General features: G+C 66.3%; 39 protein-coding genes. 19 read left to right on the plus strand and 20 right to left on the minus strand.

Annotated features, from left to right (window positions below; all coding sequences use genetic code 11):
- Both ON44_RS37555 and ON44_RS37560 read left to right on the plus strand, forming a co-directional pair.
- Positions 1-887, plus strand: an 887-nt coding sequence (locus ON44_RS37555; RefSeq protein ID WP_174415238.1) for a CoA transferase, incomplete at its 5' end; no start/stop codon positions are given.
- A gap of 15 nt (positions 888-902) precedes the next feature.
- Complete coding sequence (locus tag ON44_RS37560; RefSeq protein ID WP_040699377.1) at positions 903-2288, plus strand: amidohydrolase family protein; 1386 nt, start codon at positions 903-905, stop codon at positions 2286-2288.
- Here ON44_RS37560 and mftA read toward each other — a convergent pair.
- A complete protein-coding gene (gene mftA, locus ON44_RS50975; RefSeq protein ID WP_157187506.1) occupies positions 2282-2380 on the minus strand; it encodes a mycofactocin precursor MftA in 99 nt (32 codons plus the stop codon). The two genes, ON44_RS37560 and mftA, sit on opposite strands and share 7 nt — an antisense overlap.
- A gap of 302 nt (positions 2381-2682) precedes the next feature.
- Between mftA and ON44_RS37570 the strand changes: the two genes are divergently transcribed.
- The 3 genes from ON44_RS37570 to ON44_RS37580 all read left to right on the plus strand — a co-directional run bounded on the left by ON44_RS37570 (position 2683) and on the right by ON44_RS37580 (position 7082).
- On the plus strand, positions 2683-6126 hold the full coding sequence (locus tag ON44_RS37570; protein ID WP_040699379.1) for a serine/threonine-protein kinase: 3444 nt from the start codon (positions 2683-2685) through the stop codon (positions 6124-6126).
- A gap of 255 nt (positions 6127-6381) precedes the next feature.
- Entirely contained in the window at positions 6382-6543 is a 162-nt protein-coding gene (locus ON44_RS50980) for a hypothetical protein (RefSeq protein ID WP_157187507.1), read from the plus strand.
- 32 nt (positions 6544-6575) lie between these two features.
- Complete coding sequence (locus ON44_RS37580) at positions 6576-7082, plus strand: DoxX family protein (RefSeq protein ID WP_040699382.1); 507 nt, start codon at positions 6576-6578, stop codon at positions 7080-7082.
- 46 nt (positions 7083-7128) lie between these two features.
- On the opposite strand, the gene ON44_RS37585 is transcribed toward ON44_RS37580, so the two are convergent.
- Together ON44_RS37585 and ON44_RS37590 are read right to left on the minus strand one after the other, a co-directional pair.
- Complete coding sequence (locus ON44_RS37585; RefSeq protein WP_051182900.1) at positions 7129-8022, minus strand: IclR family transcriptional regulator; 894 nt, start codon at positions 8020-8022, stop codon at positions 7129-7131.
- 259 nt (positions 8023-8281) lie between these two features.
- Positions 8282-9883, minus strand: a complete 1602-nt coding sequence (locus ON44_RS37590) for an FAD-dependent oxidoreductase (RefSeq protein WP_040699386.1) — start codon at positions 9881-9883, stop codon at positions 8282-8284.
- A gap of 249 nt (positions 9884-10132) precedes the next feature.
- Between ON44_RS37590 and ON44_RS37595 the strand changes: the two genes are divergently transcribed.
- The 4 genes from ON44_RS37595 to ON44_RS37610 all read left to right on the plus strand — a co-directional run bounded on the left by ON44_RS37595 (position 10133) and on the right by ON44_RS37610 (position 14135).
- Entirely contained in the window at positions 10133-11134 is a 1002-nt protein-coding gene (locus tag ON44_RS37595; protein ID WP_040699388.1) for a VOC family protein, read from the plus strand.
- Complete coding sequence (locus ON44_RS37600; protein ID WP_040699391.1) at positions 11131-11976, plus strand: alpha/beta fold hydrolase; 846 nt, start codon at positions 11131-11133, stop codon at positions 11974-11976. Before ON44_RS37595 ends, ON44_RS37600 begins: the two co-directional genes overlap by 4 nt.
- 164 nt (positions 11977-12140) lie before the next feature.
- Positions 12141-13322 (plus strand): acyl-CoA dehydrogenase family protein, encoded by a 1182-nt coding sequence (locus tag ON44_RS37605; RefSeq protein WP_040699426.1) that lies wholly within the window; start codon positions 12141-12143, stop codon positions 13320-13322.
- Between the two features lie 264 nt (positions 13323-13586).
- On the plus strand, positions 13587-14135 hold the full coding sequence (locus ON44_RS37610) for a flavin reductase family protein (RefSeq protein ID WP_051182902.1): 549 nt from the start codon (positions 13587-13589) through the stop codon (positions 14133-14135).
- Between the two features lie 74 nt (positions 14136-14209).
- On the opposite strand, the gene hsaA is transcribed toward ON44_RS37610, so the two are convergent.
- Complete coding sequence (gene hsaA / locus ON44_RS37615) at positions 14210-15376, minus strand: 3-hydroxy-9,10-secoandrosta-1,3,5(10)-triene-9,17-dione monooxygenase oxygenase subunit (protein WP_040699428.1); 1167 nt, start codon at positions 15374-15376, stop codon at positions 14210-14212.
- A 227-nt stretch (positions 15377-15603) separates the two neighbouring features.
- On the opposite strand from hsaA, the gene ON44_RS37620 reads away from it, so the two are divergent.
- Positions 15604-16347 (plus strand): hypothetical protein, encoded by a 744-nt coding sequence (locus ON44_RS37620; RefSeq protein ID WP_083898395.1) that lies wholly within the window; start codon positions 15604-15606, stop codon positions 16345-16347.
- Positions 16348-16450: 103 nt separating this feature from the next.
- A complete protein-coding gene (locus ON44_RS37625; protein ID WP_306306535.1) occupies positions 16451-17446 on the plus strand; it encodes an alpha/beta hydrolase in 996 nt (331 codons plus the stop codon).
- Positions 17447-17548: 102 nt separating this feature from the next.
- On the opposite strand, the gene ON44_RS37630 is transcribed toward ON44_RS37625, so the two are convergent.
- The 3 genes from ON44_RS37630 to ON44_RS37640 all read right to left on the minus strand — a co-directional run bounded on the left by ON44_RS37630 (position 17549) and on the right by ON44_RS37640 (position 20272).
- The gene (locus tag ON44_RS37630; protein ID WP_040699397.1) at positions 17549-18298 is read right to left on the minus strand and encodes an SDR family NAD(P)-dependent oxidoreductase; all 750 of its coding nucleotides are present in this window, start codon (positions 18296-18298) and stop codon (positions 17549-17551) included.
- A 69-nt stretch (positions 18299-18367) separates the two neighbouring features.
- Positions 18368-19138 carry an SDR family NAD(P)-dependent oxidoreductase gene (locus tag ON44_RS37635; RefSeq protein ID WP_040699399.1) on the minus strand — a complete coding sequence of 257 codons (771 nt, stop codon included), beginning with the start codon at positions 19136-19138 and terminating at the stop codon, positions 18368-18370.
- Positions 19139-19153: 15 nt separating this feature from the next.
- Positions 19154-20272: an acyl-CoA dehydrogenase family protein gene (locus ON44_RS37640; protein ID WP_040699401.1), complete on the minus strand. Its 1119-nt coding sequence runs from the start codon at positions 20270-20272 to the stop codon at positions 19154-19156.
- A gap of 131 nt (positions 20273-20403) precedes the next feature.
- Between ON44_RS37640 and ON44_RS37645 the strand changes: the two genes are divergently transcribed.
- Entirely contained in the window at positions 20404-21576 is a 1173-nt protein-coding gene (locus ON44_RS37645; RefSeq protein WP_040699403.1) for a thiolase family protein, read from the plus strand.
- 319 nt (positions 21577-21895) lie between these two features.
- Positions 21896-22492, plus strand: coding sequence for an enoyl-CoA hydratase-related protein (locus ON44_RS37650; protein ID WP_218007736.1), 597 nt, complete (start codon positions 21896-21898; stop codon positions 22490-22492).
- Positions 22493-22812: 320 nt separating this feature from the next.
- Here the strand turns inward: ON44_RS37650 and ON44_RS37655 are convergent, their stop codons facing one another.
- A complete protein-coding gene (locus ON44_RS37655; protein ID WP_040699405.1) occupies positions 22813-23511 on the minus strand; it encodes a DUF8020 domain-containing protein in 699 nt (232 codons plus the stop codon).
- A gap of 52 nt (positions 23512-23563) precedes the next feature.
- Positions 23564-24817, minus strand: coding sequence for an ABC transporter substrate-binding protein (locus tag ON44_RS37660; protein ID WP_040699408.1), 1254 nt, complete (start codon positions 24815-24817; stop codon positions 23564-23566).
- Positions 24818-25006: 189 nt separating this feature from the next.
- On the opposite strand from ON44_RS37660, the gene ON44_RS37665 reads away from it, so the two are divergent.
- The 3 genes from ON44_RS37665 to ON44_RS51500 are packed head-to-tail and all read left to right on the plus strand — an operon-like array spanning position 25007 to position 28565.
- Complete coding sequence (locus tag ON44_RS37665; protein WP_051182904.1) at positions 25007-27043, plus strand: ABC transporter permease; 2037 nt, start codon at positions 25007-25009, stop codon at positions 27041-27043.
- Entirely contained in the window at positions 27040-27846 is an 807-nt protein-coding gene (locus ON44_RS51495) for an ABC transporter ATP-binding protein (RefSeq protein ID WP_040699410.1), read from the plus strand. The genes ON44_RS37665 and ON44_RS51495 overlap by 4 nt, the downstream gene beginning before the upstream one ends.
- Positions 27843-28565 carry an ABC transporter ATP-binding protein gene (locus ON44_RS51500; protein WP_040699412.1) on the plus strand — a complete coding sequence of 241 codons (723 nt, stop codon included), beginning with the start codon at positions 27843-27845 and terminating at the stop codon, positions 28563-28565. The genes ON44_RS51495 and ON44_RS51500 overlap by 4 nt, the downstream gene beginning before the upstream one ends.
- A 50-nt stretch (positions 28566-28615) precedes the next feature.
- Here ON44_RS51500 and ON44_RS37680 read toward each other — a convergent pair whose 3' ends face one another.
- Genes ON44_RS37680 through ON44_RS37705 form a run of 6 tightly spaced genes read right to left on the minus strand, consistent with a single transcriptional unit; the run spans position 28616 to position 33958 of the window.
- Positions 28616-30079: an aldehyde dehydrogenase family protein gene (locus ON44_RS37680; RefSeq protein WP_040699413.1), complete on the minus strand. Its 1464-nt coding sequence runs from the start codon at positions 30077-30079 to the stop codon at positions 28616-28618.
- 24 nt (positions 30080-30103) lie between these two features.
- On the minus strand, positions 30104-30928 hold the full coding sequence (locus tag ON44_RS37685) for a mycofactocin-coupled SDR family oxidoreductase (RefSeq protein ID WP_040699414.1): 825 nt from the start codon (positions 30926-30928) through the stop codon (positions 30104-30106).
- Positions 30929-30967: 39 nt separating this feature from the next.
- Positions 30968-31183: a hypothetical protein gene (locus tag ON44_RS37690; RefSeq protein WP_040699415.1), complete on the minus strand. Its 216-nt coding sequence runs from the start codon at positions 31181-31183 to the stop codon at positions 30968-30970.
- A 3-nt stretch (positions 31184-31186) separates the two neighbouring features.
- Entirely contained in the window at positions 31187-31621 is a 435-nt protein-coding gene (locus ON44_RS37695) for a Zn-ribbon domain-containing OB-fold protein (protein ID WP_040699416.1), read from the minus strand.
- On the minus strand, positions 31618-32829 hold the full coding sequence (locus ON44_RS37700) for a thiolase C-terminal domain-containing protein (RefSeq protein ID WP_040699418.1): 1212 nt from the start codon (positions 32827-32829) through the stop codon (positions 31618-31620). The genes ON44_RS37695 and ON44_RS37700 overlap by 4 nt, the downstream gene beginning before the upstream one ends.
- A gap of 4 nt (positions 32830-32833) precedes the next feature.
- The gene (locus ON44_RS37705) at positions 32834-33958 is read right to left on the minus strand and encodes an amidohydrolase family protein (RefSeq protein ID WP_040699419.1); all 1125 of its coding nucleotides are present in this window, start codon (positions 33956-33958) and stop codon (positions 32834-32836) included.
- 163 nt (positions 33959-34121) lie between these two features.
- On the opposite strand from ON44_RS37705, the gene ON44_RS37710 reads away from it, so the two are divergent.
- Positions 34122-34805: a TetR/AcrR family transcriptional regulator gene (locus ON44_RS37710; protein ID WP_040699420.1), complete on the plus strand. Its 684-nt coding sequence runs from the start codon at positions 34122-34124 to the stop codon at positions 34803-34805.
- A 13-nt stretch (positions 34806-34818) separates the two neighbouring features.
- On the opposite strand, the gene ON44_RS37715 is transcribed toward ON44_RS37710, so the two are convergent.
- Genes ON44_RS37715 through ON44_RS47430 form a run of 3 tightly spaced genes read right to left on the minus strand, consistent with a single transcriptional unit; the run spans position 34819 to position 38141 of the window.
- Positions 34819-37266: a CaiB/BaiF CoA transferase family protein gene (locus tag ON44_RS37715; protein WP_051182905.1), complete on the minus strand. Its 2448-nt coding sequence runs from the start codon at positions 37264-37266 to the stop codon at positions 34819-34821.
- Positions 37267-37314: 48 nt separating this feature from the next.
- On the minus strand, positions 37315-37719 hold the full coding sequence (locus ON44_RS37720) for a MaoC/PaaZ C-terminal domain-containing protein (protein ID WP_040699421.1): 405 nt from the start codon (positions 37717-37719) through the stop codon (positions 37315-37317).
- Complete coding sequence (locus ON44_RS47430; protein ID WP_245567501.1) at positions 37710-38141, minus strand: FAS1-like dehydratase domain-containing protein; 432 nt, start codon at positions 38139-38141, stop codon at positions 37710-37712. Before ON44_RS47430 ends, ON44_RS37720 begins: the two co-directional genes overlap by 10 nt.
- 231 nt (positions 38142-38372) lie before the next feature.
- On the opposite strand from ON44_RS47430, the gene ON44_RS37730 reads away from it, so the two are divergent.
- A complete protein-coding gene (locus ON44_RS37730; RefSeq protein ID WP_040699438.1) occupies positions 38373-39122 on the plus strand; it encodes an enoyl-CoA hydratase-related protein in 750 nt (249 codons plus the stop codon).
- A 4-nt stretch (positions 39123-39126) separates the two neighbouring features.
- Here the strand turns inward: ON44_RS37730 and ON44_RS37735 are convergent, their stop codons facing one another.
- Positions 39127-40398, minus strand: coding sequence for an amidohydrolase family protein (locus ON44_RS37735; protein WP_040699423.1), 1272 nt, complete (start codon positions 40396-40398; stop codon positions 39127-39129).
- Between the two features lie 134 nt (positions 40399-40532).
- On the opposite strand from ON44_RS37735, the gene ON44_RS37740 reads away from it, so the two are divergent.
- On the plus strand, positions 40533-41138 hold the full coding sequence (locus ON44_RS37740) for a TetR family transcriptional regulator (RefSeq protein ID WP_085998695.1): 606 nt from the start codon (positions 40533-40535) through the stop codon (positions 41136-41138).
- Between the two features lie 47 nt (positions 41139-41185).
- Here ON44_RS37740 and ON44_RS37745 read toward each other — a convergent pair whose 3' ends face one another.
- Positions 41186-42781, minus strand: a complete 1596-nt coding sequence (locus tag ON44_RS37745) for a GMC oxidoreductase (protein ID WP_083898393.1) — start codon at positions 42779-42781, stop codon at positions 41186-41188.
- Between the last annotated feature and the right edge of the window lie 153 nt (positions 42782-42934).

Here is a 42934-nt window from a genome sequence, read left to right on the forward strand (position 1 = left end):
ACCGCGACGCTGCGCTGCCCGCTGCCGCACATCCCGCCGACGTGCTGCCTGCCGCCGCGCACCCTGCCAGGGGGGTGTCCGACGATGCAGCACGCCCTGTCGCCAGACCATCAGCCGCACCATCCGCGGCGTCCGGTCTCCAATGTCCGTGGCAGACAAGTCGGATTGCCGAACCGGTCGTCGGAGCACAGCTGGATGGGGCGGTGGTCGTCGATCTGTCCTCGATGTGGGCGGGCCCGCTGTGTGCCCACCTGCTCGGGCGCGCAGGCGCGCGGGTGGTCAAGGTGGAGAGCACGCGACGCCCGGATGGCGCACGCCGCGGTGATCCTCGCTTCTTCGACTGGCTGCACGGCGGGCACGAACAGCTGGCCGTCGACTTCCATACGCCCGCAGGGCGGGAAACGCTGCGCGAGCTGGTTTCCACCGCGGACGTGGTGATCGAGGCATCCCGGCCGCGGGCGTTGGCCCAACTGGGCCTGGCTCCCGGGGACCGTGTGCATCGCGACGGACAGGTCTGGTTGAGCCTGACCGGATATGGTCGCGCCGAGCCGATGCGCGTGGCATTCGGCGACGATGCGGCGGTGGCGGGCGGCCTGGTCGGCTGGGACGGGGGCGAGCCGGTGTTCTGTGCTGACGCCATCGCCGATCCACTCACCGGAGTCTGTGCGGCACTGGCGGTATGCTGCGCCGTTCTCGGTGGCGGGGGACAGCTGATCGACCTGTCCATGCGTTCCACCGCCGCCGCCTTCGCCTCGGCCCCCGCGCTCACCCATGGACCGCATCGAGTGCGTGCCGATGGTGCGGATTGGGTTGTCGAATGCCCGCACTACGGTCGTTCGCAACGGGTGCTGCGTCCGCGGGTGCCGCAACTGGGCGGCGCGGCATGAAACGAGTTGTGCCTCATGTTGATTCGTGATGCCGAAGTCTTCGGTGCCGGCCGGATGGACGTGCGCATCCACGGCGGTGTCATCACCGAATGCGCAACCGGTTTGGTTCGTCTGCCGGGTGAGGACGAGATCTACGCGGGCGGTGGCTGGTTGCTGCCCGGACTGCACGACCACCACATCCACCTGCGTTCACTCGCGGCGACCTACGAATCTGTTCCACTGGGCCCGCCGCATGTGCGCACCGCAACCGAGTTCGCGGCGCGACTACAGGAGGCCGATCGAAAGCTGTTGCCTGGCAAGTGGATTCGCGGCACCGGATACCATGAGTCGGTAGCCGGCCCCCTCGATCGTGCGGTGCTGGACCGGATGCTCCCGCATCGTCCCGTGCGCGTGCAGCACCGCACGGGTGTGCTGTGGCAGCTCAACTCGATGGCCTGTGAGCTGGTCGGTCTGGACCGCAATGACGCGCCGGGTGTGGAACGCGACGAGACCGGGCGGCCGACCGGCCGGCTGCGCCGGATGGACTCCTGGATGGGAGAGCGAGTCGACTCGCGCACAACGGATCTGGCCGCAGTGAGTGTCGCCGCAGCGGCAATGGGCATCACCGGATTCACCGACGCGACCCCGGGACTCGCGCAGGCCGATATCGACCAACTGGCCGAGACGGTCGAAACCGGGCGGATCGTGCAGCGGGTGCACTGCATGGCGCCCCCCGAGGTGTCGCAGCCCGGCGGCGCACGTTTCACGTTGGGCCCTACCAAGATCGTGCTCGACGATTTCGATCTGCCCCCCTTCGACGAATTCGCCGACCGGTTGCGCGCGATTCATGCGGCAAGCCGGGCCGTCGCGGTGCACTGCGTCACGCGGGTGCAGTTCATCTTGACCATGGCCGCGCTGGACCTCGCCGGTGTGCGAGCGGGGGATCGGATCGAACATGGTGCGGTGATTCCGCACGAATCGCTGGATTGGCTACGCGGACAGCGGGTTTCGGTCGTCACCCAACCGCATTTCGTGGTCGAACGAGCCGAACAGTACCGCGACGAGGTGCCCGCGGAGGATCTGCCCGATCTGTGGCGGCTGCGTTCACTCGTCGATGCCGGGGTGGGTGTCGCAGCCGGGTCCGATGCGCCATTCGGTGCACCCGATCCGTGGTCGGTCGTGCGTGCCGCGGTACACCGGCCGCCGGAATTCCATGCCGCGGAAGCGGTGTCGGTCCCCAAAGCGCTGTCACTGTTCTTCGGCGCACCCGACAGCCCGGCGACGCCGCGCTGGATCACACCGGGCGCGGTCGCCGACCTGACACTGCTGTCGGTACCGCCGGACGAGGCCGCCCAGCAACTCGATGCCGAGATCGTCGCGGCGACCATTGTGGCCGGTGATCTGGTGTATTCGGGTCAGTAGACGCCGCACATACCGTCGATCGAGACCTCTTCCACCAGCACGTCAGCGATCACCAGGTCGGACTCGTGCACAATGCCCTGTTCCTCGCTCATCCGGTACTCCTTGCCGATGGATTTCGTCAGTTGATGACGAATATTGGACGATAGCGAGCGCCCGGCGACTGCGTCTGTCGGATCCCGGTGAGCGGAACGAACTCGAGTGTGCCACGAGATCGCGTTCGCAACGGCTTTCCGGAATCCCGGCACCGCCTCGGCAACCCCACCGGAGCTCGGCTTTCCCGACTATGATCGGCAGGTCGGGGTCGGCAGTTCTGCCTCGAGAGGTGATCATATGGTCGGACATTGCGGCTTCGGGGGTTCGCGCGGATCGACGCCAGTCGATTAGCCGATTCGCCATGCCCGACCACGAGAACGAACGTACCCAGCGCGATATCCGGTTCGGGATCGCCGCGGAACTGACCGCCGCCGGATTCGAGGACGCCGAGGAGATCGGCCGCGGGGGTTTCGGCGTCGTCTATCGGTGTCTGGAGCCCTCGCTCGATCGCACCGTCGCGGTCAAGGTGCTGACCTCGGAGATCAGCGGCGACGAACGCGAGCGCTTCGTCCGGGAGCAGCACGCGCTCGGCCGACTCTCGGGTCACCCCAATATCGTTGCGGTTCATCAAGCCGATGTGACCGCCGACGGCCGTCCGTTCATCGTCATGCCCTTCCATTCGCGCGGGTCGCTGGATGCGCGATTGCGCGCGACGGGGCCGCTGCCGTGGCAGGAGTTGCTGTCGATCGGGGTGAAGATCGCCGGGGCGCTCGCCGCGGCGCACGCGACGGGCACACTGCACCGGGATGTGAAGCCCGCGAACATTCTGGTGACCGATTACGGGGAGCCGCAATTGGCGGACTTCGGCATCGCGCATATCGGCGGGGGATTCGAGACCTCCGCCGGACGCATCACCGGCACACCGGCATTCATCGCGCCCGAGGTGCTACGGGGTGCGCCGCCGAGCGCGGTTTCCGACATTTACGGCCTCGGCGCCACTATGTTCTGCCTGCTGACCGGGCACGCGGCCGTCGAACGCCAGACCGGTGAGACGGTGCTCGCACATTTCGTTCGAGTCACCTCGACACCCGGGCCCGACCTGGGTGAAATCGACGTCCCCGCCGAACTCCGCGCCGCGATCGAAGCCGCGATGGCCACCGATCCGGACCGAAGGCCGCGTACGGCAGTCGAATTCGGATATCTGCTGCGCGATGTCCAGCGGAATTGCGGGCTCGACGTGGACGCCATGGCGGTGCCGGCGGACGCGCAGGAACCGCGGTCCGGGTCGATAATGGTGCACGCACAGCGTGGAACCGGCCCACGGACCACCGTGCCACCGCCGGTCGCGTCGACCAAATATCGTCCGCCGACCTCGGCCCGCCCCCTGGTGGACCGGCCGCGGCTGCTGCGCAAACTGCAGGAGGGCGGCAATCGCCGCCTGCTGCTCATCCACGCGCCGCCGGGCTTCGGTAAGAGCACACTGGCCGCGCAGTGGCGCGATGTTCTTACTGCACAAGGGATGTCGGTCGCGTGGTTGACGATCGACCACGACGACAACAATGTCGTCTGGTTCCTCGCCCATCTGGTCGAGGCGATTCGCCGGGCGCGCCAGGAACTGGCCGGCGGGCTCGTGACGATGCTGGAGGAGCGCTCCAGCGATGCCACTCGATACGTGCTGGCATCGCTCATCGATGAAGTGCACGACAGCGGTGCGCCGCTGGCCGTCGTCATCGACGACTGGCACCTCGTCACCGATGCCGGTACCCGCGCCGCCATGGAATTCCTGCTGGACAACGGGTGCCATCACCTGCGGGTGATCGTCACTGGCCGAACGCGTGCGGGATTGCCGCTCAGCCGGATGCGCGTCGGCGACGAACTGGTCGAAATAGATTCCGACGACTTGCGATTCGATGATGCCGAATCGACGGCGTTCCTGCTCGACATCAATCGCCTGACGCTGGGCAGCTCGCAGGTCGCCGAACTGCTCGACTCGACCGAAGGCTGGATCGCGGCACTGCAACTCGCTTCACTGTCGCTGCGCGGCAGCAGTGATCCCGCCGAATTCATCGATCAACTGTCAGGCCGGCATGAGGCGATCGGCGAGTACCTCGTCGAAAACGTGCTCGACACTCTCGATCCGAACCTGCTGGACTTTCTGCTGGCGACCTCGATCACCGAGAAGATCTGCGCCGGACTGGCCGAAGCGCTGTCCGGCCCGGCGGCCCCACGGCTGTTGCAGCAGGTCAAGGCCCGAGATCTGTTTCTGCGCAATGTCGACTTCCGGGACGATGTCGGCGACGACTTCGAGTGGTTCCGCTATCACCGTATGTTCGGCGATTTCCTGCGCCGCAGGCTGGCCGAACAGAATCCCGACAGATGCATCCGGCTGCACCGCGTCGCGGCCGACTGGTTCGCCGACCACGCGATGTTGAACGAAGCGGTGGATCACGCACTGGCCGCCCGTGATTCGGCGGGTGCGCTGCGCCTGATCGAGGAGCGCGCGACGGAGCTGTTGGAAAGTGCCCGGACGGCCACACTGCTCGGGCTGGTCGCCAAACTGCCGACCGCGATCGCGGTATCGAGTGCGCGCCTGCAGCTGTTCGTGGCTTGGGGCAATATATCGCTGCAGCGGCCGGTGGCCGCCGAGGCGGCCCTGGATCGGGTCGACGCGGTGCTGGGCGCCGATCGGCCGGATGCGGACGACACCGCCGATCTACATCTCGAGGCCGTGCTGGCGCGGGCCGCATGCCGACTCACCGCCGACCGATTCGCCGAATTGCCGGAGTTCGTCGCGCATCGGCTCGAGTCGGAGGTCAACCCGTTCATCGCGACCATCGCGGCGGGTGTCGGATCGGCGGCCGCGCTCTATCGGTTCGACTTCGACGAGGTGTACCGGTGGCAGCGGTGGGTTGCGCCGCATCGGGCCAGGGTCAAGGGGCCGACCGGCTTACTGCACAGCTACGGCTTGACCGGTGTGGCTGCCTTCGAACAACTCGATATCGCGGCGGCGCAGACGCATTTGGAAACCGCTCGGTCGCTGGCCCTGGAAACCGGCCGCCATTCCTACATCACGCGTATGACGGGCGCACTGCTCGGTGCGCTGTGTTATTGGCGGGGCGAACTCGACGAAGCGGAGGCGCTGCTCGACGAGAGCGTCAAGGCGGGGCCCGAGGGTGGAGTGGTCGAATTCGTATCGGCAACCTATGGAATCGGCGCGCGGATCGCGGCGCTGCGGGGCGACCTCGGTGCGGCGCGGGAGCGACTTGCCGAGGGCGCGAAGATGGCCCGTAATCTCGCGCTGCCCCGTTTGGCCGCCCGCATCGTCAACGAGCGAATCCGCCTCGGCCTGCCCATCGCCGCGGACGAGGCGGCGGCACTCGAGCGGCTCGAGCCCTACCGCGCCGAAGGCGACGGAATCACCATCCTCACCTCGGAAATCCAGTGGGATTCGGCAATACGGCTGCTATTGGCGGATCACTCGGCCGGGGCCGCCGAGACCGCCACCGTATTGGCCGCGCGGCTGGTGCGCGGCCTCGAACGCCAAGGCCGTCCGCGGGCGCTATTGGAGGCGCGACTGCTATCGGCGTGCTGCCTGGCAACCGCGGACCGCTTGGAAGAGGCCATCGCTGTGCTGGATCCGGTGTTGGCGCAGTGCGCCGAACTCGGCCTGCCCAGGTTGGCGGCCGATGCCGGAGCCGCCATCGAGCCCGCCGTCGTCGCGCTCATCGGTACCGATCCAGCGCTGCGCCGGACGCCGCTGTCATTTCTGACGCAGTTACTGCCCGCCGGCACCGGTCGGCAGTAGCGCTGAAAAGATTTGTGACGTGGATCACACTCGTCTGCTCGAGTCTGCCGTGAGGTCTATATTGAGTGCACTGAATCTGGCTGTCGCTCATTCGCCCGGCATCCCGGTGCGAGGAGCGGACACATCGATGTGTTGCACGGCGAGGACACGACAATGGCCCCACACAATTCACCGACGGCGCTCGCATGCCAGCCCGACTGGCAGCCGATATCGCTGCGGCGGTCGCGCCCGTGCGGTGACGAGTGCCGTATCCGAGTGCATTTTCACGGTCATCCCACGCTGCAGTACCGCGCGGCCCGGGAGGCCGCCGAATGCTTCGCGGCCGCCGTGCGGGGATTGGGCGTGGACGTCGACATCGATACGAAGCTCGACGACGGGCTGCTTCCGCTGCCCTGTGCGCGGCTGTGGACCTCGTAGCCGGATCCCGACAATGAGGAGTCTCTTTTCGCATGACAACGATCGATGCCGCGATCCTGGCGCTGCGGCTGGTGGTCGGCCTGACCATGGCCGCGCACGGCTATAACCACCTGTTCGGCCCGGGTGGTGTGGCCGGTACGGCGGGCTGGTTCGCCTCGATGGGGCTGCGGCCGCCGCGGGTCCATGCGACATTGAGCGGTGCGGGGGAGTTGGCGGCCGGGATCGCCTTCGCGGCCGGCCTGCTCACCGCGCCCGCGGCGGCGTTCATCGTCGGCAGTATGGCGGTGGCCGCAGTCATCGCGCATCGGAAGAACGGCTTCTTCGTATTCAAGGACGGCTACGAGTACGTGCTGACGCTTGCTGTGGTGGCCGCCTGTGTCGCGGCCACCGGGCCGGGCAAGGCCTCGCTCGATCGCGCGCTCGGCATCGATACGACGCTCGACGGTGGTCTCGGATCGGCCATCGCGGTAGTCGGTGGCGTCGGCGGCGCGGCGGTTCTACTCGCCGTGAGTTGGCGGCCGAAAGCGCAAGCAGAATAAGGGAATTCGACAGCCCCGCACCCGTGGTGCGGGGCTGTTCGCTATTTCAGAACCACGCGCCCCGCTCGCCCATGGCGACCAGTTCGCCGAGCGCTTCGCTGGGCAAGGCGATCCGTGGGGTGGCCGGTACGTGGCGTGGCCGGTCCGGCTGCGGCGCGACGCCGAACAGTTTCTCCGATATCGCGTGCGCGGTATTGGCGACCAGCGGTGCCAGTCGTTCGAGTGCGGCCTGGGCGTCGCAGACGATGGATATCGCGCCGATCGGCCCGTCCGGCCCGCGCACCGCCGCACCGACACAGGCGATATGCGAATAACATTCGCCGCGCTCGAAGGCGAGGCCGTTGCGCGCCCGGATCCGGCTCAATTCCTGGTGCAGGATCCCGATATCGCTGATGCTTCGGGTGGTTCGCTTCTGGATCGCGCCCTTGAACTGTTTATCGACCCGCTCGGGTGACAACCACGCGAGCATGCTTTTGCCGATGGCCGTGCAGTGGGCGGGGGCGCGGCCGCCGACCCGCGACGGAATTTCCACCGCGGCCCGGCCGCCGAATTTATCCAGGTAGTAGACGTCGGTGCCGTCCAATACGGCCAGGTGTACGACCATCTCGGTGCGCACCGCCAGTGCGTGCAGCAGTGGGAATGCCGCGGCGCGCAATGCGTTGTGGCCGTCTTCTCGCCCGCCGAGACCCAATGCCAGGGACCCGAGGCCGTACTCCCTGCCGTCGCGTTCCAGCCAGCGCAGCTGAACGAGATGTTTCAGAATGCGATGGGTCGAGGACCGGGGTATGTTGGTCCGGCCGCTGACCTCCTCGAGCGTGAGGCGCGTCTGTGCGCCCCCGAACGATTCCATGATCAACGTCATGCGTTCTACCAGCGAGGGGGATAACGCAGACTGCTCTGCGGCGTCGGCAGCTTCACTGATCCTCAACATTGAGGTCATTTCAGCGCCTCCTTACTTCGGAGACTCGAACTTCAGCGGCCAGTCTAACCACGCGAAGACTCCCGATCGGCGGAAATCGCCGAAATTTATACAGATCGGTACAGAGAATTGTTTGGAGAAAGAGGATACTGATCTGTATCCCGGCTGTTGCCTGCCGCCGGGCGCTCCTGGGATCGGCCGGAATCCGTTTGCTCCCGGCCGATCCTCAGGCTACTGAATATTGCTCGTGCTCAAGCAATCTCGGTCATCGAGCCGCCTGTCACCCGGCGGCGCCTGCAAGGTCGAGCGCCGCGAGATATGAGAAGACCAGGGAGGAGCCGACCGGTGTCCCCGCGCCCGGGTACACCCGGCCGGACATGGCGGCCATCGTGTTACCGCTGGCGTACAGACCCGCGATCGGCACGCCGTCCGCGCGCAGTACGCGGGCGTGCTCGTCGGTCTTTAGGCCGCCCTTGGTGCCGATGTCGGCAAGCGCGATGGTGGCGGTGTAGTAGGGCGGCGTGTCGATCGGCGCGACCAGGGGGTTCGGGTAGCCGTTGTCGAGTGGATTCACGTAGCTCATCACGGGTCCGGCGGGGAATCCGACGATGTACTGGGCCATCTGGTCCCAGACGGTCTCGCCACGGTGGAACTTCTCGTCGACCCCCTTGTCGGCATAGGAGTTGAACTCCTCGATCGACTTGCGGAGGTTCTCGGCGGGCACGGCGATGAGGTCGGCCAATTCCTCGATGGTGTCGGCCTTGCGCAGCGCACCCGATTCGAACCACTCGGGGCGGGGCGGCAGGGCCGGGTCGCCGCCGAAGCTGTCCCGGTCGATGTGGCGCTGATCGAAGATCCAGTGGCACGGAGTGTGCGCGACGCCGCTCTCCTTGTGCAGACGCAGCATTTCGCGCCCGGCCCGGTCGTAGGGCAGCAGTTCGTTCATGAAGCGCTCGCCCGCGCTGTTGACCCAGATGCCGCTGCGCGAACCGGTGTGGAAGACCGGCCGTCCGCCGGGCTGCACGACACCGGGGACGTACCACGCCTGGTCCAGCAACTCGGTAGCGGCTCCGATCGCGACGGCCGCCTGCAGCGCGTCGCCGGTGTTCCCCGGAGCGCCGTCGGACCAGTCACCGTGATACGGGGCGACCTTGTGCTTCTCGCGCAGCTCGCGATTGCGCTCGAATCCGCCGGCGGCGAGGATGACGCCGCGGGTAGCGCGAATCCGGACGTGCTCGCCCTTGCTGACCGCCTCCACGCCGACCACCCGGTCGCCCTCGACGATCAGGCTCTCGAGCGCGGTCTCGAGCTTGTAGGAGCCGTTCCCGGTCTCCAGGAACGCCTTAAGCGCTCGCGCGATGAGGGCGCGGCCGCCGGTGAGCAGGGGTCCGGCTTCCGCGCCCGAGAGCTCGTTGGGGAGCAGGTCGCGGATCAGCGGGGCGAGATCACCGAGCTCGGCGGCCTCGATCTCGGCCGGGAAGATGGTGTTGCCCGCGGCCGTCGCGCCCGGCTTCTCCGCGAAGTAGTCGGGCACGGGCTGGTAGGTGAAGGACCCGAACCACGGGTTCTGCTCGATTTCGTCGATCAGTTGCGGCCCGGTGCGCAGGTAGGCATCCTGCATGACTTCGCGGGATGGATCGTCGACGATCTCCCGGAGGTAGCCGCGCACCGTTTCGACATCGTTCTCGACGCCCGCGCGTCGCAGCGGGGCACTGCCCGGAAACCACAGTCCCGCACCGGAATAGGCGGTCGTGCCGCCGAAGCGATCGGTCTTCTCGATGACGAGCGTGCGCAGGCCGCGAGATGCGGCGGCGTAGGCGCCGACCAGCCCTCCTCCGGACCCGACGACCACGACGTCGTAGGTTTCCTCGTCAGCGGGCATAACTGTCTCCTTGCTTCCAGACCGCGAATCTCCTGCCATCGCCCGTCAGTGACCTGGGTCACCCGGGGCGTAGACCTCCCGAGTGTGGTGGCTGCGGCTATCGGGCCGGATCCGGTTTCCGCTGTGCGGAATAAGCGCCCGGTCCGGCCGACGCGAGTGCGCCGCTTCCGGTGGGCGGAAATTCTCCTAGTGGCGGGTGCCACACGAATTAGCGTTCCTGGCCGTCAATCGATTTCAAGGAGAGCTCGCATGACTCTTTCCCACGACTACGATCCCGGCCCTCGGATCGCCCACGCGGGTGGCATCAATCTCGGCACGACGGACCTGGAGCGTTCGCTGGGGTTCTTCCGCGACCTGCTCGGCATGGAGGTCGTCGCGCAGACCGACGACGGCGTGGCCTACCTGCGCGGCTACCAGGAGCTCACCCACCACTCGCTCGTGCTGACCCAGCAGGACGAGGCCACGGTGAACACCTACAGCTTCCGGGTGCAGCGCAAGCAGGACGTCGAGCTCTTCCACAAGCAGCTCGAACAGCAGGAGATCGAGTCGATCGAGCTGCCCGCCGGGCACGAACTGGGCCGCGGCGAGGCCATCCGATTCCTTGTGCCGGGCAGTGAGCACCCGTTCGAGCTCTACTACGACATCGAAAAGCCGCTTGCGCCGGAGGAATTGCGCTCGAAGCTGCCGAGCAACAGCTCGCGCCGCCGCGGTTTCGGCGTGCGCCGCCTCGACCATCTGAACGTGCAGACCAGCGCGAGCACGGTGAACCAGTCCGAGCAGTGGCTGCGCGAAGCGCTGGGCTTCAAGCGCCGTGAATTCGCGATGATTCCGCAGTTCCCGGAGACCATCATGGCGTCCTGGCTGTCGGTGACACCGCAGGTGCACGATATCGCGATCGGCGTGAACGCGGAGGACGCGAAGGCACGCTTCCACCACATCGCCTTCAATATCGAGAACTACCACGACATTCTGCGGGCCGCGGACGAGATCCGTGATCTCGAGATCGACTTCGGGCACGGTCCGGGCAAGCACGGCATCGGTCAGGCGATGTACCTCTACATCCACGATCCCGGCTCCGGTCACCGCGTCGAGCTCTACTCCGGCGGGTACCTGATCATGGATCCGGACTGGCAGGCGCTCGAGTGGAAGGTGCCCGAGCTGCAGTACGGCCAGACCTGGTACGGCGACGTCCTCGACGTCGGCCCGGGCGCCGGATTCCTCACGACCTCACCCTCCGCGGGCCTGAAATGACGCAGCGGACCGCTGACGTCGAGGGGCTCACCTTCAACTACCACGAGGTGGGCGAGGGTGAGCCGCTGATCCTGTTGCACGGTTCGGGGCCCGGTGTCAGTGCCTGGTCGAACTTCCAGCACAATCTGCCCGTCTTCGGTGAGCAGTTCCGGGTGATCGCGCCCGATCTGCCCGGCTTCGGCGGTAGCGCGCTGCCCGAACTCGATGAGATTTACCCGGTGGTCGCCGCGAAATGGATCGCACGGCTGATGGATCACCTCGGCATCGATTCCGCGGTATTCATCGGCAACTCCATGGGCGGAGCGGTGGTGGCGGAATTGGCCGCCCTGCATCCCGAACGGGTGCGCCGGATGGCCATCATGGGCTCCGGCGGACTTTCGGTCGGAATCTTCCAGGGCGACCCCAGCGAGGGCTTTCAGCGACTGTTCGAATTCCTCGGGGATCCCACCCGCGACCGCATGATCGCCTGGATCAAGGCGATGGTGTTCAACCCCGCGCTGATCACCGATGAACTCGTCGACGAACGAATGCGCAATGCCACGGCCGAGGGCGTGCTCGACCGGATGAAGGCGATCTTCGGTTCGATGTTCGATCCGAAGCTGCGCCAGACGTATACGCCGCTGTGGACCAAGGCCGCCACTATCACGACTCCGACGCTGATGCTGTGGGGTCGCGACGACCGGATGCTGCCCTACGACCAGGCGCACTTCGCGAACCGCTGGCTGCCCGATGTCGAGCTGCACACCTTCGCCCGCTGCGGGCACTGGGTGCAGATCGAGCGGAAGTCCGATTTCGAGCGGGTGGCGATCGAATTCCTCACCCGCAAACCGTCCGCCGCATAGACCGTCCGACTCCGGTGCACCATGCGTCTTTCCGGTGAGCGGAAAGTCCGTGGTGACCGAATGGACCAAGGAATCACAATGAGCGAATCCCCTCGCCAGATCGGCACTTTCGGTGGCCGTCGCGGCGGCACCTGTAGTTTCCCAGTAAGTAGGAGGTGTGCGTCGTGGCACACGAAGTAGTCCAACGTGTCGAGGAGCTGGGGCCGGAACTGGCCGCACTCGCCGAGGAGAACGAGAAGCTCGGCAAGCTGAGCGATAAGACCGCCGAACTGCTGCGCCAGGCGGGCGTGATCCGGCTCCTGCAGCCCAAGGAGTTCGGTGGTTATGAAGCGCACCCGCGCGACTTCGCCGAAGCCGTGATGGCGGTCGCGCAGCACGACGGTGCCGCCGGATGGGTGTGCGGTGTCGTCGGCGTCCATCCGTGGGAGATGGCGCAGATGGATCCCCGTCTGCCGCAAGAGGTTTGGGGCGAGAACCCGGATACCTGGATCGCCTCGCCCTATATGCCGATGGGCGTCGCCGATCCGGTCGAGGGCGGCTACCGGCTCACCGGGCGCTGGCCGTTCTCCTCGGGCACCGACCACTGCGACTGGGTCTTCCTCGGCGCACTGCTCGGTGACGGCACCGGCAAGCCCGCCGGGCCGCCGACCGTGCTGCATGTGGTCGTCCCACGTGCGGACTACAAGATCATCGACGATTCCTGGGACGTGGTCGGCCTGTGCGGCACCGGCAGTAAGGACGTTGTGATCGAGGGCGCGTTCCTGCCCGACTACCGGGTCATCGTCCAGGATCAGATCATGACGGGAGCGGCCGCCGAAAAGGTCGGCCTCACCGATACGGTGTACAAGCTGCCCTTCACAACCATGTTCCCGCTCGGGCTCACCGCCGCGGTCATCGGGATCTGCGAGGGCGGACTGGCCGTGCACCTGGCCCAACAGCGCGAGCGGGTCGCCGTGACCGGTGTCCAGGTGCGCGACGATCCGTACACGCTCTACGCCGCGGGCGAGGCGGCTTCGGAGATCGAGGCCTCGCGCATTCAGCTGATCGAGGGCGTCAGCCGGCTCTATGACCAGGTGGAGGCCGGAAAGCCGATCACCCTGGAGGATCGGTCGAATATCCGGCGAAATCAGGTCCGCTGCGCCTGGCGGGCGGTGTCGGCATTGGACGAGATCTTCGCACGCTCCGGTGGAAACGCCGGTCGGCGTAGTAACCCGATCCAGCGGTACTGGCGCGACGCACATATGGCACTGCAGCACATGATCCACGTGCCGGGCACGGCCTACCACGCGAATGCCCTGGTCAAGATGGGGCTCGAGCTGCCGCCGTCGATGATCGTGATGGTCTGACGCAAACAGGCAGGGAGGACGGTTATGAGCGAGCGTAGCGAGCGAACGATCAACACAGCCGAGCACTCGCTCGTGCCGGAGCCGAGCGCCAGCGAGGCGCAGGCATGAGCGAGCGTAGCGAGCGAACGATCAACACAGCCGAGCACTCGCTCGTGCCGGAGCCGAGCGCCAGCGAGGCGCAGGCATGAGCGAGCGTAGCGAGCGAACGATCAACACAGCCGAGCACTCGCTCGTGCCGGAGCCGAGCGCCAGCGAGGCGCAGGCATGAGCGAGATCGGATCGACGCAGGAGAAGGTCGTCGCGATCACCGGGCGCCACTTCCGGGATGTGCTCGGCCATTTCCCCACGAGCGTGGTCGCGATCACCACCCTCGACGACGATCAGCGCCCGCACGGGTTCATCGTCGGTACGTTCACCTCTGTCTCGCTCGACCCGCCCCTGGTGTCATTCCTGGTGGACACGTCTTCCTCGACCCTGCAACGGATTCGCGACACCGGGCGATTCTGCGCGAATGCGTTGGCGGGCAACCAGGAACACGTGTCGCGGCGGATGGCGTCCAGGGGCGGCAACCGGTTCGAGGGTGTGACGTGGCAGCCGTCCACATTGGGCAATCCCGTACTGGATGGGGTTGTCGCGTGGGTCGACTGCACCGTGGCGCAGATCGTCGAGATCGGTGACCACGTCCTGGTCGTCGGGCAGGTGCACGAACTGCGGGTGGAGTCGGTGCGGACCCCACTGCTCTTCTTCCGCGGCGGGTACGGCGACTATCTCGCCAGCGCGCCGCTGGTACTGGACCGGCTCGTCGGGTGGTAGCCACCTGAGCCCATGTGCCAGTGCGCAATTCGACGACCCCAATGGTAGGGCAGGCCATTGGGGTCGTTGTCTGTTCAGACCAGCATGTCGTCGACGTACAGCCCGAACGAGCCACGGCCGCACAGCGCCAGCGACGATTCGACATCGTTACCAGCATGGATACTGCCCGTATGCGCATCCCGCCAGGCCCGTTCGATCGGATTGCCACGGCGTCGTGACAGGCCGCCCGCGGCCTGGAAAACCAGATCGATCGCGGTGATCGCGCGCTCGGTGCCGCACACCTGATCCCGGCGGCCACGCAGTCGCAGCTCCATCGGGATGTCCTCGCGGCGGCGTGCCCGTTCGTACAGGTCCTGCAGATTCCGGTGCAGCTGCAGGACGGCCGCGTCGACATCCGATTCGGCCCGCGCCACGGCGATCTGCACGGACCGGTCCGTGCTGAGACTGCCGCCCCCGAAACTCGGTCGGTTGAGATTGCGCATACGCGTCAGAAATTTCTCCAGGCAGCCTTCCGCCAAACCGATCATCGGTGCGGTGACCGAATAGCTGTACATCGTTCCGAACGGCATGCGATACAGCGGACCGGTATTCAGTTTCTGGCCCGGACCACGCCGGTGGGTGACGTCGTAGTTGCGCGTCGTCCGGTATTCCGGGACGAAGATGCGCTCGATGTACAGGTCGTGGCTCCCGGTGCCGCGCAGGCCCACGGAGTCCCACACCCTGTCGATACGGTAATCCGCGCGCGGTACCAGCGCGGACACGATATCCACCGGATCACCGTTCTCGGCGTAGACAGTGCCGCCGAGGACCGCCCATGACGCGTGTGCGCAGCCGGATGCGAAGCGCCAATGTCCGCTGAGTTCGTAGCCCCCTTCGACCGGTGTCAACCGGCCGACCGGCGCATAGGACGGACAGATCAGCGCATTCGGGTTTTCGGACCACACCTCGCGTTGTGCGCGCTCATCGAAAAGTGCCACATGCCATGGCACTACCCCGAGCACCGAGGCCACCCACCCGGTGGAGCCGCAGGTGCCCGCGATCATCCGGACCACGTCGTAGAACTGATTCGGATCGGCCTCCAGGCCGCCGCTCCACTTCGGTTGCAGCAGCCGAAAGACGCCGACGGCGATCAGGTCGGTCATCGTCTGTTCCGGTATTTCGCCGGTCACGTCGACCTGCGCCGCGCGTTCGGCCAGTTCCGGCAGCAGCCCGCGCACCGCCTCGGCTACATCGTTGTCCATGCGGTAATCCTGCGCCTCGAGCACCGCGTACTCCAGCCGGAACACGGTCGGCTCGCACGCCGCTGCCGCTGAACGGGAAGACGCGGCGCGGACGATGAGGCGGCTGCGCGGCCATCCCGCTCTGCGGAAGTTCTCCGCCGGTCGAATGTGCGGGTCATCACACTAGGGGAGCTTTCGTCCCCGGGACGGAATTGCTGGCGATGAGTGCAGAGATCGAAGGAGATCCGTTGAAAAAATCAATCTATTTCAGATTACAGCGCTGGTCGGCGTGGAGCGGATTCCTGGTGCTCGTACTGATGCTGGTCGCCTACGGGATCGGCGACCTGCTCTCGCCCATGAGTCCGACGATGACCGCGAATGAGGTTCGCGACTTCCTGGTCGAGCATCAGCACGGGATTCTGCTGTGTGTGGCCATCATGGTGCTGACCGTGCCGTTCGAATATCCATACGTGGTTGTGACCAGCATGCAGATGAAGCGGGTCGAAGGCGGCTGGGGCTGGTTGTCGATGGTCCAGCTGACCACCGGCGTCGTCGCGCCGACCGGCTTCTTCTACCCCTTGGCGATTCTGGCCGCCGCCGCATATCGGCCGGAAAGCCATTCCCCCGATGTCCTGTCCGCGATGACCGACATCTTCTGGCTGATGTATGTGGGTAATGCCTGCATTTTCGTGCTGCAGGTCTGGTCGATCGGATTCGCTTCCTACTTCGACCAGCGCGCCAAGCCGATTTTCCCGCGCTGGTACGCGCACCTGAGCATGCTTCTGGGCGTGCTGCTCATCTCGGGCGCCTTCGTCTTCCTGAACAAGACCGGCCCGTTCGCGTGGAATGGCATTCTGGCCCAGGGCATTCCGGCGATCGCCTACCTCGTCTGGAAGGTCGCCACGCCGCTGGTACTGCTGAAGGCGATCAAGGGCGAGGAAGCCGAACTCGCCGCGAAGGACGTCGTCGAGGCGGAGCCTGCGACCGCTTAGCTCTGGTGGCCGCTGCCGGTTTCGTGCGGGTTGCACGAAACCGGCAGCGCCTTTATGGGTAGGTACCGGTCATCTCGACCGATGACGAGTCGGAGGAATACAGGTGAGTGAATCGCGGCCGGCCCTGCACGTACCGGCACGGGATATCCCCGTGCCGACGTCGGTGAGCGAGCAGGCGCAGACGATACTGGCGCGGGGCAGGCTCGGGCCGTCCCCGGAATATCCGGCACTGGATGACCTGCAGGGCTGGCGGGACATGATCGCATCGGCGGACGCCGAAGTGCTTGGAATGCTGGCGATGCGAGGCGGGGCGACGGATGCGCCCGGTCCTTCGGTAGCCGAGATCGATATCGACGGCGCCAAGGTCTATGTGATCACTCCCGCGGGAGTCTCCGACGAAGACCGCCGGGTGTATCTCGATCTCCATGGTGGGTCCTGGATCCTGTGCGGCGGCGAGATCTGCCGCGCGATGGGTATCGGCGCGGCCGCCTCCGTAGGAGCCCGTACCTGGTCGGTCGATTATCGGATGCCGCCCGACCACCCGTTTCCGGTCGCACTCGACGACTGTCTGGCCGCCTACCGCGCCCTGTTGAAGGAATATCGCCCGGAGCAGATAGTCGTCGGTGGTACCTCGGCCGGGGCGAATCTGGCGGTCGCGCTGATCCTGCGGGCCCGCGACGAAGGTCTCCCATTGCCCGCAGCGGCGGTATTGGGTACGCCCGCCGTCGATCTCACCGAGGCGGGTGACACCTGGCAGACCAATCGGGATCTCGACAATGTGCAGACCGGGAGCGCGATGCCCGCCATCCTGCTTTACGCGGCGGGGCACGATCTGCGTGACCCGTACCTGTCGCCACTGTTCGGGGATTTCACGAAGGGCTTTCCGCCGACCCTGCTGCTGAGTGGCACCCGGGATGTGTTGTTGTCGGACACCGTGCGCCTGCACCGGAAGCTGCGCGCGGCCGGTGTCTCAGCGGATCTGCATGTCTTCGAAGCCGCGGGTCACGGGATGTTCCTCGGGACCGCACCGGAGGACCGGGAAAGGGCCAGGGAAATCCGCCGATTCGTCGACGAGCACTGGGCGGGCACCGGGCGCTGAGACGAGCACTGGGCGCTGATCCGAGACTGAGGCCGGGTATCGCAAAAACCGATTGCGATACCGGGCCTCAGTTATTGTTGCGCAGGGGAATTCGTCGCCACGTTAGACGGAGAGTGCGAAACCGCCTGTCACACGCAGTGTTTCGCCGGTGACGAAGGATGCCTTCGACGAGACCAGGTAGAGCAGTGCCTCGACGATGTCGCGCTCCTCGCCCTCGCGCTGGAGAATCTGCTGTCCCATGACGCGCTCGGCCTCGTCGCGAGCGAGTTCGGCGCGAATGGTCTCGGTGAAGATCAGGCCAGGTGCGATCGCGTTGACGCGGATGCCGTCGGGGGCGAATTCGCGGGCGAAGGACATGGTCAGGCCGCGCACGGCGAGTTTGGAGACGCCGTAGACGGTTCGGTTGGCGTAGGCCGCCGACGACGAGATATTGACGATCGATGCGCCCTCGCGCCCGGTCATCGCCTTGTGCGCCGCCAGGGTGCAGTTGACCACGCCCATGACATTGACGTCGAATACCCGCCGGACCTTGGCCAGGCCGAGTTCGGTGAACGGTCTGTTGTATGCGGCGTGCAGGCCCGCATTGTTGACCAGGATGTCGATACCGCCGTGGCGTTCGGTGACCGCGTCGATCATCGCGGTGACGCCGTCTTCGTCGGCGACATCGCAGGCCACGCCGGTCGCATTGCGGCCCTGTGCGGTCAGCTCCGCGGCGGCCGATGCGGCGACATCGCCGTCGATATCGGCGAGCACGACGTGCGCGCCCAGTTCCGACAACGCGGTGCCGAATGCCTTACCGAAGCCGCGGCCACCTCCGGTGATGACCGCGATCTTGCCCTCATGTTCGGACATCGCGTCCCTCCTTCGAACAGGGCACCGTAATACGATGCCCGACTTGAACTTTCGTGTTCGGAACCGCGATCACTTCGGGGCGAAGCGCTGGCCCGCGTCCAAGCGCAGGCACTGGCCGTTGAGCATGGGGTTGTCGATGATGGCGAGGGCGAGTTTGGCGTACTCCTCCGGACGGCCGAGCCGTTTGGGGAAGGCGGCGTCCTTGACCAGTTGCGCCCGCATCTCGTCCGGGATTTTGACGGTTATGCCGGTGTCGAACAGGCTGGGCGCGATGGCGAGCACCCGAATGCCGAGGGAGCCGAGATCACGGGCCATGGTGAGGCACATACCCGCGATGGCGGCCTTGGCGGCGCCATAGGCGACCTGACCGATCTGGCCTTCGAAGGCCGCGATCGACGAGGTGTTGATGATGACGCCGCGTTCGCCGGTCTCCTCGGGATCCTCCGGTTCGTTGCGGCTCATATGCGCTGCGGCGAGCCTGCTGATGTTGAAGGTCGCGACGGCGTTGAGGTCGAGCACCTGACGGAAGGTCTCGAGGTCGTGCGGACCTTCCTTGCCGAGCGTGCGCTTGGCCTTGCCGCCGCCCGCCGTGGTGATCGAGACATGCAGTCCGCCAAGGGAATCCACCGCGTCGGCGAGTGCCTGCTCGGTCGCCGCGAAGTCGGTGATGTCGACGGGGTGGAAGCTGGCGCCGAGTGCGGCGGCGACCTCGGCGCCCGCCGTACCGGGACGGTCGAGCACCGCGACGTCGGCACCGCGCGCCGCAAGCAGTTCGGCACTGGCCCGGCCCATGCCGGAGGCGCCGCCGAATACGACGGCCTTCTTACCCTTGATTTCCATGAAATTCCTTCTCGCTCAGACGGATGCGGGGGACTGTTGCAACAGGGCGCACAGCCGGTCGCGATGGACGGTGACGCCGCCGTAGAGGACGGCGTCGGTCTCGGCTCGGCGCAGGTAGAGATGCAGGTCGTGCTCCCAGGTGAAGCCGATACCACCGTGTAATTGCAGGGCGCGGGCCGTGACCTCCCCGGCGGCGGAGGAGGTATAGGAAGCGGCCACGCAGGCGGCGCGCGTGGCGTCATCGGCATCGGCGGCCATCGCCGCGTAGTAGGTCGCCGCGCGGGCGCCGTGCACGAACATCGCCATATCGGCGCACGCGTGCTTGACGGCCTGGAAGGTGCCGATCGGCCGCCCGAATTGCACGCGGGCACCGGTGTATTCGACGGTGAGTTCCAGCATGCGCGCCATGACTCCGAGGGCATCGGCGCATCGCAGTACCGAGGCGTAGTCGAGCAGCCATTGCACCTCGGCGACTCCGCCCTCGAGGCGGCGCTCTGCCGGGACGTGCACTTGCTCGAGCCGGACCTCGTAGAACGCGCGCGTCAGATCCAGGACCTGCTGACGCCGCACGGTGACCCCGGCGCTGTCCCGGTCGACGAGAAATGATGCCGGAACGCCTTCGTGTCGCGCGGTGACCAGCAGCCAGCGGGCGCCGCCCGCGTCCTGTACCGCGGTCTTGACCCCATCGAGGATGAACCCGTCCCCCTCCCCCCGGGCCTCGGCCTGTACCCCGTCCAGCGTCCACGGTGCCCGCGGTTCGGCGAAAGCCCAAGTGGCCCAACCGGATCCCTCGGCGAGCGCGGGCAACACCTCGGCCCGCAGTGCGGGTGCACCCGCGGCGGCGATCGCGGCACCGACGACGGCGGTCGAGATAAACGGGCCGCGTCCGAGCCCGCGCCCGATCTCCTCCGCGACCAGTGCCAGCTCGACCAGCCCCTGGCCCGCACCGCCGTACTCCTCGGGTAGAGCCAGGCCGGGCCAACCGAGCTCGGCGGTGAGCCGCCACAGCTGCGGGTCGACGTCTTCGTCGCGCTCCATCCAGGTCCGTAACGTCTCGATCGGCGCCCGGTCGGACAGTAGGTCGCGCGAGGCAGCGCACAACATCGTCTGCTCGTCGCTGAGCTCGAAGTTCATCAGTCACCACCCGATGCCGAAGACATAAATGTCATTGCGAAGGTATCCTTTTTTACATCTCGAGTCGAGATTCACCACGCTTTTCGCCTCGGATCTTTCAGGCAGCGCGGTAATAGAGTACAACGAATTATATGACTGACGCCGTTTTGCTCTCCGCCTGCCGTACCGCCATCGGCACCGCCCGCAAGGGCACCCTGCGTGATACCAGCGCCTTCGATCTCGCCACCGTCGTTGTCCGGGAGGCGGCGCAACGCAGCGGCCTGCCGCCGGAGCTGATCGATGACGTCGTGCTCGGCGAATCCGTGGCCGGTGGCGGCGATATCGCCAGGTATGCCGCGATCGAGGCCGGGCTCACGCACGTTCCCGGCTTGGCGCACAACCGGCACTGCGCTTCCGGATTGGCCAGTATCGCGACCGCCGCCGGGAGCGTGCTGGCCGGGATGGATCGTGCGGTGATCGCCGGTGGGACCCAGTCGTTCTCGACCGCTCCCGTTTCACGGCGGCGGATACCCGGTACCGACGACTGGCAAGACCCGTGGAGCTCGCCGTCGCATGTGTCGACGCCCGAGGCGCCGAGCAACGATATGGCGATGCTCGTCGGTTGGAATACGGCGCGGCTGGCCGGGGTGTCCCGGGAGGAGATGGACGCCTGGGCTCTCGGGTCGCACGAGCGGGCCGTCGCGGCGATCGATGCAGGCCGGTTCCTCGACGAGATCGTCCCGGTCAAGGTCACCGATCGGGACGGCGGGGTGTCGGTCTTCGACGTCGACGAACATCCGCGCCGCGGTTCCAGCATGGCGAAGCTCGCGGCGCTGAAGCCGCTGCATCCGGAGATCGAGGGTTTCTCGATCACCGCCGGTAACTCCAGCGGATTGAACGACGGTGCGGCCGCGGTGGTCGTCGCCAGTTCCGAATTGGCCGCCGAACACGGGCTCGCACCGCTGGCCACGGTGCGGTCGTGGGCGAGCGTCGGCGTCGATCCGGTGCGCACCGGCCTGGCGCCGATCGAGGCGATCCGAAAGGCGTTGGACCGGGCCGGGATCGGCATCGGCGAGGTCGATCTGTTCGAGATCAACGAGGCCTTCGCATCGGTGACCGTGGCCGCGGTTCGGGGTTTGGGCCTGGACCCCGAGCGGGTCAATCCGTTCGGCAGCGGTTGCAGCCTCGGCCATCCCATCGCGACCACCGGCACCCGGATGGTGGTGACCCTGGCCCATGAATTGCGCCGCCGCGGCGGCGGTACGGCGGTCGCGGCCATGTGCGCGGGCGGCGGCATGGGTTCAGCACTGGTCCTGACAGTCTGAGCGGCCGTGATCGAGAGGCCGGACGAAGAACTGGGTGCTGCGGGGTCGGACATTGAGGGGCTGAATGCCGCAGGGCAGGGTGCCGCAGGGGCGGACGCCAGTGGACCGGATGCCAGTGGGTTGGATGCCGGTCGGCTCGACGCCAGTGGGCTGAACGCCGAGGAGCTGAGTACGGAGGGGCTGGTCTGCCGCTGGGTGGACGGCGTGTTGTGGCTGACCCTGGACCGACCGAGGGTGCGCAACGCGATGACGATCACGATGCGCCGGGGGTTGATTGCGGCGATGCGCGCGCGATTCCGATGCCGCGACCCGGTTGGTCGTGCTCACGGGAACCGATCCGGCATTCTCGGCGGGTATCGACCTGAAAGAGGCGCTGGGCAACGGGGCCGGATCACCGCGCGGGGCGCGCACCGATCCGGCGGCGGTGGTGCGGGCGGCCCGCACGCCGGTACTCGGGGTCATCAACGGGTTGTGCTTCACGGGCGCACTGGAGTTGGCGCTGTCCTGTTCGTTCCTCATCGCCTCGGAGCATGCGAGTTTCGCCGACACGCACGCCGCGATCGGATTGCCGCCGGGGTGGGGGATGAGCGCACTGCTGCCGCGGGCGGTGGGTGTGCGGCTGGCGCGTCAGATGATGCTGACGGGGGAGCGGATCGATGCGGCACGGGCGCTGGCGGTGGGGCTGGTGAACGAGGTCGTCCCACACGATCGGCTGCTCGACCGAGCCTGGGAGCTCGCGGATCTGATCCGCCGCACCCACCCGGACGCCGTCGTGGGGACACTCGAACTGCTCGCCGACGGTGAAGGCACCAGCCTGGCCCACGCCCTAGCGCTCGAGGCGCGGGCGAAGTTGCGTTGGCGCTCGGACGTGGTGGACGTGGCGCGCCGATTCGCGGCTCGGACCAACCGAAAGTAACTGTGCGACAACCGACAAACCGAGCGTGTGAGTGCTACGCCGGTCCTGTGAAGGTTCGCCCTTCCGGCGAGCGCATCATTTGGGGTGGTGGTACTCCTGGGACGAACAACAGCTGGTTGTCGAACCCTCACACTGCGACTGAGCGGCTGACATAGGCCGATTCGGAAGAGCCCTGTACCTCGCCTGATGGCGAGGTACGGGGCTCTTGTACATGCCGATCGCACTGATCAGGGTCATCGATCAGGCGAGCACTCTGGTTGTGGTGTCCAGAGTGCTCGCCGTAGCGATGCGGGCGTCCCTGTCAGGTCTTCCCGATTCGGCTACTTCGGTGCGGGCATCGGCGAGTTGATGGTGGTGAAGTACTGGATGGCCGCCATGATCGCGACCGGCGCGGTCACCAGGAGCTGCCCGGCCAGGGTGCCCAGCGCACCGATGGCCACGATCCCGCCGATACAGCCGATGGCCGCGGCGGGGATGAACGGACCGAACAATCCGACGATCGTCGCCGAGGCGACGGTGGCGCCGGCGATGCCGCCCAGGACACAGCCGGCGGCCCCGCCGGCGATGCCGCCGACCATGGTGCCGACTGTCGCACCCATCGTGATGGTGCTGATCATCCGGCTGAACGCGGCCTGTTCCCGGTCGTATTGGGTCTTCCAGGGGGCCTGGTCCTCGTAGGGCAGGGCGACCGGCTTGTACACCGCGTGTTCACGATCGAACTGCGGGGTCAGCGTGGCGGTACGATCCTTGATCTCCGCAGCGATGGGGAAGACGAAATCGTCTACCCGGAAAGCCAACTCGGCACCGGCGAGGGTGGTCCCGTTGGCTGCCTTGATCTTGAATACCCCGTCTTCCACGGCCATCGAACCGGCATCGGTGGTGATGATCGTCGATCTGTCGGTGGCATTCGCCGTGTAGTTCACGCCAAGGTCGTCGGCCTGTGGTGCGGCGGCCACAGGGGGTGCGGTAACGGCGAGCGCGGATGCCAGTAACACACCGGCGGCTGCGATCTTCCTCATCCTGTATTTCTCTTTTCTTTCGGATCCCTCGGACTTCGATGTGGAGGGACGTCTACTTCGGCACGACCTTCAGGTCCGGAATCTGCTCGCCGCAGGCCGGAGCGCCATTCGTGTCCGGCACGAACTTGTCGCCGCGCAGGATCGAGATGAAGGTGCAGTTGCCCGGGGAGCCGACCGAGTAGGAGCCCCGGTTCTCGAAATCGGCAGGCTTCGGGAACAATCCACCGGCGGTCCAGGTCTTATCGGTGCGCAGCGCGGACATCAACTGCTCCTGGCCGGCATTGCAGCCGGCCTTCTCGAGCCCCTCGATCAACAGGTCGGCGCTGACCCAGCCCACCGCCATCGAGAAGGACGGGATACCGGTCTCCGAGCCCGCGTACTGCTTCAGTGCCGCCGAAAATGCCCGAGTCGCTTCGGTATTCATCTCCGTCGGTGCGAAGGACGTCATGAAGCCGACGCCTTGGCCCGCCGCGATCGCCGGCGGCGACTTCAGCAGATCCGCCCCGTAGCCGGTTGCCAGCAGCACCGACTTCATCTCGACACCGGCCTGCCGCAGACCGGTCATGAGCGCGAATCCGGTATCCGGAATGACCGGCGCATACAGCACATCGGCACCGGATTCCTTGATGCCGAGGACGTAGGGACCGACATCGGTGGTCCCGAACGGAATGCGGATGTTGACATAACCGCGCGTCAGACCGGCGTGTTCGGCCGACAGTGCCGCGCCTTCCGCCGACTTCGTGGCACTCGGGGTGTTGTAGGAGAGCACGGCGGCCTTGGTGCCGCCGATCTTCTTCCAGTAGTCACCCAGGGTCGTCGCGGTCTTGTTGTAGTCGGTACCACCCGTCGCGGCGAAGAGGTTGTCGTACTTCGGGTTGAACCACTGCTCGCCGCCGTCGAAGCCGGCGCCGAGGAACGGCGTCTTGCTCGCCTGGGTGCCCGCGTACTGCCCCGCGCCGTAGAAGTACGTGCTCACCGGCAGCACCGCGTAGACGCGATCCTGCTGCACCAACTTCTGCGCCGCGGTCAACGCGCCCTGCGGTGTGGACTGGTCATCACCCATGACGACGTCGAAGCCGCGCGCCGCGCACTTCCCGTTCGCCGCCTGGTATGCGGCGAAGCGGGCTTTCACTCCGGGTTCGGTACCTGCGTAGTTGGCGGTCGCGGCGCCGCTGAGCGAGGTCAGCACACCCACCTTGATCGGCCCGCTCGTATTGCCCGGGCCGCCGGAGCCGCCGCTGCCGCACGCAGGAACAAGAAACATTGCGGCGCACACCCATGCTGCGATCGCACCGACTCTGCGCATCTGCACTCCTCTAGCTATCGCCGATCCAGCTACGGTGCCGGAACGGCTCTGAGGGCTACAGTGGAGCATATTCAGTACCCTTTGTATCCGGTTTTCACGAAGAATCCGGACAAAATCCTTGACGATGACCCTCTATTAGCGCACTCTTACCCATACCTCCAGAGCGTCGAACTTTTAGGGGCCTCACCGTTGCTCTCCTACGTTCTCGCCGGCCTAGCCCTCGGAGCGATTTACGCAATCGCCGCGGCATCGCTGGTCGTCACCTACGTTTCCTCAGGCGTTTTCAACTTCGCCTTCGGCGCCATGGCCTTCGCCGTCGCCCGCTTCTACTTTTTCCTGCACGTCGAACACGGGTGGTCGATGCCGCTCGCGGCTGTCGTCGCGATCGGGCTGTTCGGCCCGGCTCTCGGCATCGCGCTCTACGTGCTGCTTTTCCGCTACCTGCGATTGCGCTCGCCGCTGGTCAAGATCGTCGCGACGATCGGCCTTTCGGTCGCATTGCCACCGCTGGTCAACCTGGTGCTGGGACACCTGGTGAACACCACGGCACCCGGCCTGGCTCCCCAACCGCTGCGGATATTCCACGTATTCGGGGCGGTCGTCGATATGAACCAGGTGATCACCTATACGGGCCTGGCAGTGGTTCTGCTCGTCGGCACCGGGCTGCTGCGGTATACCGATATCGGCCTGCGGGTTCGGGCCTTGGTCGACTCCGAGTCGCTGACCGCGATGTCCGGAGTCAGCCCGACCCGGGTGTCGCTCGGCGTGTGGGCATTCAGTGCACTGTTGGCCGGACTCGCGGGGGTGCTCGTCGCCCCGACCGCGGGACTCACGGTCGAGGGCATGACCTCGTTGATGTCGGCCGCCTTCGCGGCGGTGGTGGCGGCGCGGCTGCGCAGTCTGCCGATGGCGGTCTCGGTCGCGCTCGCTATGGGTGTGGTCACCAATGTCATCCAGCGCTACCTCGATCCGCAGAGCCCGTTCTCGGCGCAGATCGTGCCCAGCATCCCGTTCATGTTCATGCTGGTCTTCCTGCTGTACTACGCGGTGCGTGGACAGGCGGGCGATACCACGGCGGGCGGCGCGCTCGATCGCGCGATCCGTACGGCGAATGCCGGAGCGCCCGGTAGCTCGGGCGGGACACGCACCGGGCGGACCCGACCGACGGCCGCACTCGTCGCGGCCGTGGTCACGTTGGTCATCGTCGCGGTACTGCCCCTGGTCCTCGAGGACTTCTGGGCAGGGCTGGTCGGTGCGGGTATCGCGCTCGCGATCGCGCTGCTGTCGTTCACGCTGGTCACCGGTGAGGGCGGCATGATCTGGCTGTGTCAGATCACTTTCGCGGGGATGGGTGCCATCTTCGCGGCCGATCTGACCACCAACTCCGGATGGTCGCCGCTGGTGGCGGTCCTGGTCAGTGCGCTGTGCATCGTGCCGATCGGGGTGATCCTCGGATTGCTCACCATCCGCCTGGGCAACCTGTACGTTGCCCTGGTCACGCTGACCTTCGGCCTGCTCGCCCAGAACCTGATCTTCATGCGGGACCGGTTCTACAACTCCGGCCAGGGCATCTATATGCCGCGCCCCGAATGGGCCGCGGACAACGCGACATTCGCTCTGCTCGCCCTGGTGGTGTTCGTCGGGCTCGGTCTGCTCGTGGTCAATCTGCGGCGTTCGACCGCGGGACTCGCGGTGACCGCGGTCCGGTGGAGCGAACCCGGCTCGCGCACACTCGGCCTGAGCATTCTTCCGATCAAGGTGCTGGTATCGGCCCTCGCCACGTTCGTCGCGGCGATCGGCGGCGGATTCCTCGCGCTGAATTACCAGTCGGCGCTGCCCGATTCGTTCAACGCGTTCACCGGTCTGGTCTGGCTGGCCGTCCTGGTCACCCTGGGCTCACGGTCGATCATGGGCGCGCTGGTCGCGGGGGTGGCCTTCGCGGTGTTGCCCAGCGTGTTCCAGACCTATCTGCCGACGAGTTGGGCCGAGATCCCGGTCATCATGTTCGGTTTCGGCGCGATCATGCTCGCCCGCAATCCGGACGGGATCGTCGCGATGCACGCGCGGCAACTCGACGATGTCATTCGTTGGTGGCAGCGCCGACGGCCAGCCGTCGAACGCTCCGAAATATCAAAGGCAACAACGGGTTCCGAGACGACACCGGCCGCGGAGCAATCCCGCGAGCGCGTCGAGGAACCACAGCTGACCCCGGGAGACCTGGCATGACCACCGAACCGACCCCACCGCGGATCGAGGCCAAAGGTGTGACCGTCCGCTTCGGTGGACTCGTCGCCCTCAACGACGTCGACCTCCAGGTCCCACCCGCCTCCATCGTCGGTCTCGTCGGCCCGAACGGCGCGGGTAAGAGCACCTTGTTCGCGGTGCTGTCCGGACTGCTGAAACCGAGCTCCGGCGCCGTCGTGATGGACGGGCACGACGTCACCAAGGCGAGTGCGCAGTCGCGGGCCCGGCGCGGCCTCGCCCGCACCTTCCAACATCCGGAGCTCTTCCCCGGACTGACCGTCCGCGAGCACGTGGTGCTCGGCTACCGACTCCGGCACGCCCGCAGCCGGATGTGGACCGACCTCGTGACGGCGGGCGGTTTCCGCCGCGCCCCCGCCGACGAGGACCGGCGGGTCGACGAGATCCTCGCCGCACTGCAACTGACCGGGCACGCCGATCTGCCGGTGGCCGGACTGCCGCTGGGCACCAGCCGGCTCGTCGAGATCGCCAGGGCACTGGCCGTCGATCCGAATGTGCTACTGCTCGACGAACCGTCGTCGGGGCTGGACGCGCGCGAAACCGATGAGCTCGCGGGCACATTCACCCGTGTCGTGGCCGACCACGGCGTATCGCTGCTGCTGGTCGAGCACGATGTCGATCTGGTGCTCGGGCTCAGCGATGTCGTCCATGTGCTCGACTTCGGAGTCAAGATCAGCGAAGGAACCCCGGCCGAGGTCCGCGCGGATCCGGCCGTGCGCGCCGCGTATCTGGGCGCGGGCCCCGACGAGGAAAGGACCTCGGCATGACCACCACGTCTTCCCTGCTCGCCGTCCGCGACCTGAGCGTCCGCTACGGCGCCGCGCAGGCGCTGCAGGGCGTGACCTTCGATGTGCACCCGAACAGCGCGCTGGCCGTGCTCGGGCCGAACGGTTCCGGAAAAAGCACCCTGGCCAGGGCGCTGTCCGGGCTCGTCACGCCGGTGGACGGAACCGTCGAACTCGACGGCCGCGATATCACCGGCGCGACGCCGGACCGGATCCGGCGCGCGGGTCTCGTCCATCTGCCCGAAGGCCGCGGCGTGTTCCCGACCCTGACCGTGCTGGAGAATCTGCGCATGGCCACAGCGGCCGACCGGCGGCGCAGGGCCGCGGCCATCGACCATGCCTTCGAGATCTTTCCCGTGCTGCGGCAACGGCAGCGTCAGGCCGCGGGGACCCTGTCCGGCGGCGAACAGCAGATGCTGTCGCTGGCCAGGGCGCTGATGGTCGAACCACGGTTGGTGATCGCCGACGAGATGTCGCTCGGCCTGGCGCCGAAGATGGTCGATGTGGTCTTCGAGAGCCTGCAGCGGGCCAGGGCGGCCGGTGTCGCGGTGCTCATGATCGAGCAGTTCGCCAGTCGCGCACTGGCTTTCGCCGATCACTGCCTCATCCTGCAGCGCGGGCGGATCGCCTGGTCGGGTGCCGCCGACCAAGCGGGTGACGAACTGCTGCGCGGTTATCTCGGTGACGCCACTGCGGCTTGAGGTGTGGATAGAAAAGGGGCCGAGGCGCTTTGCCTCGGCTCCTTTTCGGATCACTCCGGCTCGATGATGGAAACCGTCTTGTAGCGCAGGAATTCGTCGATCCCGGCCCGCCCGCCTTCCCTGCCGTAACCACTGATCCCGACGCCGCCGAAGGGCGTATGCGGGAGGTTCTGGCGCGCGCCGTTGACGTAGACGCCGCCCGCGTTCAGTCGCTCGGCGAGTCGGTGCACCCGGGTGAGGTTTGTCGACTGGATATTCGCGCCGAGGCCGTAGGGCGTGCTGTTGGCCAACGCGACCGCCTCGTCATCGGTCGAGAACTTGAAGATCAGCAGTACCGGGCCGAAGATCTCCGTCTGTGCGATCTCGTGGTCGGGATCGGTATCGACGATGACCGTCGGCTCCACGAAGTTCTTGTCCGCGAGGTCGCCGCCTGCCTTGTTGCCGCCCAGCACGATTCGGCCCGCGCCATCACGCCGGACGCGGTCGAGCATGCCGCAGACCCGCTCGACAGCCGCGGCATTGATGAGCGGTCCGACCTTGACCTCCGGATCGAACGGATCGCCCACCTTGTAGGTGGCCGCGATGGCGGTTACCCGTTCGACCATCTCGTCGTGGATGTCCTCGTGCACGATCAGACGGCTCGGCACGGCACAGCCTTGGCCTGCCAGCACTCCGATGCAGTCGCGCACAGCACGGTTGGCCACGGCCTCGAGGTCTCCGGCGTCCGGGAACACAAGGCTCGCGGTCTTACCGCCCAACTCCAGCACGGCGGGTTTGAGCTGGTCGGCACACGCGTGCATGATCTGGCGCGCCGCGACGGGCCCGCCGGTGAAACTCACCTTCGCCACCTTCGGATGCCGAACCAGGGCGGCTCCAGCCTCCGGGCCACCGGTCAGGATGGTGCAAACTCCCTGCGGCACACCGGCTTCGCGCAGCAGTTGCGCGAACAGATCAGGGGAGAAGGGGGTGAACTCCGAGGGTTTCACCACGACGCAATTTCCGGCCGCCAGCGCCGGTACGACCTTCATACCGAGGGAGATGACCGGTCCGTTCCAGGTGACGATGATGCCCACGACGCCATACGGCTCGGGCGCCGTATAGGAGAAGTACTCGCGAGTATCGAGTGTCGAAATCAGTTCGCCGGACAACTTGTCACACCATCCGGCGTAATAGCGCGCCCAACTGATCGAGTTGTCGATGATCCGCCGCCCGAAGTGCAGTGGCGTACCGCCGTCGAGCGCTTGGAGATCGACGAAATCCTGACGGTGTTCGACCAACAGTTCGGCGAAACGCGTGAGCACATCGCGCCGCGCTTCGGGCGTCCAGCGCCGCCACGAATCCGCCTGTGTGGCAGCCAATTCGATGGCCGCATCGATTTCGGCCGCACCCGCCAAGGGAATTCGCGCCTGCACCTCGCCGGTATAGGGATTGCGGTGTTCGAAGACACCGCCCGATCCGGCGTCGAGGACCGTATCCCCGTAGCGAAGTTGAACTCGGGGAGCGATCGTTGGCATGCATACCTCCGTGATGGGTGAAATTCAGCGAATGGTGAATCCGGCGTCGAGCGGTAGCTGGACTCCGGTCAGGTAGGCGGCCTCGTCGGACACCAGCCACGCGACGGCATTGGCGATGTCCTCGGCTTGCAGGATGTCGATCGGCAGGGCGTTCTGCATCTGGCTGATCGTGTTCTTGTCACCGCCGGCCGCCTGCGCGTGCAGCGCCGCCATGACCGGGTTCTGCGTCATGCCGGAAACCACCCCGGTCGGGTGGATGGTGTTGACCCGGATCATTTCGGCGGCGTACTGGTTGGCGAGCACCTGCATGAGACCCACCAGGCCGCGCTTGGCGGCGGTATAGGCCTGGGCCCCGGCCTTATCGCTGGCCATGCCTTTGATACCGGCCGAGGAACTTGTGATCACGATGGATCCGCCGCGCCCACCGGCACGGATCGCCGGAAGCACCGCCTCGATGGTGCGCCATACGCCGGTCAGGTTCACATCGATGATGTCGGTCCAGATGCGGTCGCGGTCACCGCCATCGGACAGGTGGACGATACCGGCATTCGCGAGCAGCACATCGACGCGACCGAAGCGTTCCAGGCCCAGATCGAGCACGCGCTGCAAATCGGCGGAACTGCGGACATCACCTGGTTCGGCGACGATCGCGCCGCCGACTTCCGCTACAGCTTCGGCGGTCGCCCGCAGGTCATCCGGTGTGGCGTTCGGGTAATCCATCGACGCGATGTCATCGCAGATATCGAGACCGATGATGTTCATGCCCTTGGACGCGAGCTTCACCGCGTGCGCGCGCCCCTGCCCGCGGGCGACACCGGTGATGAATGCGACCTTGTTGTCCGATGCCATTGCACCTCCAAATTTCTGGCTGTTCATGAGTGCCGCCGATCAGGTCGGCGTGCTGCCGGTGTGGGCCCGGGCGAGACGCAGGCCTTCCCACTGGGTCGGCGCTCGGATCGTCCATTCGCCGCAGGAACACCAGCATCGGTAGTGCTCGCCGTCGGGGACGATCGCCTGGCCATCGCAGGACCCGCCGCTGTTCGCGATGCTGGTCAGGAATTCGAGCGGCTTCTCTTCGAGCGCGCTTTCGTATTCGTCGTCCATTGCTCAGTCCTCGGCTTTCCGGAATACGGGCAGGAGCCAGCCATCGGTGATCGGATGGAAGTCGACGATGAGCTCCATGCCGATCCGCACCTGCTCGGGTTCGATATCGATGACGTTCGTCACCAAGCGGGCACCGGGAGCATCGGGCAAGTCCACAACGGCCGGGACCAGAGTCACTTCCGGCAATCCGGGGAACCCGTGCACCACGGCGAAGCTGTAAACGATTGCGCGGCCGGACAATTCGGGCCAGTCCACAGCGGTGGACAGGCATTCCGGGCAGAACGGCGTCGGCGGTAGCCGAAATGTCGCGCAGTCCGCGCATTGCGGTGCGACCAGCCGCCGCTGCTTCGCCGCCTGCCAGAACGGCTCGGTCACGGAGTCGGTTGTGATCGCGACGAAGTCCGACGGAAGCGCTGTGGCCAGGCGCGCGGCGTTCATCGGTCACGCCCCAGGATCAGACCGCTGACCGGGAGGCTGGCGGGCCCACCGGTGCAGAGTGCGAATTCGGCGTCGGCCACCTGGTTGATCGCGGTGCCGCGCAACTGCTCGACGCCCTCGACGATCTGGGTCATGCCGATGATGTACGCCTCGGAGAGCTGTCCGCCGTGCGGGTTCACCGGGATGGTTCCCGGCTTTCTGCGTGGGGTGTATCGGATCGCGCCGCTCTCGATGAACGGCCCGCCCTCGCCAGGCTTGCAGAAGCCGTAATCCTCCAACTGCATCAGCACCATCGGGGTGAAGTGGTCGTAGATGAGTGCTACGTCGATGTCTTGCGCTGTGATCCCCGCCTGCTCGTACAGCCGCCCGGCGATCGGTTTATGTCCGGACGAGGCGAAGTTCTCCTCCGGCATGCCGAACCACGAGAAGGCGCGGCCCCAGTCCCGAGTGCCGCCGTGTGCGACGGCTACCACGGGTACCGGCCGCTGGCGCAGATCGCGAGCACGATCGATCGAGGTGGTGATCACCGCGACCGCGCCCTCGGTCTCCAGGCAGAAGTCGTATACACACAGCGGTTCGGCGATCATGCGCCCGCTGAAATATTGCTCCTTGGTCAGCGGCGTCCGCTTCATCGCCTTGGGGCGATTCAGCGCGTTCTGCCGGGTCGACATCGCGATTTCGGCGAATGCGTCTCTGGTGGTGCCGTATTGATGCATATGGCGCCGGGCCAGCACCGATATCAGGTGGCCCGGTCCCGCCAGCCCGGCAGGTTGCAGAAACGACCCGACGGGGCTGACCGGCTTGGCCGCCATCACGGTGCCGAGGCGTTGCTTCTGCTGCTGCAACGCCATGACGGTGACCACGACCGACGCGTCACCGGCCACGATGGCCGCCCGCGCCAGGCCGATCGCCCCGGCGGACCCGCCGCCACCGGATGTCAGCGACGCCGAGAAACGAATCTCGGGAATGCCGAGGGTCTCCATGAAGTCGACGGACTCCATCTTGTCGCCGTATCCGGCGCCCGCGCCCGAGTAGTAGGCGAAACCATCGATATCCCGCACCGACAACCCGGCATCCGCACAAGCGGCGAGGATGGCTTCGCCGGCGAGTTGAACGATGGTCTTGCCCGCGGATTCACCCCGCCGGTAATAGGGCGTGGCCCCCACGCCGACGATCGCGACGTCACGCAATCCCGTATCGCTGGCCATCGGCTCAGACCTCGTCGGTTGGAATCGGCGGAACATGGGGGAACAGCTCGAAGAACGCGCCCTGCGTTATCCGCAGCCGGACCTCGTCCGAGACACCGTCGAACAGCGACTTCAGCGTGTCCTGGGTGTGGCCGAAGGTGCCTTCCATATGCGGGTAGTCCGAACCGAACATCACGTTCCGGTAGCCCATCGCCGTATACGCGGCGACCGCGGTCTCATCGTGCTGGAACGAGGCGTAGACCTGCGTCATCAAGGTCTGCTTCGGATCGCGCGCGAGTTTCGGCCGCACCGCCATGTGATGCTGGCGGTAGCCCTCGAGCATGCGATCGCCGAGGAACGGGATCCAGGTGGCACCGCCCTCGGAGATCAGCACCTTCAGATCCGGATGCCGATCAAGCGCGCCGGACGCGACCATCTTCATGGCGGCCCGCTGACCGGAGAAGGTCGATTCGGCATAGTTCAGAACCGCGCCGCCGGGGCCGCGGTAGACCACGCCCGCGCCGCCGCTGGTCATATCCACCGGATCCGTACCGATGTGGAAGGCCAGCACCATGCGCGCGCGTTCGGCCGCATCCCAGAACGGTTCCCAATCCGATCGGTGCCAGTCGGGTGCGCTGGCATGCGGGGTGGTCGGCAGGAATACCGCTCGAAAGCCGTGCTCGGCCGCCCATTCCAGTTCGGCGATCGCGTCCTCGACCACCAGCGTCGACACCTGGGCGGTCACGACATAGCGGTCCGATACCGCGGCGATCTCCTCGAGCGCCCATTCGTTGCTGGCCCGCATGCAGGCCCGGAGCAGTTCGGGAGTCCGGAAGGTCGAGGCCCACATCCCCAGCGAAGGGAAGATCACCTCACCCCAGACGCCTTCCTGGTCCAGATCCCGCAGACGCGCTCGCGCATCGCGGATGCCCTGTGCCCTTCGACTCGCCTCGAGGAACTCCACGGCCACCGAGCTCGGCAGTTTGCGTCGGAACGACTGTCCGTCCACGTGCACCGTCTCGTACTCGCCGTCGGGGTCCTTCTCGGACTTCGGCGTCAGTTCCGCGAGCCGTTCGGGCAGTCGCGATTCCCAGAGATCGGTCGGTTCGAGGAAGTGGGAGTCGCCGGAATTGGTCCAGATCTTCGGCATGAGGGTCCTCTGAAGCTCGGGCCGCGAGCACTGCGGCAGATAGGTCTCGAATCGGATGCTACGTCAATTTCTAATCGTTTGTCATTAGATATTGGGTTTGCAGAGTAAGCGGGGCTTCGGCGAACATGAGCATCGGCCGGCAAGCCGACGAGAATGGGGAGCCATGTCAACAGGCGCAGAGACCGCTGGCCGCAGACGACGGCACACCACGGGCGCGGCGACTCGCGAATTGCTGATGACGACGGCCGAGCGACTCTTCGCCGTGCGCGGGGTGGAGGGCGTGACCCTGCGCGAGATCCAGCTCGAAGCCGGTCAGTCGAATTCTTCGGTCATCACATACCACTTCGGCTCGAAGGCCGGACTGGTCCGGGCGCTGATCACTTTCCGATACCAGACCATCGACGCGCGCCGGGCCGCATTGGTGGAGCAGGCACGTGCCGACGGATTATCCGACGATCCACGGACAGCGGTTTGGGTGATCGTCCGCCCGCTGGTCGAGAGCATTCGAGCCGGTGAGATGTTCGTGCCGTTCCTGGCCAGGCTGAGCGAGAATCCCCGCGCGCACGCCGAATACTGGCCGGGGCACATCAAGGACACCACGGTCGATGTGCTCGAGGAATTGGTTCCCGCCGCACTTGGCGGCATGCCCGCTCGAGCACAGCGCGGTCGGCGGGTGCAGCTCTACAACAGTGTGCTCAACCTGCTCGGCGAGCACGCGCGCAGCCGGCAACGGATCAGTGAGGCGCAGCTCAACAATTACGTCGACGGCTGGATCGGCATGCTGACCGCGCCCCTGTCACCGTCGACCCGTGCGCTCCTGGAGTCGGAGGCACGGGCCGCGACGTGAGCAACCGTCGTGCTCAGCCCACGATCTGTCGGTCGCGCAGATCTGCGATGCGCGCGTCGTCGTACCCGATCGCGCGCAGTAGCGCATCGGTGTGCTCGCCGATGGTGCAGCCCGCGTCGGCCTTGACCGACGACCGCGAGAACCGGTTGAGCGGCGCCAGCCGCCGATGTTCGTCGAATATCGGGCTGACCGCGTCCACGGCGTAGCCCGCGTCGTAGAACTCGTCGGTCTGCATCTGCCACTCGGCCGACTCCTGGGCGACTGCAACGCAGCCGACGTCGCGCGCCGTGAGATAGGTTTCCCACTCGTCCTTGGTGCGCTCTGCGAAGATTTCGGTGAGTGCCGCCGCGAGCGCTTCGCTATTGGCTGTCCGTGTTTGCGGTGTCGCGAACTGTTCGTCGGCGAGTTTGCCGTGGCCGAGCGCCTCGACCAACGGCTCCCACTCGTGCTCCGCCGGAGCGGCGAGGAATACCCAGCCGTCGGCTGCGGCGTACATCCGATAGAGCGGGCCGAGTCCGCGGAACTCCGCGTCGACGGTCGACGTAGCGGGCCGCCCCGCGTAGCTCGTATTGCGAGCGATCAGTGCGTGTGTGCTGGTGGCGAGCATGGTGGTGACCAGTTCGGTCATCGCGAACCCACGACGCTTCGCGCAAAGCCCGAGCAGCAGTGCCGACGCCACTCCGAGAGCTGCGATGCCATCGCATTGGACCGCGGGCACGGCACTGGCCGAGTACAACTCGCGGGCGTTGCGGAGCAACTCCGTGCGATCCCCGGGAGATCGGCCCGCCAGTGGCGCGTCGGTCAGCGAAATCCCCGATGCCGCACCGATCGACGGCGCATAAGCCGGTCGGGCGGCGTACGGCCCGTCGATCCCGTAGCCGGGAGCGTGCACATAGACCAGATCCGGGTTGATCGACTTCAGCGCTGCCTCGTCGACGCCCATTCGGGTGGCGACCCCGGCGCGGAAGGTTTGCAGGACCGCATCGCATCCACGAACCAAATCCCGCACCACCTCCCGGCCCGCCTCGGAACCGAGATCGATGGCGATGCTTTCCTTCCCCTGTAGGACTTTCGCGCCACCGGCCTCGGGAAAGGCCATCAGCCAGCGGATCAAGTCGCCGTCGAGCGGCTCGATTTTGATCACCCGTGCGCCGAGGTCGGTGAGCAGCGTCGCGCCGTATGGTCCGGCGTACATCGAGCCCAATTCCAGCACGGTCACCCCCTCGAGCGGATACTGTCGGGCCTCGTCCGCGCCGACGGCGGTCGACGGCTCCGCGTCCTCATCGGCGAACCGCTGTATTTCCTGGTCGTACTCGCCGAGTTGCGGGGCGCGTCGGATCTCGGTGAGCGCGCGACCGTTCGCATGCACCTGCGAAGACGGCTGCCGGACCGGACCGAGCCGTGGATCCGCGACGGTGACCACGCGGCCCTCGTGCACCAGTTGGGGGTGCGCCAGTGCTTCGGCGGGGGTGCGGAACTGTTCGCCGAATACATCCATGGTCGTCTCGAACACCTGCCGCCACTCGTCCAGCGTGCGTTCCTCGACCTTCGACAGCATCTTGTTCCACCACTCGAACCGCAGATCCGGATCGGGCATGGTCGGAAAGCCTTCCCATTTGGGGTCGGCCAGCTCGGCCCACAGGCCGAGCTCTTCCAGGAACGCCTGCGTCAGCCGCGGCGAGGTCTGCGCGAACTGCAGCCAGGTGCCGTCCTTCGTTACGGCGCTGAGCAGCGCATACATCAGCCGGGATTGTGGTCGTCCCTGCTCGTCGAATGCCGCGACCAGCGGTTCGAAGGCATCCGGGTAGCGGTGCAGGATCATTTCGAAGAACCAGTTGTACGGATCGTGGGCCCCCACACCCGTCACCAGATTCGACTCCACGACTTGGCCGAGGCCGCTGTGATCGCGCTCGATCAGGGCCGCGAGAATGCCGTGGACCGCAGCTTGGGCCGCGCCGAATGACGCGTACGGAGCCGAGACGAACGCCGGATCCGGGCCCATGGTGAGCTGACGTTTGGAGTGGAAAACGCCGGTCTTGGCCATGATCAGGCCCTCATAGCCCTTGTAGTGCGACCACGGTCCGTGTGAGCCCCAGCCGGTGATCATCGCCGCGACCAGCCGCGGATACCGCTCGGCCAATTGCTCGGGCGTCAGACCCAACCGCTCTGCGGCCGCCGGTCGCATGGTGCTGACCAGTACATCGGCCTTGCGCAACAGTCCGCTCAATGTGGTGCGGCCGGTCTCGCTACCGAGATCGAGTGTGACACCGCGCTTTCCGCGCAGCAGGCCCGGCCAACCCGGATCCCGGCGCAGTGGACTCCCGCCGACCGGCTCCACCAGGATGACGTCGGCTCCCGCATCGGCGAGAAACTGCGTGGCCTGTGCACCCGGCAGCGTCGTCGAGAGGTCGACGACGATGAGTCCGGCAAGTGGGCCTTCGGCGGGGGTAGCGCTTGTCATTGGTCCTCACAATCCAAGAGACACAGGGATTTTCGCCACGGGCGACATTCAGCGGTCGACGGCGAACTCGGCGGATCCATGCACGACCAGCGGGCCATCGGATTTCCGCAACTGGATCGACAACTCCACCCGCGTCTCGTCGTCGTGCCCGAACAACCGGACGATTTCGCCCGAGGCGACCAAGCGATCACCCCGGTAGACCACCTTGGTGAAGCGAGTGCGGAATCGGCGGACCGCGTCCTCGCCGAAGTACTCGGTGCAGTACGCGGCGAGCCACCCGGCACCGAGCATTCCGGCGCTGAAGGCGGCCGGGTAACCCACCGACCGCGCGAGTTCGTCGTCGTGGTGCATGGGATTCATATCCCCGCTCGCACCTTGATAACGGACGATGTCGGTCATCGTCACCGGCCCGAAGGTGCGCTCCGGCAGCCTGGTGCCGGGAATCAGGTCCATCGTGACCGCTCCTTGCGTAAATAGGCCGAGGTATAGCGGCACTCGGCTCGCAACACACCGCCGTCGTCGTGGAAGGACACCACGAAACGGACCACGACCATGGGCCCACCGCGGGTCTGTTCGACCCGGACATCCTGAAACCGCTCGGAGGTGTGCAGTGTCTCGCCCGCTCGCGGCACCGATCCGTGGAAGATGTACTCCTGCTCCAGCGACAACAGATTTCGCCGCTCGGCGGCGACCCCGACGGCGGTGCACGCGGACGCGACCTCGGGTGCCCGCAAGCTCGTCCCGATGTGGTCCCAATACACCACCGTCGCCAAGAACGTCGGCGGTATCGGGGCCGCCGCGTTGTCCAGGTACACCGGGCGGGTAGCCGCGGTCGCGATGGCGTACTCGCGCACCTTGCCCCATTCGATCGGCATGATCGCCACGGCTGCTCCTCGGTCGGTCACTCGGTTATAGCGGCACTCGGGTGATCGAGCGCCAGGTCATGCCACCGACCTCGGCCACGTTAGCTAATAGCGTGTACTAATTACAAGAATTCGACTAACTTGCTGGTGAAAGCCATCCAAAGGTGCCCTCATTATGAAGAACGTCGATAGGATTTACATATGACGCTCCCCCGCGACGATCCCCGCGAACAGGGCGATGCGATGACCGTCCGCCAGGAACGACGCGGGCGGGTGCTCGTGGTTCGAATCGACCGCGAGGAGAAACGCAACGCCATCGATCGAGCGGTCGCCGAGGGTATCGACGCCGCGCTGAACCTGCTCGACGACGATCCGACGCTCTGGGTCGCCGTGCTGACGGGAACCGCATCGGTGTTCTCGGCGGGCACCGACCTGAGGGACGGTGCGGGCGGCGGCACCGAACGGGGCGGGGAGTACGGCGTCATTCGCCGTCGCCGGGCGAAGCCGCTGATCGCGGCGGTCGAGGGGCCGGCCTACGGCGGTGGTCTCGAGATCGTTCTCGCCTGCGATCTCGTAGTCGCTTCGCGCGCAGCCCGTTTCGCACTTCCGGAGACCCGGCGCGGTGTGGTCGCCTCCTCGGGCGCGCTCTTCCGCACACTGCGCGCCCTGCCCCTGCACATCGCCAAGGAGCTATTGATCACCGGCGCCGTATTCGACGCCGAACGCGCTCACCAGCTCGGGCTCGTGAACCGCGTTACCGAACCTGGCCGCGCGCTCGATGCGGCACTGGAACTCGCCGATGACGTTTGCGCCTCGTCACCCGTGGCGGTCGGGGCGACACTGGCGGCGATCGCGTCTCAGCACGACGCGTCCGATGCCGACGGTTGGGACGTCACTGCCGAAGCCGTAGCACGGGTAATGCGCAGCGAAGATTTGAAAGAAGGCGTTGCCGCATTCCTGGAAAAGCGCCCACCGCAGTGGCGGGGGCGCTGACCAGTCAGGCGACGTTGACCGGGGCCTTCTTCACGCTCTTGTCGAAGCCCACGACATCGGCCAGAGTGCCGCCGAGGATGATCGCTCGCTCGTCGTCGGGAACCCCGTCGAAGTTGAAGTCGATGCATTCCTTGCTACTGCGGAAGGTGCCTTCCGCGTGCGGGTAGTCGTTGCCCCAGATGACGGTCGACATCCCGGTGATGTGGCGTGCCTTGACGGCCACTGGGTCGTCGGCGAACTGCACATGGATCTGACGCTGCAGGTATTCGCTGGGCGAGAGCGGGTAGGGCCATTTCCCGTTGATGGCGAACAGGCGTCCCATGGTCGGCTGGTCGTTCGGCGGGCGCGTGTCGTCCCAGAAGCCGAGCCACCAATCGGCGTCCTGGCCGATGCCGGTCCGCCAGGATTTGTCCATCATGCCCATGAACGAGACCAGCCAGCCCGCGCCGAACTCGGTGAGGTTGAAGTGCAGGTCGGGAAATCGTTCACAGACGCCGCCACCGATGAGGGAGGCGATGATGGCCTGCGGGCTGGCCGATGCGGTGTTCCCGCCGCCCATGGTCCGGCCCGCGACCATATCGTCGGTCAGCTGTCCCTTCCCCATATTCATGGCCGTCATCAGGCCTTTGACGGTGGTCGCCGTTTCGGACACCGACTCCTTGACCATCACCCCGCCGGTGGCGACGTGGAAGAACACCGGCAACCCGTGCGCCTGAGCGGTCGCCCACACCGGGTCGTACTCCCGCGACCAGTAGGGCAGCGGCGGGATCTCCGGCAGCAGGATGGCTCCCAATCCCATGCGCGCACATCGCTCGATCTCGGCGACCGCGTCCGGAATGTCGGTGAGCGGGATCGCCGCCGTCGGGCGCATCCGATCCTTGTACGGGAGATACCGTTCGACGAGATAGTCGTTCCACGCCCGCGCGTGCGCCATCGACAGCTCGTGGTCGTCGGTGAACAGGACGAACAGCGACAGGTTCGGGAACATCACCGAGGCATCGACGCCATCGAGATCCATATCCCTGATGATGTTCTCCGGCTCGCCGTCCGGTGTCCGCCCGCCGAGCTGCCGGTACTTGGAGATGGTCCAACCGTCGAACCCGACCGTGTGCAGCTTCTTGAACTCGGTGTGCCCGCCCGCCACGATCGGCTCGTCGAGGGTGAACTCCTCCTCCCACAGGGCGCGGTCCCGCAGATGTTTGGGCAGCCGGGTTTTGTACAGGTCGACCGGCTCGATGATGTGCGTATCGCCCGATACGACGAAGAAATCCGACACGTTGACACCTTGCTTTCTTGACAGTTCCGCGCACCGGCGCGAGTAGAGACTCAGCCTCATTGGTGAGACTGAGTGTCAGACTAGCTCGCAGATCTCAGTTCTGTCACTGAATTGCAAAGGGTAGCGTCATGCCGATGAGCGGAACCAAGCGCACGAGAATGATCGCCCGCGCCGCAGTGCGAGCCGACCTCGCACAGGTTGCCTACGAGTTGACCCGGGAGCGGGGGTTCCACAACGTCACCGTGGATGACATGGCCGCGGCTGCCGGTGTTTCTCGCAGTACTCTCCTGCGCTACTTCGGCAGCAAGGAGGAAGCGGTGCTGAGCGCCTTCGACGCCCACGCCGACCAGTTCGCGGCCGCGCTACGTGCCCGGCCCGCCGGAGAGGACGACTGGACGGCGCTGCGCCGGGCATTGGGCGGGGTCATCGAGTTCTATCTGCAGGACCCGGTCGCGGCGCTCGCCATGACGCGACTCATCTTCGACACCCCGGAGTTGTCCGGGCGGCAGTTGGAGAAACAGCACAGTTGGCGACCCGCTCTCACCGCGGCGCTGGCTGAGCGGGCAGGCGTGTCGGGACCGGTCCCCATCTCGGTGGAGGTCAAGGTCGCCGCCGCGACGAGTTGCCTGAATATCGCCGTCGAGCGCTGGTCGGCGTCCGATGGCGAACTCGATCTGGCGCAGTTGCTCGATGAAGCATTCGACGCGCTCTCGTCGAGGCGGAACGGGCGCGTCCTCTGACGGATCGGCGGGGTCGCCCGCTGAGGGGCGACCCCGCCGAAGGGTGGTCAGATGATCGAACCGACGTCTTGGGCCACGATGTGGTCGAGTGCGCGTTCGGCGACGGCGGCGATGGTCATCGATGGGTTGCAGGCCGCGCTGTTGCCCGGGATCAGTGCACCGTCGAGGACATACAGTCCGCGCTGTCCGTGCACGCGGCCTTCCAGATCGCAGACCGGGCCCATGTTCGCACCGCCGAGCGCGTGCCAGGTGGAGGGGACTGCCAGGTTCGTATCGACGAGAGCGCTCGCCGGGCCGGCGATCTTCTGTACCAGCGGACCGATGGTGCCGTTCTGGATCACCGCGTCCCCTTCTTTTGGCCAGTGCAGTACGGCCTCGTCCTTGCCCGAGTCGTAGACGAAGCGGCCGCGTGCATTGCTGACGCCGTAGCCGACCAGCATGGTGGTTCGTGCATCTATGCCCGCCGGCGGGATCGATGCCTGGATGACCGTGGCCGCTTTCGTGGGATCGTCCCAGTTCAGGCTGCCGTAGACGACAGGTCCGCCCTGTGGGTAGCCGAGATCGCTGTCCAGGCAGGTCCAGGTGTAGATGCGGTCGGCGTTGGTGCCCCACCCGGCGCCGAGTGCGTCCGGCAGGTCCGGGATTGTTCCCTTCGCCTTGGCTCGCACCAGCAGTTTGGTGGTGTTGAGGCTTCCGGCGGCCATGACCAGTGTGCCCGCGGTGAGGATCTTGTTCTCCAGCACCGTGCCGGAGGAGTCGGTCCGGTCGACGTAGACGGTCCACCGTCCGTCCTTGGCGCGTTCGACCTCGGTGACGTGGTGGAGTATTTCGACCTGCACCTTGCCGGTCGCCTCCGCCGCGGCGATATAGGTGACGTCGACGGAGTGCTTTCCGCCATTGTTCACGCCGAGCGCACCGTCGCCGTTGGTATAGGAGGGCTTCATCTCGCCACGGAGTTCGGCGAGCGCGTAATTCCAGTCGATCGGCATCGGAATCTTCGACACCGGCAAACCGGCTTTGCGTACATGCTGTTCGAAGACGCGGACGGCCTGATAGTTCGGGCTGGCGATCAGTTCGTCCGGGGCGACCGCGAGCTGCAACATCTGCGCGACGCGCGGATAGTGGACCCGGTTCATCGTCGGCCAATCCAGACCGTCCAGGAACTGCGTGGCGAATGCGGCCTGCGACGGCTGCAGCGACATGCCTTGGTACACAAGCGATCCACCGCCGACACCGGCCGCGCACAGCGCGGTCATGTTCTCACCCGACACCGTCTCGAGCAGTCCGGCGTAGGGGTCGAACGCCACCGGCTTACCGAACAGCTCCGGCGCGGACTCGTACCAGAGAATGCGCTTGTCCGGAGACGTGGCATGTGGGAACGTCTCCGCGTTCGGACCTGTCGGCCAGCGTAATCCGCGCTCCAGCATCAACACCGGGACTCCGGCCTGGGCTAGGCGCAGCGCGGTGACGCCGCCGCCGAAACCCGTACCGATCACGATGACCCGATGGTCTTCGCGGACCAGCGGGACACTCCTCATCTTTGTCTCGATACCGCTGGCACCGGCGGCGATTCCCGTACCCGCCAATGCGACTGCGGCACCGGCGGCGCCACCGAGAAACGACCGGCGCGTGAATGCGGACATGTTTGATCGACCTCCTGACCGCGGGGATCGGATCCCGCGGGGATGTTGAGAGCAAGGAATACCGGCCCGCGCGGCAGTGGATTTCGCGCGCGGGGTTTCGGCGGACCTCCCGCGGCGAATCTCGCGGGAGGTTGAGGGGAGGGAATGCCGGCT

Source organism: Nocardia vinacea NBRC 16497 (assembly GCF_000308835.1).
Lineage (GTDB): Bacteria > Actinomycetota > Actinomycetes > Mycobacteriales > Mycobacteriaceae > Nocardia > Nocardia vinacea.

What these genes read in the sequence shown, in the direction of transcription:
- ON44_RS37560 (WP_040699377.1), top strand. Translation starts at nt 903, where the DNA reads ATGTTGATTCGTGATGCCGAAGTCTTCGGTGCCGGCCGGATGGACGTG.
- mftA (WP_157187506.1), bottom strand. Translation starts at nt 2,380, where the DNA reads ATGAGCGAGGAACAGGGCATTGTGCACGAGTCCGACCTGGTGATCGCT.
- ON44_RS37570 (WP_040699379.1), top strand. Translation starts at nt 2,683, where the DNA reads ATGCCCGACCACGAGAACGAACGTACCCAGCGCGATATCCGGTTCGGG.
- ON44_RS37580 (WP_040699382.1), top strand. Translation starts at nt 6,576, where the DNA reads ATGACAACGATCGATGCCGCGATCCTGGCGCTGCGGCTGGTGGTCGGC.
- ON44_RS37585 (WP_051182900.1), bottom strand. Translation starts at nt 8,022, where the DNA reads ATGACCTCAATGTTGAGGATCAGTGAAGCTGCCGACGCCGCAGAGCAG.
- ON44_RS37590 (WP_040699386.1), bottom strand. Translation starts at nt 9,883, where the DNA reads ATGCCCGCTGACGAGGAAACCTACGACGTCGTGGTCGTCGGGTCCGGA.
- ON44_RS37595 (WP_040699388.1), top strand. Translation starts at nt 10,133, where the DNA reads ATGACTCTTTCCCACGACTACGATCCCGGCCCTCGGATCGCCCACGCG.
- ON44_RS37600 (WP_040699391.1), top strand. Translation starts at nt 11,131, where the DNA reads ATGACGCAGCGGACCGCTGACGTCGAGGGGCTCACCTTCAACTACCAC.
- ON44_RS37610 (WP_051182902.1), top strand. Translation starts at nt 13,587, where the DNA reads ATGAGCGAGATCGGATCGACGCAGGAGAAGGTCGTCGCGATCACCGGG.
- hsaA (WP_040699428.1), bottom strand. Translation starts at nt 15,376, where the DNA reads ATGGACAACGATGTAGCCGAGGCGGTGCGCGGGCTGCTGCCGGAACTG.
- ON44_RS37630 (WP_040699397.1), bottom strand. Translation starts at nt 18,298, where the DNA reads ATGTCCGAACATGAGGGCAAGATCGCGGTCATCACCGGAGGTGGCCGC.
- ON44_RS37635 (WP_040699399.1), bottom strand. Translation starts at nt 19,138, where the DNA reads ATGGAAATCAAGGGTAAGAAGGCCGTCGTATTCGGCGGCGCCTCCGGC.
- ON44_RS37640 (WP_040699401.1), bottom strand. Translation starts at nt 20,272, where the DNA reads ATGAACTTCGAGCTCAGCGACGAGCAGACGATGTTGTGCGCTGCCTCG.
- ON44_RS37645 (WP_040699403.1), top strand. Translation starts at nt 20,404, where the DNA reads ATGACTGACGCCGTTTTGCTCTCCGCCTGCCGTACCGCCATCGGCACC.
- ON44_RS37655 (WP_040699405.1), bottom strand. Translation starts at nt 23,511, where the DNA reads ATGAGGAAGATCGCAGCCGCCGGTGTGTTACTGGCATCCGCGCTCGCC.
- ON44_RS37660 (WP_040699408.1), bottom strand. Translation starts at nt 24,817, where the DNA reads ATGCGCAGAGTCGGTGCGATCGCAGCATGGGTGTGCGCCGCAATGTTT.
- ON44_RS51495 (WP_040699410.1), top strand. Translation starts at nt 27,040, where the DNA reads ATGACCACCGAACCGACCCCACCGCGGATCGAGGCCAAAGGTGTGACC.
- ON44_RS51500 (WP_040699412.1), top strand. Translation starts at nt 27,843, where the DNA reads ATGACCACCACGTCTTCCCTGCTCGCCGTCCGCGACCTGAGCGTCCGC.
- ON44_RS37680 (WP_040699413.1), bottom strand. Translation starts at nt 30,079, where the DNA reads ATGCCAACGATCGCTCCCCGAGTTCAACTTCGCTACGGGGATACGGTC.
- ON44_RS37685 (WP_040699414.1), bottom strand. Translation starts at nt 30,928, where the DNA reads ATGGCATCGGACAACAAGGTCGCATTCATCACCGGTGTCGCCCGCGGG.
- ON44_RS37690 (WP_040699415.1), bottom strand. Translation starts at nt 31,183, where the DNA reads ATGGACGACGAATACGAAAGCGCGCTCGAAGAGAAGCCGCTCGAATTC.
- ON44_RS37695 (WP_040699416.1), bottom strand. Translation starts at nt 31,621, where the DNA reads ATGAACGCCGCGCGCCTGGCCACAGCGCTTCCGTCGGACTTCGTCGCG.
- ON44_RS37700 (WP_040699418.1), bottom strand. Translation starts at nt 32,829, where the DNA reads ATGGCCAGCGATACGGGATTGCGTGACGTCGCGATCGTCGGCGTGGGG.
- ON44_RS37705 (WP_040699419.1), bottom strand. Translation starts at nt 33,958, where the DNA reads ATGCCGAAGATCTGGACCAATTCCGGCGACTCCCACTTCCTCGAACCG.
- ON44_RS37710 (WP_040699420.1), top strand. Translation starts at nt 34,122, where the DNA reads ATGTCAACAGGCGCAGAGACCGCTGGCCGCAGACGACGGCACACCACG.
- ON44_RS37715 (WP_051182905.1), bottom strand. Translation starts at nt 37,266, where the DNA reads ATGACAAGCGCTACCCCCGCCGAAGGCCCACTTGCCGGACTCATCGTC.
- ON44_RS37720 (WP_040699421.1), bottom strand. Translation starts at nt 37,719, where the DNA reads ATGGACCTGATTCCCGGCACCAGGCTGCCGGAGCGCACCTTCGGGCCG.
- ON44_RS47430 (WP_245567501.1), bottom strand. Translation starts at nt 38,141, where the DNA reads ATGCCGATCGAATGGGGCAAGGTGCGCGAGTACGCCATCGCGACCGCG.
- ON44_RS37730 (WP_040699438.1), top strand. Translation starts at nt 38,373, where the DNA reads ATGACCGTCCGCCAGGAACGACGCGGGCGGGTGCTCGTGGTTCGAATC.
- ON44_RS37740 (WP_085998695.1), top strand. Translation starts at nt 40,533, where the DNA reads ATGAGCGGAACCAAGCGCACGAGAATGATCGCCCGCGCCGCAGTGCGA.
- ON44_RS37745 (WP_083898393.1), bottom strand. Translation starts at nt 42,781, where the DNA reads ATGTCCGCATTCACGCGCCGGTCGTTTCTCGGTGGCGCCGCCGGTGCC.